Below are 56288 nucleotides of genomic sequence, written 5' to 3'. Positions count from 1 at the left end.
GTACCCGGCCTTCTTCAGCTTCCGGACCCAGTTGTCCACGAAGCGCAGGACCGCGGCCCTGCAACCGGGCTGGTTGGTCTTGTACGCCTCCATGTCGTAATAGATGGGGGCGCCTTTCCGGATACCTAGCGCTCGCGCCTTGCGGGCGGCGTCCACGGCGGACTTGGCGCCCTGGGACGCGGCGTTCTTGGCGCTGAACCGTTGCGGACGGCTGCTGCAGGGCGCCTGGAGCCCGACGTAGGTGGGCGTGATGCGGTAGCCCATCTCGCGGACCTCCCTCACCCACCGCTTCGTGAGGTTGGGCTGCGCGCATCCGCGCGCGGCGCCGCCGATGTAGATGTTGGTGACCTTGAACGAGGGGCGCCACGCCCGCATGGCCTTGAGGGACGGCGCCGTGCAGGTGTCGAACCCCTTGCCCCGCACCCAGGGGCGCCGGTCGACGATCGGGGCGGAGGCGCTGTCCGGCCCGCGCGGCACGTCCGGCTCGAACGGCTCGAACGGTCCGTCCGGTATGGACGGCTCGGTGGGCATTGAGACCTCAGGAGGCACCGACGGCACGGACCGCACCACCGGCGCCGCCGCAGGCATGGACGGCACAGGCGGCGCGACCGGCACCGCCGGCACAGGTGGCACCCCCGGTACAGCCGGCACGGACGGTACGGCCGGTACGGCCGGTATAGCGGGGGTCGACGGCGTGGCCTGCGTGGACGGCGTTGTCGTGCGCGAACCGGCGGCCGACGCGGTGGTCGTCAGGCGGGTGTGGCGGAGCAGCCGCTGGAGCGCGGCCGGGTCCGTCCCGTAGACGCCGGTGATGGTGACGCCGGCCTCGGGGACGGTGAGCCGCGCCTCATGGTCGACGGTCTGCGGGAGGTCGAACGTGGCGAGCTGCGCGCCGTGGACGACCGTCCGGGACGCGCGCCCGTCGGCGGCGGGCCGCACCCGGTCCGCGGGCTGGAGGTGGATCGCCTCGGTGCGGCCGACGAGCCGGGCCGGGCAGTCGGGCTGCGGGCCGGGGCGGCCGAGGTAGACGGCGTGCCGGTCGTAGCGGACGCAGCGCGACGGGTCCCGTTCGAGGTCGTGGACCTCCCACCCGGCCGGGACGGTGAGGCGCAGGCCCCGGTAGCCGACGACGCGCGGCACGCCGGTCCGGGCGCGGCCGTCGGTCAGCGCGGCGGCCTGGTGGGGCGCGGGCCGCGCGGCGGACGTCCGGACGACGGCGACGACGGGAGGGACGGCCGCCAGTACGGCCAGCCCGCCGAACAGGGCGGCACGGGACAGCACGGCACTGGACCGGACGGCCTCGGATCGAACGGCACGGCGCATCACATCTCCCCCGGCGGGCACGGCATGATCGTGATGCCGCAAAGATCACCTTGGCGGCGTGCCGCGAAACCGGGCCCGGACGCTTCTTGCCCCGCCGTTTCCCGTATGCAGACAGATTTTGATCAAGACGGCACCGATCAGGCGGACGTGACGATCTCGTAGGCGCCCGGTTCGTCCACGGCCATGGCCGCGAGCGGGATGAACTCGAGCCGCACCTCGTACCGGCCGAGCGCGCGGCGGTAGTGGCCGGCGCCGTCCCATTCGGTGACGAGGGCCCACAGCCCGGGGTCGTCGACCGTCCTGCCGAGCCGCCCGGAGCGGAATCCGGGGCTCGCGGACAGCAACGTCAGCACCGCGGTCATGCGTTCGGCGAAGCCGCCGGCGTCCTCGCCCGGGACGCGGTACCGGGTTATCGCGATCATCCGTCCATCCTGGCAGGGCGGGGTACTACGTTGGGGCACGTGGAGACGAGAGGTGAGCAGGGCTCGGGCCTGCGGGCGGCGGTCGAGCGGTGGAGTGCGGCGCCGGTGGTGTTCCTGCACCGGCTGCCGCGGTGGGTGCTGCTCGTCGCGGTGTTCGTCCTGCTGGTGATCGGGATGGCCGGGACGGGCTGGGTGGCGGCCGCCGCGGTGCTGGTGCTGGCGGTGGCGCTGGCCTGGTTCGCCTTCCTGAACTGGCCCGCGCTGGACGGCTCGGGCAGGGCGCTGCGCGTCGTGGCGCTGGTGGTCCTGGTGGGGTTCGCGCTGGGCCGCGGCATCGGCCGGATGTGAGCGCCCGCACTTCCTGGTTTTGACAATCATTTTCATCGTCGCCATAATCGCGGGGTGCCTAGCTTCCGCGACCCGCGACGCGCCGTCCCCGCTGCGGTCCTCGCCCTGGCCGGGCTCGCGGCCGGGCTGACCGGCTGCACCAACGCCGACGCCGACATCCCGCCCGGCAAGACCGTGGTGGTCGCGTCGTTCTACCCCGTGGCCTGGCTGGCGGAGCAGGTCGGCGGCGGCGACGTCTTCGTGCGGACGCTCACCGAACCCGGAACCGAGCCGCACGATCTGGAGCTGACGGCCCGCCAGGTCGCGAACGTATCGGACGCCGACTACGCCGTCTACGTGCGGGACGTGCAGCCCGCCGTGGACGACGCCGTCCGGCTGCACGCGAAGGGCCGGTCGCTGGACGCGGCGAGCGTGATCCGGACGCTGGCCCCGCCGGAGGAAAGCGAACCCGACGAGGAGGCGCATGACGGCCTCCGCCACGAGGAGGCGGACTACGACCCGCACATCTGGCTCGACCCGAGCCGCATGGCGGCCATCGCGACCGCGCTCGGCGACCGGCTCGCCGCCGCCGACCCCGCCCACGCGCCCGGCTACCGGCAGCGCGCCGGGGCCACCGCCGCGCGGCTCGCCACGCTCGACCGCGCGTTCCAGGACGGCCTCGCGTCCTGCAAGCGCCGGGAGATCGTGACCGCGCACGGCGCGTTCGGCTACCTCGCCGACCGCTACCGCCTGCGCCAGATCCCGGTCGCCGGGGTCGACCCGTCGAGCGAGCCGTCCCCGAAGCGGATGGCCGAACTGACGCGCCGGGTGTCCGCCATCGGCGCCACGACGATCTTCACCGAGACGCTGGTCAGCCCGAAGGTCGCGCGGTCCCTGGCGCGGGAGGCGGGCGTGCGGACGGCCGTGCTGGACCCGGTCGAGGGCATCGAGGACGGCGCGTCCGGCGACTACATGACGATCATGACCGAGAACCTGCGGACGCTGCGCCCAGCGCTGGAGTGCTCATGAAACACGACCCGGCCCAGCCGCCATCCGAAGAGCCCCCGCCGTTCGCGATGGCGGGCGGGCTCGTCCGGCGCGACGGCCGCGAGATCCTCGCCGGTGTCGACCTGCGGGTCGAGACCGGCGATGTGCTCGCGGTCCTCGGGCCGAACGGCGCGGGCAAGTCCACGCTGGTCAAGGCGCTGCTCGGGCTGGTCCCGCTGGCCTCCGGGCGGACGGAGATCTACGGCACGCCGCCGCCGCGCTTCCGTGCCTGGCGGCGGATCGGGTACGTCCCGCAGCGGCTGCCGATGGGCGGCGGGGTGCCCGCGACCGTCCGCGAGGTCGTCTCGTCCGGGCGGCTGGGACGGCGGTCCCGCTGGCGGCCCGCGCTGTTCAACGACCGCGCCGCCGACCGCGCCGCCGTCGACCGGGCGCTGGAGACGGTCGGGCTCACCCCCCACGCCCGCGACTCGGCGCATCTGCTGTCGGGCGGCCAGCAGCAGCGCGTGCTGATCGCGCGCGCTCTCGCGGGCGAGCCCGACGTGTTCGTGATGGACGAGCCGACGGCGGGCGTGGACGCGCGCAGCCAGGCGGCCCTCGCGTCCGCGCTGCGCGAGCTGGCCGGGGGCGGGCGGACGGTCGTCCTTGTTACCCACGAGCTCGGCCCGATGGAGCCGCTGATCACGCGGACGGTCGAGCTGGGGCACGGGCGCATCGTCAGGGAGGACACCGTCCGCGAGAGCACCGGCCGGGCGGACCCGGCGCGGGACACGGCGCCTGGGAGGCCCGCGTGAGCGACATGTTCCAGTACGACTTCATGCGCATCGCCCTGGTGATGGCGGTGCTGATCGGGATGACCGCCCCGGCCGTGGGCACGTTCATCGTCCAGCGCAGGCTGTCGCTGCTCGGCGACGGCATCGGCCACATCGCGCTGACCGGCATCGGGATCGGCCTGCTCACCAGCACCTCGCCCGTCCTCGGGGCGCTGGTGGTGTCGGTGCTCGGCGCGGTGGCGATCGAGTTCCTGCGCGCCCGCAGCCGCAGCGGCGCGGACGTCGCGCTGGCCCTGCTGTTCTACGGCGGGCTGGCGGGCGGCGTGATCCTCACCAACGCCAACGGCGGCAGCGGGACGAGCCTGCAGTCGTACCTGTTCGGCTCGATCACCAGCGTCACCGTCACCGACCTTTACGTGGTCGCGGGGCTCGCCGCCGCGGTGCTCGGGATCGTCGCCCTGTTCGGCCGCGAGCTGTTCCTGCTGTGCCAGGACGAGGAGGTGGCGCGCGCGTCCGGGCTGCCCGTCAGGTTCCTCAGCGTGCTGATCGCCGCGACCGCCGCGGTGACCGTCGTGATCTCGATGCGGGCGATCGGGTTGCTGCTGGTCAGCGCGCTGATGATCGTGCCGGTGGCGGCGGCGCAGCAGCTCATGCGGGGGTTCCGGGGCACGATGCTGGTCGCGATGGGGGCCGGTGTACTGTCGGCGGTATCGGGGCTCGCGGGTTCCTTCCAGTACGATCTGCCTCCGGGCCCTTCGATCGTGCTGCTGGCGCTCGCGCTGTTCGTCACGGCGGTCGCCGGGGGCGCGCTGGTGCGGCGAAGGCGCGCGCGGGCCGGCACGGCCGTGGAGAACGTCCCCGCCGCGGCCGGGACCGGCGTCGAGGCGCGTGTGGACGCCGAGGTGATGGGGGGATGACGCGGAGGTGCGTGGGGGATGACGACGGCCCGCCGGGACGCGGTACGTCAGGTGCTGACCGGCTCCGAGGGTTTCCGCAGCGCGCAGGACATCTACGCCGATCTGCGCGCGGACGGCTCCAAGATCGGCCTCACCACGGTCTACCGGGCGCTGCAGGCGCTCAGCGACGCGGGCGAGGTCGACGTGCTGCGCACGGACGAGGGTGAGGCCGTGTACCGGGCCTGCCGCACCGAGCAGCACCACCACCATCTCGTCTGCCGCGAGTGCGGCCGGACGATCGAGGTCGAGGGCCCGGCCGTGGAGCGCTGGGCCGAGGCCATCGCCGCCGAGCACGGCTTCAGCGACATCACGCACACCGTCGAGGTGTTCGGCACCTGCGCCGACTGCATCGCGAAGAGCGGCTAGCACCTGACGCCCCCGCCCCTCCGGAACCGGACCGCGCCACGCCGTGCGCCCGCTAGGTGACGCACCGCCACCGAACAAGGTTCGGACTTCACACGCTCCGTAGGCAATCGTTGGCACATTGCTACATCTACTTATGAGTACGCCTATGTCATAAATGACCCCATCGCCACGGCACGGCCCGACGGCGGGCCTTCGGGGGGCGTGGCGCCCGCACGAGAGGGCGTTCATGACAAGACGGGCGTTCACCAGCCGACGGACCGTGCTCCTGGCCGCGGCGACCCTGCTGAGCTCCGCCGGAACCGCGATCCCCGCCGCCACCGCCTCCGCCGCTCCCCCGCTCACCGCGAAGGCGCCGTCCCCGCCCGGCCCCGGTTCGTCAGCCGCCCGCCGGGCGGCGGAACGGGCGCTGGACGCGCTCGCCGGGCACGCCGGCGAGGTGCGCGCCGGGGACGGCCAGTCGTTCAAGGTCGTCCGGGTCCTGCTGGACCGCGACGGCACCTCGCACACCCGGATGACGCGCACCTACGACGGGCTTCCGGTGCTGGGCGGGGACATCGTCGTCCACCAGTCGGCGTCCGGCGCGTGGCGCGGCAGCAGCGGCGCCCTCGCCGGGAGACCCGCCGATTCCCGTCCCGAGGTCGGCGCCGCGACCGCCACCAAGCGCGCCGTCACCGGGCAGCGCAAGGCGGCGGGCTCGCCCGCGCTCGTCGTCGAGGCCCGCACCGCCGACCACAGGCCGCGGCTGGCCTGGCGCGTCCAGACAACCGGCAGGCAGGCGGACGGCACGCCGAGCCGCGTCCTCACGTCCGTGGACGCCGCGACCGGCAAGGTCCTGCTGCGCGAGGAGATGATCCGCACCGAGGCGGGCGACGGCAAGTCGCTCTACAGCGGGACCGTTCCGCTGGAGACGACGAGGTCCGGTGGGACATACCGGCTGAAGGACCCGTCCCGCGGCGGCACCTACACCGGCGACGCCGAGAACAAGACCGACCTCTGCGTCCTCCTCTGGTGCCTCTCGCGCGCCCCGGCGACCGTCTTCACCGACACCGACAACCACTGGGGCAGCGGCACCCTCGCCGACCGCTCCACCGTCGCCGTCGACGCCCAGTACGGCACCAGCATGACCTGGGACTTCTACAAGAACGTCTTCGGCCGCAGCGGGATCAACGGCGACGGCAAGGGATCGTTCAACCGCGTCCACTACGACACCGGCTACGCCAACGCGTTCTGGGACGACTCGTGCTTCTGCATGACCTACGGCGACGGCGACGGCACCAACCTCGGGCCGCTCACGTCGCTGGACGTCGCCGCGCACGAGATGAGCCACGGCGTCACCAGCGCGACCGCGAACCTCACCTACAGCGGCGAGTCCGGCGGGCTGAACGAGGCGACCTCCGACATCATGGCCGCCGCCGTCGAGTTCTACGCGAACAACCCGGCCGATGTCGGCGACTACCTGGTCGGCGAGGAGGTCGTCCTGCCCGGCTTCGGCAAGCGCGCGCTGCGCTTCATGGACAGGCCGAGCAGGGACGGCAGCTCCCATGACGCGTGGTCGCCGGAGACCAAGAACGTCGACGTGCACTACTCGTCGGGCGTCGCCAACCACTTCTTCTACCTGCTGGCCGAGGGCAGCGGCACGAAGGCGATCAACGGTGTCGCCTACGACAGCCCCACCTCCAACGGCTCCACCGTCAAGGGCATCGGCCGGGACGCCGCCACGAGGATCTGGTACCGGGCGCTGACCACGTACATGACGTCCTCGACCGACTACAAGGGCGCCCGCACCGCGACCCTGAACGCGGCCAGGGACCTCTACGGCGCGGGCAGCACGCAGTACAGCACCGTGGCCGCCGCCTGGTCCGCGGTGAACGTCGGCTGAAAGCCCTGATCAGGGGCCCGGAGCGCGGCTCCGGGCCCCTATCGGGTGGTTCATGATCTGCACCGCGGGCTCATGCGACAGAATCGGGGGCATGGCTACGACACGTACCGCAAACGCGCATTGGGAAGGGCCGCTGCTCAGCGGCCAGGGGACCGTCTCGCTGGACTCCTCGAAGCTCGGCACCTACGACGTGACCTGGGCATCGCGGTCCGAGGAGCCGGGCGGCCGGACGAGCCCGGAGGAGCTCATCGCCGCCGCGCACTCCACCTGCTACTCGATGGCCCTGTCGCACGGCCTCGCCGGCGCCGGGACCCCGCCCGACAAGGTGGACACCAAGGCCGAGGTCACCTTCCAGCCGGGCGAGGGCATCACCGGCATCCACCTGACCGTCCGGGCCAGCGTCCCCGGCCTGTCCGCGGCCGACTTCGAGAAGGCCGCCCAGGACGCCAAGGCCGGCTGCCCGGTCAGCAAGGCCCTGGCGGGCACCACCATCACCCTCGACGCCGCTCTGGTCTGACCAGGGGGCGTCAGCCGCGGGCGGCGGCCGGTTCCACGGTGTTGGGGACCGCGCCGCCGTACCTGCGGTCTCTGGACGCGTAGAGCTCGCAGGCGTGCCAGAAGTGGCGGCGGTCGAAGTCCGGCCAGAGGGTGTCGAGGAAGACCATCTCCGCGTAGGCCGACTGCCACAGCAGGAAGTTGGACGTGCGCTGCTCCCCCGACGAGCGCAGGAACAGGTCCACGTCCGGGATGCCGGGCTCGTCCAGGTAGCGGGCGAAGACCTTCTCGGTGATCTTGTCGGGGTTCAGCCGGCCGTCCCGGACGTCGCGGGCGATCGCGGCGGCGGCGTCCGCGATCTCGGCGCGGCCGCCGTAGTTCACGCAGAACTGCAGGGTGAGGACGTCGTTGTCGCGCGTCATCTCCTCAGCCGTCTCCAGCTCCTTGATCACGCTGCGCCACAGCCGCGGCCGGCGGCCGGCCCACCGGACCCGGACGCCCATCGAGTGGAGCTGGTCGCGGCGGCGGCGGATCACGTCCCGGTTGAAGCCCATGAGGAAGCGCACCTCGTCCGGCGAGCGCTTCCAGTTCTCGGTGGAGAACGCGTACGCCGACAGGTACGGGACGCCCAGCTCGATCGCGCCCATGATCACGTCGAAGAGGGAGTCCTCGCCGCGCTTGTGCCCCTCGGTGCGCGGCAGCGCGCGCTCCTTGGCCCAGCGGCCGTTGCCGTCCATGACGATGGCGACGTGCCGCGGCACCAGATCCGCCGGGATCGGGGGCGGGACGGCGCCGTCCCGGTGCGGCTCCGGCGGCGAAACGGCCCTTCTCAAACTCTCTCCCTGATGGTGTCGGTGGTTCCGTCGTCGCGTTCGACATGGCGCAGGGAGCGGATCCCGTGCTCCAGGTGCCACTGGAGGTAGGCGGCGACGAGGCTGCTGGTCTCCGTCCGGTGGCGCTGCTCGCTGCCGTCGGCGTACTCCCAGTCGCCGCGCAGCAGCGCCAGCATCAGCGCGAACGTCGGCGGCGCGGGGGTCGCGGCGCCCGGCTGGCGGCAGTTCGCGCAGACCGCGCCGCCCGCCGCGATGGCGAACCCGCGCAGCCCGCCGCGGTCGCCGCAGCGGCAGCACTCGTCGAGCGCGGGCGCCCAGCCGGCGACCGACAGTGAGCGCAGCAGGAACGCGTCCAGGACGAGCCGCGGGTCGTGGGCGCGCTCGGCGAGCGTGCGCAGCCCGCCGACGAGGAGCAGGAACTGCCGAAGCGCGGGCTCGCCCTCCTCGCCCGCGAGCTTGTCCGCGGTCTCCAGCATCGCCGTCCCGGCCGTGTAGCGGGGATAGTCGGCGACGAGCGCCTCCCCGTACGGGCGCAGCGTCTCCGCCTGGGTGATCAGGTCGAGCGAGCGCCGCTCGTACAGTTGCAGGTCGACATGGGTGAACGGCTCCAGCCGCGCCCCGAACCTGGACTTGGTCTTGCGGACCCCCTTGGCGGCGGCGCGGATCCGGCCGGTGCGCCGGGTCAGCACCGTCACGATGCGGTCGGCCTCGCCCAGCTTCTGGGTGCGCAGGACGATGCCTTCGTCGCGGTAGAGGGTCACCCGTTCATTCTGACGCACGTCACCGCGTGCCTCGCCGCCAAGCCGGGGCATCTCCCCAGCATCTCCACAAGTCCCCCGGCCGGTACCCGTACCGCGGGATAACAATTACGTAGCGTGACCGGATTCGGCCGTAGCGTCATGGCCAAAGTTGTGGCTCGAATCACAACGAGGTGGCAGCGTTGTGGCATGAGATGCCACATCGTGCCGCCGCACATGCTGGAACGCATCGCCCACGACGCCGATGACCCGGCCATCCGCGAACGCGCCCGCCGAACCCTGGCCCTCAGCTCCCTGCAGGCCACCGAGCGACGGACACTCTCGGCCACGGCCCCCTCCCCCAACGAGGACTACGTCCCCAACCGGACGATCAACGACGCGGGGAACCGCGAGGAACTGCCCGGCCGCACCGTCCGGGCGGAGGGGGCGCCCGCCACCGGCGACAAGGTCGTCGACCAGGCCTACGACTGGCTCGGCGCCACCTTCGACTACTTCGAGGCCGCGCACCGCCGCAACTCCATCGACGGCGCCGGCCTCCGGATGATCTCGACCGTCCACTACGGAGACAAGTACGCCAACGCCTTCTGGAACGGCGATCAGATGGTGTACGGCGACGGCGACGGCGTCGTCTTCACCTCGTTCACCGGCCCGCTCGACGTCACCGGCCACGAACTCACCCACGGCATCACCCAGTACACCGCCAACCTGGAGTACTACGGCCAGTCCGGGGCGCTCAACGAGTCCGTCTCGGACGTGTTCGGCTCCCTCATCAAGCAGTGGCACCACAAGCACACCGCCGACCAGGCCGACTGGCTCATCGGGCAGGGCCTGCTCGCGGAGCGCATCAACGGGGTCGCGCTCCGCTCCATGAAGGACCCCGGCAGCGCCTACGACGACCCCCAGCTCGGCAAGGACCCGCAACCGGGCCACATGAACGACTACGTCGAGACCCACCGCGACAACGGCGGTGTCCACATCAATTCGGGCATCCCGAACAAGGCCTTCTACCTAGCCGCAACGGAGATCGGCGGTAAGGCCTGGGAGAAGGCGGGTCGTATCTGGTACGACACTCTCACCGGTGGCACCATTGCCACCGACGTCGACTTCGCGCGGTTCGCCGCCGCGACCGTCCAGTCCGCGACACGCCTCTACGGGGCCGAAGCGGCCGAGACGAAGGCGGTGAACCGGGCCTGGGCGGGGGTAGGCGTCCGCACGGAGGCGAACGGATAGCGCAGTGAAAGTGACAGTCGTCCGCAGCGGGGGGTTCGCGGGGATCGAGCGCCGCGCCGAATCCGACAGTGCGAGCGATCCCATGCTGACGAGACTCGTCGGCCGCGTGGATCTGAAGGCGATCCCCCCGCCGGGCCGAATCCCCGACCAGTTCCTGTACGAAATCGACATCGACGGCGATCGCACCACCGTCGGCGAAGCACAACTCAACGGCCCACTACGCGAACTGGTGCACCACGTCCTCGGGCGTGGTTGATCGGGATCGAGCGGCGCAGGGCCGCGGGTGCAGCATGCACCCGCGGCCCTGGGCTTGAATCCGGCCCCCGGCAGGTTGAACCTCAGCCGCCGGTTACGGGCAGGCACGCGGAGCGAGCCCCAGCGAGCGCAGCGGGCATGCCCGGCGCGCCGCGTCCCCACAGCGCAGGGAGCGCCAGCGACCGGAGCGAGGAGACCCGTGCCGCGCAGCCGGGGGGTTCGGGGGGTCGCCCCCCCGATAGATCAGGCGCGGGCTACGCGGTTTACGGCGGACAGGATGGCCTTGAGGGACGCGGTGACGATGTTGCCGTCTATGCCCACGCCCCAGACCGTGGTGGCGGGGGCGTCGCCGAACCGGACCTCGCATTCGACGTAGGCGGCGGCGCGGGCGTCGCCGCCGGCGCTCATCGCGTGCTCGGCGTAGTCCAGGACGCGGACGCCGATCCCGACGGTGGCGAGGGCGTCCTCGAACGCGGAGACGGGGCCGTTGCCGACGCCCTCGATCTCGCGGATCTCGCCGTCGATCCGGATGTCGCAGCCGATCGCGTCCTTCTCGTCCACCCGCGAGGTGGTGCGGTGCGCCAGCAGGCCGACGCGGGGGCCGCCGGTGAGGAACTCGCGCTGGAAGATGTCCCACATGAGCTCGGCGGTGACCTCGCCGCCCTCGTCGTCGGTGTGCTGCTGGACGACCCGGGAGAACTCGATCTGCAGCCGGCGCGGCAGCTCCAGCGAGTGCTCGGTCTTCATGATGTAGGCGACGCCGCCCTTGCCGGACTGGCTGTTGACGCGGATCACGGCCTCGTAGGTGCGGCCGACGTCGTGCGGGTCGATCGGCAGGTACGGGACCTCCCAGCGGTACTCCTCCAGCGGCGTGCCGGCGGCCTCGGCGTCGCGGCGGAGGTGGTCCAGGCCCTTGTTGATGGCGTCCTGGTGGGAGCCGGAGAACGCGGTGTAGACCAGGTCGCCGCCGTAGGGGTGCCGCTCGTGGACGGGCAGCTGGTTGCAGTATTCGACGGTGCGGCGGATCTCGTCGATGTCGGAGAAGTCGATCTGCGGGTCGACGCCCTGGGTGAACAGGTTCAGGCCCAGCGTGACCAGGCATACGTTGCCGGTGCGCTCGCCGTTGCCGAACAGGCAGCCCTCGATGCGGTCGGCGCCCGCCATGTAGCCCAGCTCGGCGGCGGCGACGGCGGTGCCGCGGTCGTTGTGCGGGTGCAGGGACAGGATCACCGAGTCGCGGTGGGCCAGGTGGCGGTTCATCCACTCGATCTGGTCGGCGTAGACGTTCGGCGTGGCCATCTCGACGGTGGCGGGCAGGTTCACGATGACCTTGCGGTCCGGGGTCGGCTTCCACACGTCGTTGACGGCGTTGCAGACCTCGACCGCGTACTCCAGCTCGGTGCCGGTGAACGACTCCGGCGAGTACTGGAAGTGGATCTCGGTGTCGCCCATGTCCTCGGCGAGCTTGGCGCACAGCTTGGCGCCCTCGACGGCGATCGCGGTGATGCCGTCGCGGTCCTGGCCGAACACGACACGGCGCTGGAGGGTGCTCGTGGAGTTGTACAGGTGGACGATCGCCTGCTTCGCGCCGCGGACGGCTTCGAAGGTCCGCTCGATCAGCTCGGGACGGGCCTGCGTCAGCACCTGGATGACCACGTCGTCGGGGACGCGGCCCTCCTCGATGATCTGCCGGACGAAGTCGAAGTCGGTCTGGCTGGCCGCCGGGAACCCGACCTCGATCTCCTTGTAGCCCATCCGTACCAGGAGCTCGAACATCCGCAGCTTGCGGTCGGCGTCCATCGGGTCGATCAGGGCCTGGTTGCCGTCCCGCAGGTCGACCGCGCACCAGCGCGGCGCCTCGGTGATCACGGCGTCCGGCCAGGTGCGGCCCTCGAGCTTCACCGGGGCGAACGGGCGGTAACGCTGGACGGGCATGCCGGACGGCTGCTGTTGCGGGTACATCGCGTGGAATCTCTCTCTGCTCGAACCTCGCGGCCGACGTGCACGACGCAGTCCCGCAGCGAGGGAGCCGGCCTGTTTAGAGGCCCCCGCTGCGGCCGCTAAGGAGGAGCAGCTCACGCAACACGCTCGTCAAGCTAACAGATGACATCCGTGTTCCGGTAACTGACTGTCCGCATGCTGAGACGGGCCGTTTTCAGGGCACGAGCACGGAGAGGCAGGTCACACAGCCGTCGAGGGCCTCGAACTCGCTGATGTCCACACTGGTGACACGCAGACCGTCCGCCGCGAGGCGCTCGGCGGTGCGCGGCGCGGACGCCGCCATCAGCACATGGCCGGGCCCGAGCACCACCAGGTGCGCGCCCGCCGGTTCCCGGACGACCCGCAGGCCCGGCAGCACCGAGGTGTCCACCATGTCCGGCAGGCCGATCAGGGTGCCGTCCGGCAGCGCCGTCATCGCCGACTTCAGGTGCAGGCAGCCGCGGGTGGCGACCGGGACGACCTTCCGGCCGCCCACCAGCCGGGCGAACTGGCAGATGCCCTCCTCGTTCGTCCGGGCGCCGCGGCCCACGTAGACGGTGTCGCCGGCCTGGAGGACGTCGCCGCCGTCCAGGGTGCCGGGCTCCTCGATCCGCTCGACCCGCAGGCCGAGTTCCCGCGCGGCCTGCTCCGCGCCCGGTGTCTCGCCGCGGCGGCGCGGCTCGCCCGAGCGGCCGATGATCGCGACGTCGCCGCAGACGACCAGGGCGTCCTCGATGAACACGGCGTCGGGCTGGTCGTCGGCCGGGGCGACGGCGCCGACCCGCCAGCCCGCCGACCGCAGCGCCGCGACGTACGCCGCGTGCTGGCGGGCCGCGAGCGCGACGTCCACGCGGCGGCGGGCGGCGTGGGTGACGATCGCGTCCGCCAGCCGGGAGCCGGGGGCGCGGACGAGGGCCCGCCCGGCCGGGGAGCTCGTCTCCGCGGGGGCGGCCGCGGGCGTGACGGCGGGCCTCATCTCAGCGGGACGCCCCCTCGGTGGTCACGATCACGCCCAGCGCGTACGCGGGCGACATGCCGAGCAGGTCCGCGACGCCGTGCAGCTCGCGCCGCTCCGCCTCGCCGAGCGGCCCGCCCGCCAGCCCGATCCGGACGGCCTGCGCGAGGAACCACTCCTTGGCCTCCACGGCGAGCTGGGCTCCGGCGCGGGCGACCTCGCGCTCCAGGAACGTCCGGCGGAGGGCCAGGTCGGCGTCGATGGCGTCCCCGTCGTACTCGGGCTCGCCGTAGCCGGTCACGGTCTCGGCGGCGCGGGCGCGGGCCGCCGCGTCGGCGGGGTCGCCGGCGCGCAGCACCAGTGCCGCCGCGGCGCGCATGCCCGCGGCGAGGGTCTCGGCCATCTGCTGGGACGTCGGCGTCCGCAGCGCGGAGAGCGGGAAGCGGCCCCGGCACGTCCGGCACGTCACGGCCTCCCCGAGCCGCCACAGCGGCACCATCGGGACGAAGAAGACCGAGAGCCAGCGGCGCCCGGTGCGCCTGCGGTAGGCACGGTCACCGCCGCACTGCGGGCAGTGGAACGTCCCCTCGCTGACCGTGCGGAACACCGCCGTCAGGCCGAAAACCAGCAACACCGGGGCCCTCCCTCCCATAACGGACTTCGTTCCAAACTACCGAGCGGCGGGCCCCGACGTGGCCGTCCCGGGCAATGCCGCCCGTGCATTTACGCTGGGTCCATGACCGGTGACCTGGGTTCCGACGCGGGCCGTTCGCGGGCGCGCCCGTCCTTCCTGCCGCCCGTCGACGGGTATCCGCCCGCCGGCGAGGTCCCCGCGGAGGCCGTGCCCGCGCCGCTCCCGGCGCCGCCGCCGCGCGGTCTCGGCTGGATCGTCGCGATGATCGTCGCGGCGGGGGCGCTGCTGGTGTCGGCGTTCATGCCGTGGGCGCGCGCGCAGGTCGTCGTCGAGCTGTTCGGGCAGCAGATCGGCCGCGACCTCGGGAGCGTGGCCGGGATCGACGCCGACGACATGGTCCTCGCCGTGCCGGTCCTGGCGGTGGTCGCCATCGCGCTCGCCTTCGGCGATCTCGCCGGGCGGGACGCGCGGATCGGCGGCCTCGCCGCGATCCCCGGCACGCTCGCCCTGCTGGTGTGCGGCCTGTTCGTGCTGCGGCTGGGCGACGTCCGCGACAACCTCCCTCAAACGGGCCTGGACGTCGGCTACCAGATCACCGTCCGTTACGGCTGGTACCTCGCGGTCATCACGTCGTTGTTCTTGGTCGGGTTCAGCCTGGCCCGCCCGATCGGCGAGCGGGTGTCGAAGCCCCGCAACCGCCCGGACGAGGCGTACGGCGCCTACGCCGACCAGCGGTACTACGCGGATCAGCAGCGGTACTACACCTACACCGACCAGCAGTACGCGGCCGACCCGGCCGCCGCCTGGCCCCGGGAGGACCAGGTCTGGGGACGTCCCGAAGCCGAACCGGAGGAGGCCACGCCGCCCGCCGCGGACGAGCCGAGACCGGAACCGGAGCCGGGCGAGCCCACGCAGGATCAGTCGTAGAAGCCGAGGCGGCGGAGCTGCTTGGGGTCGCGCTGCCAGTCCTTGAGGACGCTGACGCGCAGGTCGAGGAAGACCTTGGTGCCGAGCAGCGCCTCGATCTGCCGCCGGGCCGCCGCGCCGACCTCCCGGAGCCGCGAGCCCTTGTGCCCGATGATGATCCCCTTCTGGCTGGACCGCTCGACGTACAGGTGGGCGTAGATGTCGATGAGGTCGTCGCGTCCCTCGCGGGGGTTCATCTCGTCGACGACGACGGCGATGGAGTGGGGCAGCTCGTCCCGGACGCCCTCCAGCGCCGCCTCCCGGATCAGCTCGGCGATCATGATCTGCTCGGGCTCGTCGGTGAGGTCGCCCTCCGGGTAGAGCGGCATACCCTCCGGCAGGTGGGAGATCAGCAGGTCGCCGACCAGGTCGACCTGGAAGCCCTGCTCGGCGGAGCACGGCACGATGTCGGCGAAATCGCCGAGCCGCCCGACCGCGAGGAGCTGCTCGGCGATCTGCTCGGGCGTGGCGAGGTCAGTCTTGGTCACGATCGCGACGACCGGCGTCTTCTTCACGGCCTCGAGCTCGCGCGCGATGTACTTGTCGCCGGGGCCGACGGGCTGGTCGGCCGGGACGCAGAAGCCGATCGCGTCGACCTCCGTCAGCGTGGACCGGACGAGGCTGTCGAGCCGCTCCCCGAGCAGCGTCCGCGGCTTGTGCAGGCCGGGGGTGTCGACGACGACGAGCTGCGCGTCCGGCCGGTGCACGATCCCCCGGATGGCCCGCCGCGTCGTCTGGGGACGGCTGCTGGTGATCGCGACCTTGGTCCCGACCAGGGTGTTCATCAGCGTCGACTTGCCGACGTTCGGCCGTCCGATGAAGCAAGCGAACCCCGCGCGTGTGGTCATTGCAGTGTCCTTCTCCTTCGGGCCTTGGCGGCCCTCCATCGTCGGAAACTGCGGTGCGATCGCTGCATCGCTCCGACTCGCCTGGCGGCTCGCTGCGCGATCAGGTTTCTCGCGAGCTCAAGACCTGCCTTCGGACGCTGGTTCCGCCCCCATGGCTGCGCCCCACCGCCCCCCAGCGCGACTGTCAAGGTCTGCGACGGCCGATGTGTCGGCCAGTGTAGTGGTGTCGCGCCGGGTGCCGGTCAGGCGGCGGGGGTGCCGAGGCGGCTGAGGGACGCGTCCGCCCGCTCGATCCAGTGCGCGGTCCCGGCGCGGGCGGCGACCTCGGCGGCCTGGCGGTAGTGGGCGGCGGCGTCCTCGGCGGGACGGTCGAGGAACAGGGCGAGGTCGCCGAGAAGCTGCGCGATGGGGCCCAGAGTGGCGACGGACGTCGCGCCCCCGGAGAACTGCCCCGCGTACGGGAGCAGCGCCGCGTAGACGTCTCCGGCCAGGTCGCGGTCGTCGAGGGCGATGGCGCGCAGGCCGCGGACCGGCATGGTGAGGTCGAAGAAGTAGTCGGGCCGGACGGGTCCGGCCCCGGCGACGACGCGGCGGGCCTCCGCGGTGCGGCCGGCCGCGACCAGCGCGAGCGCGTGGATGTCGGCGGTGGCGCCGACGTGGCTCCACTGCCGGTGCAGCCATGCGGCCTCGTCCAGCATCTCCCCGGCCCGGCCCTGCACGAGCCGCACGCAGAACGGGCCGAGGACGCCGACGCCGCGCTCGCTGGACCAGATCCTGATCCGGCCGATGGTGCCGTTCAGCCGCTCGTAGGTGCGCTCCGCCTCGTCGAGCGGGGCGCGGAACGCGTGGCTGAGCTCGGCCTCCCAGAACCCGATCTCCGCCAGCAGCGGCAGCCCGTACTGCTCGGCGAGCAGGCGCCCCTCCTCCAGGTGCCGGTGCGCGCCGGTCAGGTCGAGCTCGGCGACGGCGGCCTGCTGGACCTGGAGGTGCGCGAGGACGCGGTACGCGCCGAGGTCGTGCCGGGTGGCGAGGTCGAGGAGCTCGACGGCGATCCGGCGCCGCTCGGCGAGGCCGTCCGCGGTGCGGTAGGCGTTGAAGTAGGCACCGTTCAGCGCGACGGCGATCAGCTCGGGGACGCCGAGGTCGCGGGCCGTCCGGACGGCCTCCGCGGACGCGCGGACGCCCCGGTCGTGCGGCTCCCCCTCCAGCTCGATCGCCAGCGTCGTCAGCAGCCGGACGCGCAGCTCGGGCTCGTCGCCGGGGAGCCGGTCGAGCGCCTCGCCGGTGGCGTCGACGACGTCGTGGTCGAGGGTGCCGTACTCGCGGCTCGTCCACAGCGTCGGGACGTCGAAGCTCGCGATGATCCGGGCCAGCAGCCGGACGTCGCCGAGCGCGCGGGCGTCGGCGATGGCGGCGAGGCGCCGCTCGCGGGCGTCCACGACGTTCCCGGCGAGCGCGGACGCGCGGATCGCGGAGACCTCCGCCTCCAGCCGCTCGCGGGTCGCGCCAGGGCCTTCGGCGCGGAGCGTCTCGACGACGCGGACCCACAGCCCGGCGGCGGTGCCGTGCGCGAAGCGGGCCTCGGCGGCCTCGGCGGCGCGCCGCGCGTACCGGACGGCCTTCGCCGGGTCCGCGCCCGACTCCAGGTAGTGGTGCGCGATCGCGGTGACCTCGCCGGGCTCGTGCCGTTCGAGCGCGGCGGCGACGCGGCCGTGCAGCCGGGTGCGGCGGGCCTGGGAGATCGCGTCGTAGAGGGTGTCGCGGACGAGGGCGTGCGCGAACCGCATCCGGCCCGGTCCGGGCTCGGTGACGAGGCCGCCCGCGAGGCCCGCCTCGACGGCGTCGATGACGGTGTCCTCGTCCCCGGCGAGGTCGGCGAGGACGCGCAGGTCGGCGTCGCGGCCGATGACGGCGGCGTCCCGCAGGACGTCCTGGACCGGCCTCGGCAGCCGGGCGATGCGGCGGCGCAGCACGTCCCCGACGCCGGCGGGGACCCGGTGGGTCGCGGCGGGCAGGCCCTCGGCGTCGAGGAGCCGGGCCGTCTCCCGGGTGAAGAACGGGTTGCCGCCGGTCCGCTCGGCGATGACCTCGAGCTCGGCGTCGCCGACGCTGGTCGCGCAGGTGCCGCGGACCAGCGCGGCGACCTCGGGCGCCGACAGCCCGCGCAGGTCGATGCGGGCGGGCTCGTGCCGGGCGAGCGCGGCCAGCGCGGTCGCGAGCCGTTCGGGGACCTCGGTGCTCCGGAACGTGCTCACCAGCAGGACGGGCCGTTCCCGGAGCCGCCCGGCGAGCCGGACGAGCAGCGCGAGGGTCTCCTCGTCGGCCCAGTGCAGATCGTCCAGGACGAGGAGCAGCGGCGCGGTACCGGCGAGGCCGGTGAGGTAGTCCTCGACCGCGAGGTGGAGCCGGAACCGGCCGGTGCCGACGTCGGCGCCGGTTCCGCCGATGACGCCGTCGTCCAGGAGAGGGCCGAGGCGGGCGGCGAGGAGGTCGTCGGGCGGCGCGGCGGCGGTCAGCTCGCGCAGCAGCTCGGCCCACGGCCAGGCCGCGGGCGCTCCGCCGGTCTCCGGGGCGCGGCCCCACGCGCACGTCCAGCCCCGGCCGGCGAGGTCGCGCGCGAACCGTTCGGCGAGCGCGGTCTTGCCCATCCCCGCGTCGCCGCCGATGAGGACGACACCGCGCAGCCCCGCGACGGCGTCCCGGGCCGCGTCCCCCAGCCGCGCCAGCTCCGCGACCCGCCCGACGAACGAACTCTCAAGAGCCTCACCGGGGTCAGGCGCCAGCCGCAGGACGGACCGTCCTGCGGCCCCCGCCCACTCCCATTCAACTGACGAGCTCCGCTCGGCGGGCCGTTTCGGCACCCCCTCGGACTCCCCCAAGGTGGGCGACTGAGCCAGAATGTCGGCCTCCAGGCGCCGCAACGCGGGCCCCGGGTCGACGCCGAGCTCCTCGGTCAGGGTCGTACGAGCGCGGCGGAGCGCGGCGAGGGCATCGCCCTGGCGTCCGGCGCGGTAGAGGGCCAGGGCCAGCAGTCGCCACGCCTCCTCCCGCAGCGGGCTCGCGGCGGCGTGGGTCTCCAGGTCGGGGACGGCCTCGGCGGCGGCCCCGAGCCTCAGCATCGCCTCGGCGCGGCGTTCGACGGCGAGGCGGCGGCGCTCGTCCAGCCGGGCGGCCTCGGCGGCGGCCCAGGGCAGGTCGGCGAACTCGGCGTAGGCGGGGCCGCGCCACTCGGCGAGCGCCCGCTCGGCGCGGCGGCGGGCCTCCTGCGGCTCGGCGTCCAGCAGCTCGGCGGCCTCGTCGATCAGCGTGTCGAACCGCCACGCGTCGACGTTCCCGTCCGGAAGCCTGAGCGCGTAGCCCGGCGGCTCGGTGACGAGAATCCGCGCGGGTGTGCGAGGCGGGCGGTCCGGCTCCAGTGCCCGCCGCAGATGCGACACGAACGACTGGAGCCCGGCGGCGGCGCGGGACGGCGCCGTCCCCGCCCAGAGGTCCTCGACGAGCGTGTCGGCGGGCACCATCCGGCCCCGCGCGGCGACCAGCCGCGCCAGGACCGAGCGTTGCCGGGGACCGCCGAGGTCGGCGGGCGCGCCCGCCACCTCGGCGCCGAAGGCCCCGAGAACGCGTACCACGGTCGACATGTCCCGATCAGCCTAACCGGGACATGCCGGACCGTCCTCCAGCCCCCACCCACCGCCATCCAGCGGACGAGCTCCGCTCGGCGGATAGTCGCCGATCAACTCCTCGTATCAGGCGTGGCTGGGCTCGCGCTCCCGCTCGGCCGCCACGGCGGGCACGGCGCCGCCGTGCATGTCGACGTCGGGCAGGATGCGGGCGAGCGGCCGCGGCAGCCACCAGTTCGCCCGTCCGAGCAGCGACATCGTGGCCGGGACGAGCACCAGCCGGACGATCGTCGCGTCCAGCGCCACCGCGACCGCGAGACCGACCCCCATCTGCTTGATCACCAGCCCGGGGTCGGCGGCGAAGCCGAGGAACACCGCCACCATGATCAGCGCCGCGCTGGTGATCACGCGTCCGGTGGCGGCGAGGCCGGTGGCCACCGAGCCGCGCGCGTCGCCGTGCAGCTGCCACTCCTCCCTGATCCGCGACAGCAGGAAGACCTCGTAGTCCATCGACACGCCGAACAGGACCGCGAACATGAGCAGCACGATGAAGCTCGACACCGGGACGCTGTGCGGGAGGCCGAGCAGGCTCGCGCCCCATCCCCACTGGAACACGGCCGTGAGCACCCCGTACGCGGCGCTGATCGACAGCAGGTTCATCACGGCCGCCTTCAGCGGTGCCAGCAGCGACCGGAACATGATCATCAGCATGATGAAGGAGGTCGCGACGACCGCGCCGATCACCGGCCAGAGCCGGTCGGACAGCACCCGGGACAGGTCGGTGTACACGGCGGTCAGCCCGGTGACCTCCGCGCCCGGTGGCAGCGCGTCCGCGCGGACCCGGTCGACGAGCCCGGTCACCCGCTCGTCCTGCGGCCCGTACGCCGGCGTGACCATGATCACCGCGGCGTCCCCGCCGGGCGACACCTGCGGCGGCGCAACAGAGGTCACGCCCTGGGTAGCGGCCAGCCGCTCACCGATGCCGGGCAGGGCGCTCCGATCCGTCTTCGTCAGGTCGACGGCAACGACGAGCGGCCCGTTGGCGCCCGCGCCATACCCCTCCTCGACCAGGTCGTACGCCTGCCGGACGGTGTTGGACGTCGGCTCGCTGCTGGCGTCGCTCGGCCACGTCCGCATGCCGAGCGCGGGCGCGGCGAGGGCGAGCATCAGCGTGAACGCGGCGAGCAGCCAGGGCCACGGGTGCCGCCCGACGTGCTCGGCCCACCGCCTGACCCGCGGCGACTCCACCTTGATCGTCGCACCGGCGGCCCGGTCGCGGCGGCGCAGCACCCGGCCGCCGGCGAGCCCCAGCACCGCGGGCAGCAGCGTGACCGCGCTCAGCACCGTCGTCGCGACGACCAGCCCGGTGGTGAAGCCCATGGTCATGAAGACCGGGACGCGCGACAGCACCAGTCCGCACAGTGCCAGCAGCACCGTGGACCCCGCGAAGATCACCGACAGTCCCGCCGTGGCGTTGGCCCGCGCCACCGCCTCGGGGACGTCCAGCCCGGCCGCGAGCCCCTCCCGGTGCCGGGTCAGGATGAACAGGGCGTAGTCGATGCCGACGCCCAGCCCCACCATGATCGCGAGCGTCGGCGCCGTCGTCGCGACGTCGGTGAACGCCGCCAGCAGCGTCACCCCCGACACGCCGGCGCCGAGCCCCGCCAGCGCCACCACCAGCGGCAGCCCCGCCGCGACCACCGACCCGAACGCCAGCAGCAGGATCACCAGCGCGGCCACGATCCCGATCGCCTCGGCGACACCGCCCGGCGCGGTCACGTTCTCCGGCACCTGCCCGCCGAACTCCACCTGGTATCCGGCCCGGTCCAGGTTGCCGGTCGCTCCCCGCAGGAGATCAAGCGTCGGCTTGGGCTCGAGCTCGGTCACAGGCACCGAATACCGGACGGTCATCAACGCGGTCGCGCCGTCCGCACTCGGCTGCGGCGGATCGACGGTGCTGACGTGCGGCAGCTTCCGCAGCTCCCCGGACGCCGTCGCCAGCGCCGCCTGGTCGACCTTCCCTGACTCGGCGTGGACCACCACCCTGGCGTCCGCCCCCGACAGCGCGGGGAAACGCTCCTCCAGCAGGTCCGTGGCCCGCTGCGACCCCGTCCCGGACAGCGTGTAGTTGTCGTGCAGCGCACCGCCCACGGTGCCCGCGAGACCGGCGACCACGCCGATGAGCACCAGCCACACGGCGATGAACCGCCACGGCCGCAAGGCCGCGGCCTTGCCCAGACGGTAAAGCAGACGGGACATTGTCTTCTCCCCCAGACGGCATGATCCGGACGGCACTGTCCGACGATTCCGAGGATCGCGCGCCGCTCTTGCAGTCCACTTGGCACTCACTTGCGAGGCACCGCCCGCCGCCCCCGTACGCTTGGGGCCGTGAGCGAGCTGAACGCCGAGGACGCGAAGATCATCACCCTGGCCAGGTCCGCCAGGGCCCGCACGAACGCCGCGGAGGGCGCCGCCGTCCGCGACGAGACGGGTCGCACCTACTCCGCCACGAGCGTGGACCTGCCCTCTCTGAAACTGTCGGCCCTCAAGGTGGCCGTCGCGATGGCCGTCTCCAGCGGCGCCGAGGACCTGGAGGCCGCCGCCGTCGTCACGGGGTCCGATACCCCGGACCCAACCGACATCACCGCCGTCCGCGACCTGGGCCCCAAGGCCCCCATCCTGGTCGCCGCCCCCAACGGCACCCTGACGAAAACCCTGGACTGAGAACCCGATACCTGGACGAGCCGAGTGTCCGCTGCTCGGGTTTGAACCTCAGCCACCGGCTACGGGCAGGCACGCGGAGCGAGCTCTGCGAGCGCAGCGGGCATGCCCGGCGCGCCGCGTCCCCGCAGCGTAGGGAGCGCTAGCGACCGGAGCGAGGAGACCCGTGCCGCGCGGCCGGGGGGTCCGGGGGGTCGCCCACCCGGACTAGCACCGTGCCCACGCGGTTGCGCCTGCCCGCTATCGTCTCGGCCTTCAGGGACAGGACGGGCCCGCCGTCGTCGGTGCGGACCTCGGCCGTGGAGCCTTCGATCGGGACGCGGCCGAGCGCGTGCGCCAGGAGGCCGCCGACGGTCTCGACCTCCTCGACGTCCATCTCGACGTCGAACAGTTCGGCGAGGTCCTCGACGGGGAGGCGGGCGGTGACGCGGGCGGCGCCGTCGGGGAGCCAGGTGACGGGCGGGGTCTCCCGGTCGTACTCGTCGGTGATCTCGCCGACGATCTCCTCCAGGATGTCCTCGATGGTGACGAGGCCCGCGGTGCCGCCGTACTCGTCGATGACGATCGCCAGGTGGATGCGGCGGGCCTGCATCTCGCGGAGCAGCTCGTCGATCGGCTTGCTGTCGGGGACGTAGGTAGCGGACCGCATGACGGAGTCGACCGTCTCCGTCGCCTCGCCCTCGCGGTGCTCCTGGCTGCGGCGGACGACGTCCTTCAGGTAGGCGATCCCGACGACGTCGTCCTCGTTCTCGCCGACGACGGGGATGCGGGAGAAGCCGCTGCGCAGCGCGAGCGTCATCGCCTGCCGGAGCGTCTTGCCGCGCTCGATGAACACGATGTCGGTGCGCGGGACCATCACCTCGCGGACGAGGGTGTCGCCGAGCTCGAACACCGAGTGGATCATCTCCCGCTCGTCGGGCTCGATCAGGCTGCGTTGCTCGGCGAGGTCGACCAGGTCGCGCAGCTCCGCCTCGGACGCGAACGGCCCTTCCCGGAACCCCTTGCCGGGGGTGAGGGCGTTGCCGAGCAGGATCAGCAGCCGGGGCAGCGGCCCGAACACCCGCGTCACCGGGTGGATGACGGCGGCGCCGGCGAGCGCGACGCGGTCGGCGTGCTGGATGCCGAGCGTGCGGGGCCCGACCCCGATCACGACGTAGCTGACCACGATCATGATCGCGGCGGCGGTGACGTAGGCGCGCCACGTCTCGTCCAGCCAGGAGATGCACAGGTCGGCGACGATCACGGTGGCGACCAGCTCGCAGCCGATGCGCAGCAGCAGCACCATGTTGACGTAGCGGGCCGGGTCGGCGACGACCTCGGCAAGCTTCGCCGCGCCGCGCCGCCCTTCGCGGACGACCTCCTCGACGGTGACGCGGGACACGCGCGCGAGCGCGGCCTCCGCGCCGGCCAGCAGGCCCGCCAAGAGGACCAGGCCCACCGCGAGGGCCGACAGCCACGCCTGCGCGGTGCTCATCAGCCGCCGCGTTTCTCCCGCCAGGAGGTCAGGAGCTCGGCCTGCAGGCCGAACATCTCCTTGTGCTCCTCCGGCTCGGCGTGGTCAAAGCCCAGCAGGTGCAGGATGCCGTGCGCGCACAGCAGCTCCAGCTCGTCTGCGGTGCTGTGCCCGGCCTCGCGCGCCTGCCGCTCGGCGACCGCCGGGCACAGGACGACGTCGCCGAGCAGCCCGGGGTCGGTCTCGCCCTCCTCGTCGGCGCCGCCGGACATGTGGCCGGGGCGCAGTTCGTCCATGGGGAAGGACAGGACGTCGGTGGGGCCCGGCTCGTCCATCCACTTCTCGTGCAGCTCGGTCATCGCGGCCTCGTCGACCAGCAGGACCGACAGCTCCGCCAGCGGGTGGACGCGCATCCCGTCCAGAACGTGCCGCGACAGCCCGGCGATGGCCTTCTCGTCCACGGGCACGCCGGACTCGTTCAGCACCTCGATGCTCACTACCGCCTCCGCTTGCGCGACCCGCCCCTGGCCGCCGCGCCCTGCTTGATCTCCGGGACGCGCGACTCGTCGTAGCGGTTGTAGGCGTCGACGATGTCGGTGACCAGCCGGTGCCGGACGACGTCGCGGCTGTCGAGCCGGCTGAAGTGGATGTCTCCGACGCCGTCGAGGATGTCCTGGACGACGCGCAGGCCGCTGAGGTGCCCGTTGGGCAGGTCGACCTGGGTGACGTCGCCGGTCACGACGACCTTCGAGCCGAACCCGAGACGGGTGAGGAACATCTTCATCTGCTCGGGCGAGGTGTTCTGCGCCTCGTCGAGGATGATGAACGAGTCGTTGAGCGTCCGGCCGCGCATGTAGGCCAGCGGGGCGACCTCGATCGTGCCGGCCGCCATAAGGCGCGGGATCGAGTCGGGGTCGACCATGTCGTGCAGCGCGTCGTACAGCGGCCGCAGGTACGGGTCGATCTTCTCGTAGAGCGTGCCCGGCAGGAACCCGAGCCGCTCCCCCGCCTCGACGGCCGGGCGCGTCAGGATGATCCGGTTGACCTTCTTGTCCTGCAGGGCGCGGACGGCCTTGGCCATCGCCAGGTACGTCTTGCCGGTGCCGGCGGGGCCGATCCCGAACACGATCGTGTGCTTGTCGATCGCGTCGACGTAGCGGCGCTGGTTCAGCGTCTTCGGGCGGATCGTCCGGCCGCGGCTGGACAGCACGTCCAGCGTGAGGACCTCGGCGGGACGCGCGTCGGTCTCGCCGCGCAGCATCGCGAGGCTGCGCTCGACGGCGTCGGGGGTGAGCTGCGTGCCGCCCTTCAGCAGTTCGAGCATCTCGGTGAAGAGCCGGGAGACCAGGCTGGTCTCGTCCTCCGGGCCGGTCACGGTGATCTCGTTGCCGCGGACATGGATGTCGAGGTCGGCGCCGAACGCGCCCTCGATCGCGTGGAGGAGCTCATCCCGGGAGCCGAGCAGGCTCACCATCGAATGGTCGTCCGGCACCACGATCTTGATCTGGGCACGCGAGCCGTCCTGGCCGTCGCGTCCCGTCCGGGGTGAGTCGGGGGTGGACCTCGTGTGAGTTGATTCGACCATCAGCCGGGCCTCGCGGCCTCTCCGACCTGCCTTCTGTCTGCTCCGGGTGTCCAGGTGTGTCGGTTCCATCGTACTGGCCGCCCCCGGCACGACGCCGTTGGATTATCCGCGTGGCGGCGCGGGCATGCGCGGGCGGCGGGTTCGCAGGTCGGGCGGCCGGGTCAGCCGGGCGGCCAGTTGAGGCCACGGCCGCCTAGGACGTGCGCGTGCACGTGGAACACGGTCTGGCCGGCCTGCGCGCCGGTGTTGAACACGACGCGGTACCCCGTCTCGGCGATGCCCTCGCCGGCGGCGACCTGGTGGGCCTCGCGCACCAGCTCCGCGAGCAGCTCGGCGTCGGAGGCGGCGAGCTCCGCGACGGTCGGGTGGTGAACCCGCGGGATGACCAGCACGTGCGTCGGCGCCTGCGGGTTGATGTCGCGGAACGCGACCGTCCCCGCCGACTCGCGGACGATCTCGGCGGGCACCTCACCGGAAACGATCTTGCAGAACAGGCAGTCGGTCATCTGTCTCCCCTCGCGCGCGGCGGCGCGTCGTCACCTCGCGGCCCGCCGTCCCCCGCGCGGGCGCCCCATGATCGGCCCCGGAATCCTATCGAGACGGGCGCGAACGTCGCCGGTCACGCCCCGCACTCGATAGAGTTATCGGTCGATCGACCTTCCATGGCCGGCGGTGTTCCGACCGTCCAATGGTTAAGGTTGTCAGCTCAAGGCGTACCCCCCGGTCCGCAGCGCTCGGCTACAAGCACACCGCTTGGCGCCAGGCACCGCGGCGCCCCCGGACCGGAGCCGGGAACGCCCGATCCACGCCGCTCCGCAGGACCATCCGAATGGACGGCCGGGGGACGGCAAAGGCGGCGGATAGGTGACCGAGGCAAACCAGGACATGCCCTTTCGTAAACCGAGCGATGAGGGTACGCGTCCCACTGACGTGACCGAGACCCTCGTGGCCAGGGGCACGGCGGGCGCGGTGGCCGTCGCCTGGGACGCCGATCAGGCGGTGACCGCGCTCTACAGCGCCAACTACCGCTCGCTTGTGCGGCTGGCGGCCATGCTCGTCCGGGACGCGGGAACGGCCGAGGAGGTCGTCCAGGACGCGTTCGTCGCGATGCACGGCGGCTGGCGGCGCCTGCGCGACCCCGACAAGGCCCTGTCCTACCTGCGCCAGTCGGTGGTCAACCGGTCACGATCGGTGCTCCGGCACCGGGCCGTCGTCGAGAAGTACGCCCCGAAGGGCCTGCCGGACGCGCCGAGCGCGGAGGCCGGGGCGATCGGGGAACTGGAACGCTCGGCGGTGATCGACGCGCTGTCCCGGCTGCCCGCACGCCAGCGGGAGGCGCTCGTCCTGCGTTACTACGCCGACCTGTCCGAAGCGGAGATCGCCAACGCGATGGGCATCTCCCGCGGCGCCGTGAAGAGTCACACGGCCCGCGGCATGACCGCGCTACGCAACGTCCTGGAGCAATTCTCATGACCACCGACCCCGACGACGAGCACGGCGAGATTCTCCGCCGCGCCCTGCACGCGGAGGCGGAGACGGTCAACCCCGCAGGCGACGGCTTGGAGCGCATCCGGGCCCGCATGGCCGACGGCTACGGCCGCCGGTTCGGTCTCGGACGGTTCGGCCTCGCCCGGTACGGGCTCGGTTTCGACCGGTTCACCGTCAACTGGGCGCGCCCCGTCCTGGCCGTGGCGGCGGCGGTGGTGATCGCCGGGCTGGGCGTGACCGCCCCCCAGACCATCGATCTCATCCAGCAGTCGGTCGGCAACAGCGGCCCGGCCGACGGCGACCGGAACCCCCGCGGCGGCGATCGCACCGACGCGGGCGGCGACCCGCAGTTCCCCGACCCGTCCTCGCCCGGCGCCGGCACGTCCGGCGACCCGAGCTCGTCGGCGTCGCCGAGCGTCGACCCTTCGCAGGGCATCTCGGCCTGCCGCATCCCGCGGCCCCCGGCCGGCACGCCCACGGCGGCGGCCTCGCCGGGCGCGGAGCAGACACCCGCGCCGCCGTCGACGACGCCGTGCCCGGGCATGTCGTCGTCGCAGTCGCCGGCCACGTCGCCGACGCCGACCACCCCGACGACCGACCCGGGCGACCCGACCGACGAGCCGACGCCGACCGTCACCACCGAGTCCGCCCAGGCCCCCAACCCCGGCACCCCCTGACCGGCCCGAGCCGCCCGCCGGCGGTCTCGGCAGGCCCCTGACGCGGGGCGGGTCACCAGCGGCCGGTCGCCGCCATCAGGACCGCGGCCGCCGCGACACCGGCCGTCGACGTGCGCAGGACGGTCGGGCCGAGCCGGGTGGGGCGCCCGCCCGCTGCGGCGAGCCGGTCCAGCTCGCCGTCGGTGATCCCGCCCTCGGGGCCGACCACGACCACGATGTCGCCCTCCGCGGGCGGCTCGGCGGCGCTGAGCGGCGCGTCGGCCTCCTCGTGCAGGACGAGCGCCAGCGACGCCGCGGCGACCCGCCCGGCCACGTCATCGGTGGACGCCAGGCCGGCGATCTCGGGGAAGCGGCTGCGGCGCGCCTGCTTGCCGGCCTCGCGAGCCGCGTTGCGCCAGCGTGAGAGGGCCTTCTCGCGGCGTTCGGGCCGCCACTGCGTGACGCACCGCGCCGCCGACCACGGGACGATCTCGTCGACCCCGGCCTCGGTCATCGTCTCGACGGCCAGCTCGCCCCGGTCGCCCTTCGGGAGCGCCTGGACGACCACGATGCGCGGCGAGGGCGGCGGCTGCCGGTGCCGGGCCAGCACGTCGAGGGTGAGGGACGCGCGGCCCACATCGGTGACGACGCATTCGGCGAGGAGGCCCGCGCCGTCGGTCAGGTCGACGCGCTCACCGGCCCGCAGCCGCCGCACGGTCGCCGCGTGCCGCCCTTCGGGCCCGTCGAGGACGACGCCGCCGGAGCGTTCCAGCGCGTCCGTCGCGGCGAGGAAGACCGGCGGGCTCATGCGCGTCCCCTGTCGGTGTCACTGGTCGCCATGCTCTGAGGTTCGGTCGCCGTGCGCTGACGGGCCGCGGCGGCCTTCCTCGTAGGCCGCCGCCACCGTTCTTCAGTGCTGGTTGAAGACGTCCTTGAGGCGGGAGAACATGCCGCGCTGCCCCGGCGCGAACTTGCCGGGCGGGCGCTCCTCGCCGCGCAGCGCGGCGAGCTGGCGCAGCAGCTCCTCCTGCTCCTCGTCGAGCCGGTTCGGCGTCTCCACGTTCACATGGATCATCAGGTCGCCGCGGCCGCTCTCGTTGAGGTGCCGGACGCCCCGGTTGTACAGCGTGATCACCTGCCCGGACTGCGTGCCGGGCTTGATGTCGACGCTCTCGGCGGCGTCCAGGGTCTCGATCGTGACGCTGGTGCCGAGCGCCGCCGCGGTCATCGGGATCTCGACCGTGCAGTGCAGGTCGTCGCCCTCCCGCTCGAAGATCGGGTGCGGCTTCTCCACGATCTGCAGGAACAGGTCGCCGGGCGGGCCGCCGCCGGGACCGACCTCGCCCTCCCCGGCGAGCTGGATGTGGATGCCGTTCTCCACGCCCGCCGGGATCTTGACCTTGACGGTCCGGCGGGTGCGGACGCGGCCGTCGCCCGAGCACTCGGTGCACGGGTTGCGGATCACCGAGCCGAACCCGCCGCACGCCGGGCAGGGCCGGGCCGTCATGACCTGGCCGAGGAACGAGCGCTGGACCTGCTGCACCTCGCCGCGCCCGTGGCACGTCTCGCACGTGTCCGGGTGGGTGCCGGGCGCGCAGCCCGACCCCTCGCAGCCGGTGCAGACCACGGCGGTGTCGATGGACAGCTCGCGGGTCGTGCCGAAGGCGGTCTCGCCGAGGTCGAGCTCCACCGGCAGCGTCGCGTTCCGGCCGCGCCGGGCCCGGGTCCGGGGGCCCCGGGACGTCGCGGTGCCGAAGAACGCGTCCATGATGTCGCTGAACGGGAACCCGGCGCCGCCGAAGCCGCCGGCGCCGCCCGCCCCGCCGCCGGGCGCGAACGGGTCGGCGCCCAGGTCGTACATCTCGCGCTTCTTCGGGTCGGAGAGCACCTCGTAGGCCTGGGTGATCTCCTTGAACCTGTCCTGGGTCTCCGGATCCGGGTTGACGTCCGGGTGGAGTTCCCGCGCGAGCCGGCGATAGGCCCTCTTGACCTCGTCGGCGCTGGCGTCCCGCCGGACGCCCAGGGTCGCGTAGTAGTCGTTGGCCACTTACGACCCCGCCAGGATCTGTCCCACGTAGCGTGCCACTGCCCGTACCGCTCCCATCGTGCTGGGGTAATCCATGCGTGTAGGCCCGAGCACTCCAAGCCGGGCCAGGGTGAGGTCGCCCACGCCGTAGTCGGCGGCGACGACCGAGGTCGACCGGAGCCCCAGATCGGGGTTCTCGGTGCCGATCCGCACCGTAACTTTAGAGGAGTCGCCGGTCTCGCCGAGCAGCCGCATCAGCACCACCTGCTCTTCGAGCGCCACGAGCACCTCCCTCAGGCTCTGCGAGAAGTCCACCGCGGCGAGGTTGGCCGCACCCGCGAAGACGATCTTCTCTTCGTGCTTCTCGACGAGGGTCTCCAGCAGCACCGACAGCACCGCCGCGGCGAGCGGACGCTCGTCGGCGCCCACCTTGTCGGGCAGGTCCGCCACCGCGGTGGGGACGTCGCCGAGGCCGAGCCCGTCGAGGCACGTGTTGAGCAACGCCCGCAGGTGCCCGATTGATTCCTCCGACACCGAGCCGCCCGCCTCGATCACCCGCTGCTCGACCCGCCCGGTGTTGGTGATCAGGACGAGCAGCAGCCGCCCCTCCGCGACCGGGACCAGCTCGACGTGCCGCACCGACGAGCGCGTCAGCGACGGGTACTGCACGACGGCGACCTGCCGGGTGAGCTGCGCGAGAAGGCGCACCGTCCGGCCGACGACGTCGTCGAGGTCGTACGCGCCGGACAGGAACGTCTCGATCGCGCGGCGCTCGGCGATCGACAGCGGCTTGATCGTGGACAGCCGGTCGACGAACAGCCGGTAGCCCTTGTCGGTGGGGACGCGTCCGGCGCTGGTGTGCGGCTGGGTGATGTACCCCTGCTCCTCCAGCACCGCCATGTCGTTGCGGATGGTGGCCGGGGACACGCCGAGGTTGTGCCGGTCCGCGAGCGCCTTCGAGCCCACCGGCTCGTTGGTGGAGACGAAGTCTTCCACGATGGCGCGCAGGACGGCGAGCTTCCGGTCGTCCAGCACCTGGTCACCTCCTTCGTACCGCCGGGGCCCGGCGCCGCGCGCCGCTGGCACTCCATACTCCCGAGTGCCAATTGTACGGCCCGGAGCCCCGGTCTGGAGTGTCCGCGCGGACTCGGCGCACGGCGGCGCGATCCTATCCGTTCCGGACACAGGCTCCCATTCCTGTAGGACGCGCCCGCCCCGCCCCCGGAGGACCGTCCGGAGGTCCCGTCCGGCTCCCCGGGTCGAGGCACGCGCCACGCCGAAGGAAGAGGGGCGACGCCTTACGGACGTCCCGCCGGGTTAATGTGCGGACCCGTGCGCAGTAAGAACTACGGAAACGATGTGCTGGCCGGCGACTGGCGCAGGCCCCGCAAGGGCCAGATCCCCGAGGTCCCGGCCGAGCCGGGCCTGGTCGCCGAGGACCCCGACAGCGGTTTCTGCGGCGCCGTCGTCGGCTGCGACAAGTTCGGCGTCACTCTGGAGGACCGGTTCGGCAAGCGGCGCGTGTTCCCGCTGACCAAGTCCGGTTTCCTGATCGACGGCAAGCCCGTCACGCTCGTCCGGCCCAGCGCGGCGCCGAGCGGGCGGCCGGCGCGGTCGGCGTCGGGTTCCATCGCCGTCCGGGGGCTGCGGGCGAAGGTGGCCAAGGAGAGCCGGATCTACGTGGAGGGCGTCCACGACGCGGAGCTGGTCGAGAAGATCTGGGGCCATGATCTGCGGGTCGAGGGCGTCGTCGTGGAGTACCTCGAAGGGGTGGACGACCTGCCCGCCATCGTCGAGGAGTTCGAGCCGGACGGCGACCGCCGCCTCGGCGTGCTCGTCGACCATCTCGTGGACGGCTCCAAGGAGTCCCGGATCGCCGCGCAGATCTCCTCGCCGCACGTCCTCGTCACAGGGCACCCGTTCATCGACATCTGGGAGGCGGTCAAGCCCGCCTGCGTGGGCATCCGCGCCTGGCCGCGCATCCCCCGCGGCATCCCCTGGAAGGAAGGCGTCATCGCCGAACTCGGCTGGGGCGACGACACGGGCGCGGCCTGGAAACGCATCCTGGGCTCGGTCAACAACTACACAGACCTGGAGCCCGCTCTCCTAGGCCGCGTAGAAGAACTCATCGACTTCGTCACGTGTTGACCCAGGGGTTCCTCAGGTCAGGTCGCGGACCACGGCGTCGGCCAGGAGGCGGCCTTGCTGAGTGAGGACCGCGCGGCCCTTCTCGTAGGGGGCCGGGTCTAGGAGGCCGTCGTCGATCGCCTTGCGGGCGGCCTTGTCGTCCAGCAGGTCGGTGGGGCAGCCCTGGGCGAGGCGGAGTTCGAGCATGATCCGCTCGATGCGCCGGTCGTCGTCGTCCAGGACCTCCCTGGCGTGCGCGGGGCTTGCGCCTTCCGCTAGGCGGGACGCATAGGCGGCCGGGTGTTTGACGTTCCACCAGCGGGTCCCGCCGACGTGGCTGTGCGCGCCCGGCCCGATGCCCCACCAGTCGGCGCCGGTCCAATACAGCATGTTGTGGCGGCAGGCGGCGCTGGAATCGGTGGCCCAGTTGGAGATCTCGTACCAGTGCAGGCCGTGGGCGGTCAGCGTTTCGTCGGCGATCAGGTAGCGGTCGGCCATGGCGTCGTCGTCGGGGGCCGTCAGCTCACCCCTTCGCACCTGGGCCGCCAGGCGCGTGCCGTCCTCGACGATGAGCGCGTACGCCGACACATGGTCTGGCTCGGCTTTCAGGGCGGCTTCCAGGGAGGCTCGCCAGTCGTCGTCGGTTTCGCCTGGGGTGCCGTAGATGAGGTCCAGGTTGATGTGCTCGAAGCCTGCCTTGCGCGTCCAGTCGACTACTTGCGGGACGCGTCCCGGCGTATGAGCACGCTCCAGGACGGCCAGGACGTGCTCGCGCGCGCTCTGCATGCCGTACGAGACGCGCGTGAAACCGACTTCCCGCAGCCTCGCGACGTACCTTTCGTCCACCGACTCGGGATTCGCTTCGGTCGTTACCTCCGCGCCTGGCGAGAGGCCGAATTCGGCGTCGATCGCGTCCAGGACGCGCCCCAGATCATCCGGCGGCAGAAGGGTCGGGGTGCCTCCGCCCACGAAGACCGTCTCGACGGGCAGGTCCGTGTCGCCCAGCACTCGGCGGGCCATCCGGACTTCTGCGATGGCGGTGTCGGCGTAGGAGTCGCGGCTCGCCCCCGGCCCAAGCTCCGTCGCCGTGTAGGTGTTGAAATCGCAGTACCCGCAGCGCGTCACGCAGAACGGCACGTGCACGTAGAACGCGAACGGCCGCGTCCCCAGGCCGTCGAGGGCGCGGCCGGGCAGCGCACCGTCCGCCGGTACGGGTTCGCCATCAGGAAGGGTCGAGGGCACGCCTCAAGTCTGCCCTGCCCAGACCCCTGCCCCGTCCTGTCCGGTCCGGTTCGGTCCGCCTAGGCGTCGCTCAGCTTGTCGCGGAGCCAGTCCGGGATGTGCTCATCGGTGCGGGGGAAGCGGTTGAGGTCCTTGACGTACGCGGACGACGTGAGCGGCGGCGTGAAGTCGGGTTCGCCGTCGTAGTCGAACTCGGCGCTGAACCGGCCCGAGCGCTCGACCTGGAGGCGGGCGGTGAACCAGGCGCCCTTGCCCTGCCGGTACATGGCGCGGCGCAGCTCGTCCATCTTCCCGACGGCCTGGCCGGGCGGCATGGCCGTGCGGCGCTCGCCGTCCGGGCCCTCGACCTCCAGGGAGGCGCTGTCGATGCCGACCGTCGCACGGAACTCGAAGTCGAGCCGCTCCCATCCGGACGGGGCGGCGGTCCGCAGCGCGCGGACGGCGCCGTTCACCGTCTCCCGCTCCTTCGCAGAGCGCAGTACCTGCTCGGGGTCGGACACGCTGCCTCCGGGGATCGGCCTACTGGTCGGCACTGATGGTTGATCGGCACTTGTAGTTGATCGGCACGGTACCCGTCCGACCGTACAGACATGTACCTCCAGACCAAGCAGCCCCCGCCGTGTCGCGGTTTCACACACGCGACCTCACGCGCATCGGTCCGCGCGGCCACGCTACGCGGCCGTAACCGCGGCGTGGCCGCAACCCCCATAAAGCCGACACTCCAGGGGGACCCGGCCTTCACCGGAACGCAACTCGCGCGATCTAGCTTCGCTGATCATGAGAAACCGTGTGCGTCATACCGTGCTCGCGTTGACCGGCGCCGCTCCCCTCCTCCTCACCGTCTCCCCCGCCACCGCGGCCGGAGCCCCGGACGTGATCAACGTCGATCGGGACGGCCCGGCTAAGTCACTGTCCTTTTCCGCCGCACGCGACGGGGAGGCCGTCATCTCCTTCGCCGCGTCCGCACCGGGCGTGTCCTGGGCCCGGAAGGGCGCCGAGTCCGCCGTCGTGGCGATCTCGGTGGACGGACGGCACGTGACCGACCTCGTCGTCCCGTCGTCCGAGCCGGTGGCGCGGAGCCTCGGCCTCGGGCGTGTCGGCGCGGGCGAGCACGAGGTCACGCTGCGGTTCGCGAAGGGCAGCGCGGCCGCCGCCCGCCAGGTCACCCTGCAGCGGCCACGCGTCGAGGTGCCGTCCGCGGACGCTGAGGCGGTGGCGCTGCGGCACGCGCCGGTCATCGTCGGACGGACGGGCTGGCCCCTCGGCGACCCGTACCAGAACGCCACCACCGACACCCCGCTCGTCGCCTGGCACGAGACCCGGCCCGCCGCCACGCCCGGCCACCGGATCATCGAGTACTCGGCCGTCTGGAGCAACGAGGACGGCGGCACCGACTCGCCCGCGCTGATGGCCCGCTGGGGCCGGACGACCGACATCGAATGGGTCTACCGGGTCGAGGTGGACGAGTCAGGGAACCGCGTCGGCGGCACCGCCGTGTACCAGGCGCCGATGCACCAGACGTTCAAGTTCCGGGGCCGCTACGAGGACGACCATCCGGTGCTGCAGACGTGCACGTCCAACAACAACATGTGCGACGTGATCTCCCCGAAGCCGCCGCTGCGCTTCCTGCTCGACGCGTCCAGGACGCGGCGGGCCGACCGCGCCCGCGAGGTCGTCATGGACCGCGAGCCGTGGACGTACCGGATCGCGGCGCAGGAGATGCTCCGCGAGGGGAAGATCGAGGCGCCGTCCGACCCGGCGACGCTCGAGGTCGGCGACCAGCGCACCTACCTCTTCGTCGAGTTCGCCAAGAAGACGGGCGCCCCGACGGGGTCGGGTTCGGTGCCGGGCGTGGCGCTGGGCGTCCGGCTCAAGGACGACCCGTCCACGCTCTACCGGTCCGACCACGACCAGCCGACCTGGTCGATCGACCGTGACGGCGCCGTCGCCACCACCGTCGAGCTGCCGGAAGGGACGACGGTCTCCGACATCGCGTCGATCGAGGCCCTTCGCCGCCCGACCGGGACCGGGGACAACGGCGCACCGGCCACGGTCACGTCCCTCAACCGAGGGTTCTTCCTGGACGGCTCGTATCTGCCGCAGCCCTCGTCCATCGGCTGGAAGGGGACGGTGACGGTCACGCAGGAGGCGCCGTCCGCCGTGGTGTGGCGTCCCTGACCCCTCCCAGCATCGGCGGGCCCGTGGCGCGAAACGGTCACGGGCCCGGCTATGCGGGAAACCTTGCGGACTCCGGGCGCGTCCAATGAGTCATACACTTTCGCCATAGGTCGCACAGCGAACGCGTAGCGAACTAGGAGAGGACGTCCGCCATGGCCTACGGGCCTCCCCCGTCGCCCGGCCCAGGGCAGCAGCCCGGAGGGCAACATCAGGCCCCCTGGCAGCAGCCCGGAAACATGTGGCAGCAACCGCAGCAGCCACAGCAGCAGCCCCCGCCGCATCAGCAGCAGCCCGGCGGCGGCCCGGGCGGGTGGCAGCAGCAGCCTCAGGGTGGTCACACCGCCCAGATCCCCGGCCACTTCGGGCCCGTCACCGACGACGAGCGCACGTGGTCGCTCATGGCGTACGTGGGCCAGTTCCTGGTCAGCGCCATCGCCCCGGCCATCGTCTACTTCGGCAAGGCGCGCTCGCCGTTCGCGCGCAAGCACGCGGCGCAGGGCCTCAACATGAGCCTGGCGTCCATCGCCGTCTGGTTCGTCTTCGGGCTGCTGTCGCTGGCGATCGAGGTGCTCATCTGGGTGCCGCTGCTGTTCACGGCCGTGGTGATGTTCTTCCTCGTCTACGCGGGACGGGCCGCCAACCGTGGCGAGTTCCGCCGCGTCCCGTCAGCGGTGGCCTGGCCCCTGCTGAAGAAATAGGCCAGGCCCAAGGGCCGGGAGGCTACTTCCGGCCCTTGTCGGTGGGCTCGCCCCCACTGGTGGACAGCGCCGCGACGAAGGCCTCCTGCGGGACGTCCACCCGCCCGATGGTCTTCATCCGCTTCTTGCCCTCCTTCTGCTTCTCCAGCAGCTTGCGCTTACGGGAGATGTCGCCGCCGTAGCACTTGGCGAGGACGTCCTTGCGGATGGCGCGGATGTTCTCCCGGGCGATGATGCGCGCGCCGATCGCGGCCTGGATGGGCACCTCGTACTGCTGCCGCGGGATCAGTTCCTTGAGCTTGGACGTCATCATCAGCCCGTACTCGCGCGCCTTGTCTCGGTGGACGATCTGGCTGAACGCGTCCACCGACTCGCCCTGCAGCAGGATGTCGACCTTCACCAGGTCGGACTCCTGCTCCCCGCTCGGCTCGTAGTCCAGCGACGCGTACCCGCGGGTCCGCGACTTCAGCTGGTCGAAGAAGTCGAAGATGATCTCGGCGAGGGGCAGCGTGTAGCGGATCTCGACGCGGTCCTCCGACAGGTAGTCCATGCCGAGCAGCACCCCGCGCCGCCCCTGGCACAGCTCCATGATCGCGCCGATGTGCTCGGACGGGCTCAGCAGCGTCGCCTTCACCACCGGCTCGTACACGGCCCCGATCTTGCCCTCGGGGAACTCGCTGGGGTTGGTGACGACGTGCTCCGACGCGTCCTCCATCGTCACTCTGTACACGACGTTCGGCGCGGTCGAGATCAGCGACAGGCCGGACTCGCGTTCCAGCCGCTCCCGGACGATCTCCATGTGCAGCAGCCCGAGGAACCCGCAGCGGAACCCGAACCCGAGCGCCGCCGACGTCTCCGGCTCGTACACGAGCGCGGCGTCGTTCAGCTGCAGCTTGTCGAGCGCGTCCCGCAGCTCGGGGTACTGGTCGCCGTCCACCGGATACAGGCCCGAGAACACCATCGGCTTCGGGTCGCGGTAGCCGCCGAGCGCCTCGTGCGCCCGCCGGGACGCGCCGGTCACGGTGTCGCCGACCCGGGCCTGCCGGACGTCCTTCACCCCGGTGATCAGGTAGCCGACCTCGCCGACGCCGAGGCCCTGCACGGACACCGGCTCCGGGGAGATCACGCCGACCTCCAGGGTCTCGTGCGCCGACCCGGTCGACATCATGAGGCTCTTCTCGCGGCGCGACAGATGCCCGTCGATGATCCGGACGTAGGTGACGACGCCGCGGTAGGTGTCGTACACCGAGTCGAAGATCAGCGCGCGGGCGGGCCCGTCGGGGTCGCCGACCGGCGCCGGCACCTCCTCGACGATCTTGTCGAGCAGCTCGCGGACGCCCTCGCCCGTCTTGCCCGACACGCGCAGCACGTCGGACGGCTCGCAGCCGATGATCCCGGCCAGCTCCTCGGCGTACTTGTCGGGCTGCGCCGCCGGGAGGTCGATCTTGTTGAGGACGGGGATCAGGTGCAGGTCGGCCTCAAGGGCCAGGTACAGGTTCGCGAGCGTCTGCGCCTCGATGCCCTGCGCCGCGTCCACCAGCAGGACGGCGCCCTCGCACGCCGCCAGCGACCGCGACACCTCGTAGGAGAAGTCGACGTGCCCCGGCGTGTCGATCAGGTTCAGGACGTGGTCGACGCCCTTGGACGTCCACGGCAGCCGGACGGCCTGGCTCTTGATCGTGATGCCGCGCTCGCGCTCGATGTCCATGCGGTCGAGGTACTGGGCGCGCATCTGGCGCTCCTCGACCACGCCGGTCAACTGCAGCATCCGGTCCGCGAGGGTCGACTTGCCATGGTCGATGTGCGCGATGATGCAGAAGTTGCGGATGATCGCGGGATCGGTCTTGTCAGGCTCAGGCGCTCGCACCGGGGTCCGTTCGCAAAACTCACAGGTGGACATGAATGTGTCCCCCCATGGTCCCATGCCGGGTTCGATGCTCCGTGCACGGCCCGGTTTGGGGCGGGCCCCGGTGATTGGTAGGCTGTGCGCTTGCGTGTGGCGTAGCGTCGTGCCCCGGGGGCACCGTCCCGCCCCCGTTCAGACATTCGTCAGGCCTGTGCACGAGCAGGCGACTATCGCGACCAAGCTGAGGCACTACGACGTGGCAAACATCAAGTCCCAGATCAAGCGCAACAAGCAGAACGAGAAGGCGCGCCTGCGCAACAAGGCCGTCAAGTCGGAGCTGAAGACGGCGATCCGCAAGTTCCGCGAGGCCGCCGACGAGGGCCGCGTCGAGGACGCCGTCGCCGCGCAGCGCCACGCCGCCCGCAAGCTGGACAAGGCCGTCAGCAAGGGCGTCATCCACAAGAACCAGGCCGCCAACCGCAAGTCGGCGATCGCCAAGCGCGCCGCCGCGCTGCAGACCGCCAAGTAAGACGGGGGCAGGCGCCGGGTCCCTGACCCGCAGCGCGCCCGCACGCACGGGGCCGGCCACGGAGCCGGCCCCGACGCATATCCGGACGTATACAGATGGACGAGCGCCGCGCGACGAGGATCTCCAAGTACCTCGCTCTGCACCTGAGGCACCGCCCCGAGCGGATCGGCCTCACCCTCGACGCCGAGGGCTGGGCCGACGTCACCGAACTGCTCTCGGCCGCCGCCCGCCACGCGTTCCCGTTCACGCGCGCCGAACTCGAACACGTCGTCGCCGCCAACGACAAGAAGCGCTACGAACTCGACGGGAACCGGGTCAGGGCCGTCCAGGGGCATTCCGTCCCGGTCGAGCTGAACCTTCCGCCTACGCCCCCGCCAGAATTCCTGTACCACGGCACCGTACGCCGTTTCCTGGAGGCGATCCTGCGCGAAGGGCTACGGCCCATGGGGCGGCACGACGTGCACCTGTCCCCCGACCGCGAGACGGCGCGGCGCGTCGGTGCGCGCCGCGGCAAGCCCGTCATCCTGACCGTCGACGCCGGGCGGATGGCCGCCGACGGGCACGAATTCCGCGTCAGCGCGAACGGCGTGTGGCTGACCGCGTCCGTTCCGCCGGAATATCTTCGAGAATGATCTCGGCGGCGGCCCAGTCCGGAACATGCCGCACCCATTCGGGCCCTTCCGCTCCCCCGAACAGGTACCGGTACGGGACGACGTCGCGAATGGCGCGATGCACGTCCAGCCGGTCGTCGATCATGTGGGTGATTCCGAGTTCCTCGCAGTGCCGCGCCTTTTCCGGCCGCTTCCTGCAGAACCGGACGTTCTGCCTGGGCAGGCCCGTCCGCCGGTAGAAGTCATGGTGGTCGAGCCAGGCCAGCGTCCGCTGCCGTATGCGGTCGCCGCACTTGGAGATGATCCAGGCCCGTCCGCCGAACGCCTCGATCAGCCCGGGCAGGACCTCGTACACCCCCGCGGTCGCGGGTGAGGCCAGCGCCGCCTCGAAACTGCCGTCCAGGAACACGGTGTCGTCGTCCCCCGGGGCCAGAAGCCCCCCGTGAATGACCCGGCCGAAATCGACGCCGAGCCTCGCTTCCCCGTTCATGCTCTCGACTCTCCAGCACCACTCCCTAAAGCAGAACTATTATTCGAGCCGCCATCTATAATTACCGGCTATGGACCTGAGCCGCCTCTCCACGGACGCGCTCGCCTCGTTCGCCGTCTTCGCCGACCACCTCAACTTCACCCGCGCCGCCGAAGAACTCCACATCTCCCAGCCCGCCCTGCACGTCAAGGTGCGGAAACTCTCCGACGCCCTCGGCCGCCCCCTCTACGCCCGGCGCGGGCGCCGCCTCGCCCTGACCCCCACCGGCGAGCAGGTCGCCCGGTTCGCCCGCGACCTCGACGCCCGCATGACCGCGTTCCTCGCGGACGTCCACGGCACCGCCCCGGGCCGCGTCCCGACCCTCGCCGCCGGCGAGGGCGCCTACCTGTACCTGCTCGGCGACGTCGTCCACCCCGGGATCCGCCTCATCAACGGCGACCGCGCCCGGACGCTCGCCGCCGTCCGCACCGGCCGCGCCGATCTCGGCGTCGCCGTCCTGGACGTCGTGCCCGCCGACGTCGAGACGGTCCTGCTCGCCTCCTACCCGCAGGTCCTGATCATGCCGGACGACCATCCCCTCGCCGCCAGGCCCCACCTCACCCTCCCCGACCTCGCGGGCACGTCCCTCGTCGTCCCGCCGCCCACCGGCCCGCACCGCGTCACCCTCGAACGCGCGCTCCGCGCCGCCGACGTCCCCTGGTCGCTCGCGGTGGAGGCCGAGGGCTGGCCGCTGATGCTGCATTTCGTGTCCCTGCGCATCGGCCTCGCGGTGGTCAACGGATGCGTCACCACCCCGCCCGGCCTGGTCGGACGCGAGATCATCGACCTGCCGGCCGTCCCCTACTACGCCCTGCATCTCCCGGACCGCGCCGACGACCCGCTGGTCACCGGCCTGCTGTCCGCGATCCGAACCGCGACTGAACACTGAGGAGAACACCGTGCATTTCGAATTCTCCGTCGACATCGACGCGTCCCCCGAAACGGTCTGGAACCTCCTGAAGGACGTCGAACGCTGGCCCGACATGACGGCGTCCGTGGACCGCGTCGAACTCCTGGACGAGTCCGTCGCCCTTTCCAGCCGCGCCCGCGTCTTTCAGCCGAAACTCCGCCCCGCCATCTGGACGATCACCGCATTCGAGGAGAACAAGACCTTCACCTGGGAATCCCGTTCCCCCGGCGTCACCACGATCGCCGCCCACGAAATCACGGCCAACCCAGAGGGCAACGTTTCCGTCCGCCTCACCCTGGACCAGAAAGGCGTCCTAGCGCCCCTCATGTCGCTTCTCGTAGGCCGCTTGGCCCGCCGCTACGTCACCATGGAGGCCAACGGCCTGAAAGCCAAAGCCGAAACCCCTTGACCGGCTATGAGGCACGCCGCTGCGACCGCGCGGCGACGATCTCGGCGATGGTCTTCTCAAGCGCATACGCGGGGTCCGCCGCACCGCCCTTGACCTGCTCGTCGGCGTCGGCGACCGCCGTCAGCGCCCGCGCGACGCCGTCCCCCGTCCACCCCCGCAGCTGCTTCTGCACCCGCTCGATCTTCCAGGGGGGCATCCCGAGGTCCTTCGCCAGCGCCGCGGCCCGCGCACCCCGCGGCGCGCCTCCGACCTTCGCCAGCCCCCGGACACCCTGAGCGAGCGCGCTGACGATCAGCACCGGCGCCACACCGGTGGCGAGCGCCCACCGGAGCTGCTCCAGGGCATCGGCGAGCTGGCCCTCGATGGCCTTGTCCGCCACCGCGAACCCGCTGACCTCGGCGCGTCCCCGGTAATACCGCGCCACCGCGGCATCGTCGATCTTCCCGCCGGTGTCGGCCACCAGCTGGCTGCACGCCGCCGCCAGCTCCCGCAGATCGTTCCCGACCGCCTCGATCAGCCCCCGCGCCGCGTCCGGCGAGATCTTCCCGCCCGCCCTGCGGATCTCGCTCCGGACGAAGTCGACCCGCTCCCCCACCTTCGTGACCTTCGGGCACGAGATCCTGCGCGCGTTGAGCTTGGCCAGCCCGTCCACCAGCGCCTTGCCCTTGGCCCCGCCATGGTGGACGACCACGAGAACCACGTCGTCCGCGGGCGCCTTGGCGTACTTCAGCACCTCGGCGGCCAGATCCTTCCCCAGGTCCTGCGCCGACCGGATCACGAGCACCTTCCCGCCCCCGAACAGGGACGGCGACGTCAGCTCGGCGATGCGCCCAGGCTCCAGCCCGCCCGGCGCGAGATCAGTGACCTCGGCTTCCGGATCGTCCGCCCGCACCGACGCGACGACCTCCCCGATCGCCCGATCAACGAGCAGCTCTTCCTCACCAACGACCAGCACGACAGCCTCAACCGACACCCCACCAGCATCCCACGCCCACCGACCCCACCGCCTACTCCACCGCGAGGAACCCCCGCCCAACGAAGCAACACCCCAAACATGCTCGCCCCCTAAGCGAAACACCTCAAAGCGACTCTCAGCTCAGCGGCGACGCGGCGATTCCGGCATGGAAACGGTGCCGCTGATCCGGGCGCGCTCTCGGCCTCAGGTTGGTTTGCGCCATACGGAGATGTGCTTCGTGGAGTCCTGGGTGAACGGTGCCCCGTCCCAGTCCGCGACGCGACGTTCCAGCTCAAGGCCGGCGATCTGTGCCATCAGATCGAGCTCCGACGGCCAGCAGTACCGGTGCCGGGAGCTCTCGCGGCGGTAGCGGTCGTCGCCGCCGTCGCGCGTGAAGTGGTGCGAGACGAGGATCTGCTCCACCAGGTCGAAGGTGTCGAAGCCGAGATGCTGCTCGGAGACATCGAACGGCACCGCGACCTGGCCGGGCGGCAGGAACCGCAGCGGCGGCACGCCCAGCTCGATCACGAATCGGCCGCCGGGCGCCAGATGGCGTGCGGCGTTACGGAAGCACTCGACCTGCTCGTCCTGCGTGAGCAGGTTCGTGATCGTGTTGTAGACGAGATAGACCAGGGTGAACTCGCCGGGAACGACGGTGGTGGCCATGTCCCCAATGGTCACCGGGAGCGTGTCCGCGTCGACCTTGCTCCGCAGGACCGCCGCCATGTGCTCGGACAACTCGATGCCCACGACCGGCACGCCGCGTTCCCGCAGTGGGACGCCCACTCGCCCAGTTCCGATGGCGAACTCCAGTGCCCGGCCGTCCCCGGCGAGCTCGGCGAGGAAGGCGAGAGTCGGCCCGAGAACAGCGGCCGAGGACATCTCGGTCTCCTCGGCGTCGTAACGGTCGGCGGTCGCACGGCCCCAAAGCTCACTGCTCGTCACAGACGGCCACTTTGCCGCGCACCGAGGACCCATGTCGAAGCATTTACCGCCCACCGCCCCGGCCCGATGTTGTGAGCCAAGACGGCGCAGCCCCTTCAGGGCCCGACGAGGGACACAAGAGGCACGGCGGCGGTGGACGGCCGCTCCCAGGACGAACCCGACGTAGTTGAAGATGTTCACGCGGGCGACGGCCACGCCGAGGCCGGTCGGGTCGACCCGTCCGGCGGCCGAGAAGGACACCGGGGCGATCACGGTGGTCCCTCCTCAACGCAGCATGCACCGTCCACAGCTCGTCATCGCCCCTCCGTGGCTTCGTCCGACGCCCCCGGATCATCAGCTCCTCCAACGCTCGCGAACCTCAGCGGCGGTCGGGCGGCGGGGAGCGGTCAGCGCCCAGACCACGTAATGGGTGATTCGAGCCAGCAGCCTGTTTGCAATCCCGACGAGAACTGTCGCAACGTGCTTCTGCTCTGTGACCAGATCCCGTGCGTGCTTGGCGGACAAGTAGTCCGGCAATAGGGCCGCGCCTATGAATTGGTGCCGCTTCGGAGGTTGGCGGGACGTATTGGAGGGTGTGGTGGAGGGGTTGTGCAGTCCTCGCGGCTGAGGCGGGGGTGTGGGGCTCGGGTGGGTTCAAGGGGTGCGGCTGGGGACGGTGGCTATTCCGGTTCTGGTGCGGATCACGGCTATGTCTCCTTCCCTGTCGGTCCGGTGGACCTGGGTGCGGAGGCGGTGCAGGAGTCTGAGGGTCGCCGGGGACGGGTGGCCGTAGTCGTTGTTCTCGCCGACCGAGATCAGGGAGACGGGGGCGTGGGATGCGGCCAGGAAGCCGTGGTCCTGGCTGCGTGAACCGTGGTGGGGGACCTTTAGGACATGGACGCGGGGGACGGCGGGCTCCAGGGCGCGTTGGGCTTCGGCTTCGATGTCGCCTGCGAGGAGGGCGCTGAAGCCGGGCCTGCGGGCGACGAGGACCACGCTCGCGTTGTTGATCGTGGTGCCGTCGTCGCCGGGTGAGAGGGCCGGGCCGGGGGCCGTCGGGGCGAGGACCGAGAGGCTCAGATCTCCTATGCGCCATTGCTGGCCTGCTTGGGCGGGCCGGGTCGGCAGGCCGTGGGCCACGCGGGCTTCACGGCCGGAGGTGAGGGACGTCGTCAGGACCGTGTGGACCTTGCGGCCGTGCCGGACGCCGGACGTGCCGTTGATGTGGTCGGCGTGCGGGTGGGTCAGGATGAGGAGCGGCACGTCCGTCACGTGGAGGCGGCGCAGGCATCGGTCGACTGATGCGGGGTCGGGGCCGGTGTCCACGACGACGGCTTGGCCGGGGCCCGTGGCCAGGGCGACGGCATCGCCCTGGCCCACGTCACAGGCGACCATCTGCCAGCCTGGCGGCGGCCAGCCCGGAGCCGTCACGCGCAGCGCGACGACGGCGATCAGGATGCCGGTCATGGCGGCGGCCGCGATCAGGCGCAGGCGGCGGCTGCGGAGGATCAGGAATGTGATTCCGGCGGCCATGAGGAGGGTCGCGGCACCGAGGCCGCCGCTCGTCCAGGGGATCGTGGCGTAGGGCAAGGCGGCGGCGAAGCGGGCGACGCGGATGATCCAGCCGACGGCCAGGCCGGCGGGCCACACGATCAGTTGAGCGAGGGGCAGCGAGAAGGGCGCGACGGCGGCCGCGAGGGCGCCGAGGAGGGTGGCGGGGGCGACGGCGGGGGCGGCCAGCAGGTTCGCGAACACCGACACGACGCCTACCTCGCCGGAGAGCATGACCAGGACCGGGGCCACGGCGAGCTGGGCGGCCGCCGCGACGGCGAGGGCGTCGGCGAGGGGGCCCGGGAGGCGGCGGGCCAGCCGTTCACGCCAGGGCGGGGCCAGGACGAGCAGGCCCGCGGTCGCCAGGACCGACAGCGCGAACCCGTACGAGCGGGCAAGGCCGGGGTCGATCAGGACGAGGAGGAGCACGGCGGCGGCCAGGGCGGGCACTCCCTGGCGTTGCCGTCCGGTGAACAGTGCCAGGATGCCGATCAGGCCCATGACCGCCGCTCTGAGCACGCTCGGCTCGGGGCGGGCGACCACGACGAGCGCGAGGACGGCGAGGACGGCGACGGGAGGGGCGCGCCGCCGCCCGAGGCCGGTGAGCCGGCAGAGGCCGAGGACGGCGCCGATGACGATCGCCAGGTTCGCGCCCGAGACGACCAGGAGGTGGCTGAGCCCGGCGGCCCGGAAGTCTTCGGCCAGTGCGGGGTCGAGCAGGGAGGTGTCGCCGACGACCATGCCGGGCAGGACGCCGCGCTGGTCGGGCGGGAGCCGCGCCGACGCTGCCCGGAGCCTCGCCCGCACGTGCTCGGCGGCGCGCTGGATCGTGGACGGCGGCCCGAGGACGGCGGGCGGCCCCCGGACGATCACCACCGCGGCGAGCAGATCGGCGCCGCGCGGCGGGATGAACCGGCCGTGGAGGCGGACCCGCTGGCTGGGAACGAGACGCAGCCATCGATCGTCGCTCGCGATCAGCAGCACGGGGACGCGGACCCTGGCTCTCGGGATCGTCTCCACCCGGGCCCGAAGGATGATCATCCGGCGGCCGTTGCCGGGTTTCGCCTGCGGGTCGCTCAGCACGACGGCCTCGGCGGTTGCGGTGCGGCTGTCGCGGGCGAGGTCTCGCACCGGCCCCGTGTCGACCGCGGTCGCGCGCAGTGCCACGCCGGTGGCCGACGCGGCGACGCACACGAGGATGACCCCGGCCGGGCCGCGTCGCGATGGCCATCTCCGTGGCCGCCCGTTCGCCATTGGGGTGGGGCGGGTTCGTGAATTGCGGTTGGTTACAAGGAGGTAGAGGGCTGCGAGGGCCGTGGCGGTGGCGAGGATGTAGGTGAGGAGCGCCGGGAGGCCGATGGTCACGGCGGCCGTGATCCAGGTGGCGAGTGCGGGGGCGAGCAGGCGGAGGTCGTGGGTCATACGCGGACCAGCGGCTTCAGATCGGCGAAGCGGCGGGCGCCGATGCCGCTGACGTCCCGGAGCTGTTCGATCGAGCGGAACGCGCCGTGCTGGGTGCGGTGGTCGACGATGCGTTGGGCGAGGACCGGGCCGACGCCGGGGAGATCGTCCAGCTGCTCGGCGGTGGCGGTGTTGAGATCGAGAGGGGCGGCGGGCGCTCCGGAACCGCCTGGCGGGGGCGGGGACGGGGCTCCGGCGACGGCCGCAGGGCTGCGGATGCCCACTGCGAGCTGTTCGCCGTCCACCAGTTTCCGGGCGAGGTTGAGGGTGCCGGTCTTCGCGCCCGCGCGCACGCCGCCCGCCGCCTTGATCGCCTGGGCGACCCGGGAGCCGGCCGGCAAGGTGATCACGCCGGGATGCCTGACCTTGCCGAGGACGTGCACGACCACCGTGGAGCCTGCCGCCGGGCTCGCGGAAGCGCCGGGCCGGACCTCGGCGAGGGTGGCGCTCGGGAGCGGCCCGGCGGAGGGCCGCGGGCGCGGCCGGGCCAGCCACAGGTAGCCGGCGGCCACCACGGCGGCGATCACGCAGATGAGGACGAGGATGCGGATGTTCGACCGGTCGGGACCCGCGCGTAACCGGGCCGGCGGGGGCGTATCAGCAGGACGCAGCCGTCCCATCAGGGAGTAGAGCCGGTCCCGTGCGTCGGTGCTCATATCGCCAGACGCTAAGAGGGGGGCGGCGTCCGGCGCGGACGCTCCGGGAATTGTGGATAACTCTGGGTCAGCAGCGTCCGAGCGGGAGGTTCAGAGGCGGGGGGCTATTACTACCGCGAGCATGCCGGGGCCTACGTGGGCGCCTATGACCGGGCCCACCTCGCCTACGTGAACCTCCTCTACGTGTGGGATGCGTTCGCGGAGGCGGGCCGCCAAGGATTCGGCGCGGGGTCGCGCGGCGAGATGTTGGATGCCGAGATCGACCCGGCGGTCGCGGGCCTCGGTGACCGCCAGTTCCTCCAGCCGCGCCAGGGCGCGTGTAGCGGTCCGGACCTTCTCCAGTGGCTCGATGCGGCCATCCGCTATGTCGAGGAGGGGTTTCACCATGAGCGCCGAACCGAGCAGGGTGGCCGCGGCACCGATCCGTCCACCGCGCCGTAGGTGCTCAAGGGTGTCGACGTACAGGAGCGTCCGGGTGAGCCTGGCCCTGCGCAGGGCGGCGTCCGCCGTCTGCTCGCCTGTCCCGCCAGACCTGGCGGTGGCCGCCGCCGAGAGCACGGCGAAGCCGAGGCCCATGCCGATGGTTCCGCTGTCGACGACCCTTACCGGGACGGGTGCGTCGTCGGCGGCTAGCCGTGCCGCCTCTACTGTCCCGGACATGGCGGCGGACAGGTGAACGGAGACGATCTCACTGGCGCCCGCGTCCGCGGCGGCCCTGTAGGCATCGGCGAAGCGGACCGGTGAGGGGCGAGACGTCGTGATGTTCAGCGCGTGGGCGGCCTCGCCGGTGCTTATATCGTCCCGGGTGGCGCCGCCGACGGCGATCTGCAACGGGACGACGGTCAGCGCGTGCTGTTCGGCGAAGCCAGGCGGAAGGTGGGCGGTCGAGTCCGTGACGACCGCGACGGCGCTGCCCATGAAGGGACGCTACCCGCGGAGAGTGCGTCAGGGCTGGACGGGCACGCCGCCGCGCCAGATCCGCAGGGCGCGGAGGCCGAACGCCCATGCGAACGCGCCCTCGTGGTCGGCGTCCCACAGGACGATGTCGGCGAGCATGCCGGGCGCGAGAGATCCGCGGTCGCCGACGCGCAGGGCCGCGGCGCCGCCGAGGGTGGCGGCACGCAGCGCCTCGGTGACGCTGAGGCCGAACATCGCGACGGACAGCCCGATGACGAGGGGCATCGAGGTGATGCCGCACTGGCCGGGGTTGTGGTCGGTGCCGAGCGCGACGGTGACGCCGCGGTCGAGCATCTGCCGGACGGGTGCGGGCGCGCGGCTGCTGTTCAGGGCGCTGCCGGGGCAGACGGTGGCGGTGACGCCGGCATGGGCGAGGGCCTTGATGTCGTCGTCGTTGGCCTGGGTGAGCAGGTCGGCGGACGCGCAGCCGACCTCGGCGGCGACCTGCGCGGCGCCGACGCGCTCGTTGGCGCAGGCGTGCATCCGCGCCTTGAGCCCGGCGCGCTTGCCGGTGAGCAGGAGCGCGCGGGCCTCTTCGGCGGTGAAGTGGCCCTCGTCGCAGTAGACGTCGATGGAGTCGGCTCCGGCGACGGCGGCGTCGTTCGCCCACAGGCGGACGGCCTCGATGTAGTCGCGGCGGCGGCCGAAGAACTCGGGCGGCAGGATGTGCGCGGCGAGGAACGTCGCGTGGATGCGCGGCATGGCCGGTTCGCCTTCGAGGGACCGCAGCATCCGGATGTCGGCGAGTTCACCGTCGCGGGTGAGGTGGTAGCCGGTCTTGGCCTCGACGGTGGTCGTCCCGGCGAGGATCCACTGGCGGAGCCGTTCGCGGACGCCGTTGCAGAGCGTCCACGGGTCGGTTCCCCGGGTGACGGTCACGGTGGAGTTGACGCCGCCGCCCGCCGCGGTGATGGCGGAATGGGACGATCCACTGGTGCGCATGGCGAGCTCGGCCCACCGGTTGCCCGCGTAGACGGGGTGGGAGTGCGCGTCGATGAGCCCGGGGGTGACGAGACCGCCGCCGAGGTTCTCCACGTGGTCGACGTCGACGATGTCGTCGATGATGCCGGGGACGCGCTGCGGCAGGTCGGAGGCGGGTCCGGCCCAGACGATGCGGTCGTCGTGGATGAGCACGGCCGCGTTGCTGCAGACGTCGGTGCCCGTCCAGAGCCTGCCGATGTTCGTCAACAGCCGTACGGTCATAGGGTCACCGACCTGGGTGGGGCATGGCGCGCTTCAGCGCGGAACCGGGCGCCGTGTGGCGATGGTGCGGGCCGCCTGCCCTCTTTCCCATGGTCGGGCCTGCCGTGCATGTGGGGCGGGCCACTTGCTCTCGATCTCGCGCTGGACCTGTCATGCGTGGGCCACCTGCTCTCGATCCGAAACGCCGACTGGGTGCCGGCGACTCACCGTCGGTGGGTCGGGTGGCCGGACGACCACCAATGGCAACGAGACCGGAGATATCGGTTTCGTCACGGTAGTGCACTGAGGGCCCGTCCGACAACCTCTGATCGCAGCGCATCGACAGCCATCACCCCGCCCCTTAGCTCTACGACCGTACGGATTTCAACCCGACCGTCAAGCGGATTGGGAAAGCTGTCACCGTTCAGCGACCAGGATGAACCGGAGGCCGACTTCCGGCCGCCGCTAAGCACCCTGGTGGACCGATCCAATACCCGTCATCGGGTCCGAAACCCTCCCGGCGTGGGCCAAGGGCCCGGGCTTTGGAGCCCGGGCCCTGTCCCAGGTGTTACGGGGCCGGCGCCACGGTTTCGTAGCGGGACAGTTCCCCGGCGAGGTCGGCCGGCATCCTGGCGTGGAGCATCGTGCCCTCCGCCAGGTGCTCCTGCTTGAGCACCTCGCCGCGCTCGTGCACCTGCGCGACGAGGTCGCCGCGCTCGTACGGCACCACGACGTGCAGCTCGCTCTCCAGGCCGGGCAGGTCGGCCTCGATGGCCGCGCGCAGCTCCTCGATGCCGAACCCGGTGCGGGCGGACACGACGACGCTGTGCGGCTCCCGCCGCTGGAGGCGGGCGATCGCGAGCTCGTCGGCGGCGTCCGCCTTGTTGATCACGACGATCTCGGGGATCCTGTCGGCGTCGATCTCGCGCAGCACCTCCCGGACGGCGTCGAGCTGCGCCTCGGGGGCCGGGTCGGAGCCGTCCACGACGTGCAGGATCAGCCCGGCGTCGGTGACCTCCTCCAGCGTCGAGCGGAACGCCTCGACGAGCTGGTGCGGCAGGTGCCGGACGAACCCGACGGTGTCGGCGAGGGTGTAGGCGCGGCCGCCGGGCGTCTCGGCACGCCGGACGGTCGGGTCGAGGGTGGCGAACAGCGCGTTCTCCACCAGGACCCCGGCGCCGGTGAGCCGGTTGAGCAGGGACGACTTGCCCGCGTTGGTGTAGCCGGCGATGGCGACGGCGGGCACCGCGTGGCGGCGCCGCTCGCCGCGCTTGGTGACGCGCGACTTGGACATCTCGGCGATCTGCCGGCGCAGCTTGGCCATCCGGGTGCGGATCCGCCGCCGGTCCAGCTCGATCTTGGTCTCGCCGGGGCCGCGGCCGCCGATCCCGACGCCGCCGGCGGCGCGGCCGCCGACCTGCCGGGACAGGTTGCCGCCCCAGCCGCGCAGCCGCGGCAGCAGGTAGTCGAGCTGCGCGAGCTCGACCTGCGCCTTGCCCTCGCGGCTCTTGGCGTGCTGGGCGAAGATGTCGAGGATCAGCGCGGTCCGGTCGATCACCTTGACCTGGACGGTCTCCTCCAGGTGCCGGAGCTGGCTCGGGGCCAGCTCGCCGTCGCAGATGACGGTGTCGGCGCCGGTGGCGATGACGATGTCGCGCAGTTCGGCGGCCTTGCCGGAGCCGATGTAGGTGGCCGGGTCGGGGCGGTTGCGCCGCTGGACGAGGCCCTCCAGCACTTCGGAGCCCGCGGTCTCGGCGAGGAGCGCCAGCTCGCGAAGCGAGTTCTCGGCGGCCTCGGCGGTGCCGTCCGTCCACACCCCGACGAGGACGACCCGCTCCAGCCGGAGCGCGCGGTACTCGACCTCGGTGACGTCGGTCAGTTCGGTGGACAGGCCCGCGACGCGGCGCAGGGCCCGGCGGTCCTCAAGGTCGAGTTCGCCCGTCATGGGCTCGTACTCGGCTTCGTCGATGGCGGCCTCGTCCCGAGCGTCGAAGGCGTCGAGCCTGGTCTGGTCTGCAGAGAAAGGTTGAGTCATATGTCCTCTGTGCAACGCCGCGGTGCGGCCGTGTCTTCCCGCCGATGGTCTCACGCACCTTCCCCGGTGGTCACGCGGTTATCCGCGCCATCTGGGGCAACCCCCGCTTTGACCCGGCTCGGCACCGCCGAGTAGCGTTCTCCACATAACAGAAACCGAATTTCGCGGTACGAAAACAAGAGGAAGGGCAGGCAGATGGCTGGACTTGACGGCATCGAGGTCACCGGACCCCTCGGCGATCGCTACGAGGAGATCCTGACCCCCGAGGCGCTCGGCCTGCTCGCCTCCCTGCAGCGCGCGCTCGGCGCACGGCGCGAGGAACTTTTGGCGGCCCGCGCCGAACGTCAGCGCAAGCTCTCCGCGGGCGGCACGCTCGACTTCCTGCCCGAGACCGCGAACATCCGGGACGACGGCTCCTGGCGCGTCGCCGACCCCGCCCCCGGCCTGGAGGACCGCCGCGTCGAGATCACCGGCCCCACGGACCGCAAGATGACGATCAACGCGCTGAACTCCGGCGCGAAGGTGTGGCTGGCCGACTTCGAGGACGCCAACACCCCCCTCTGGGACAACATGATCGAAGGGCAGCTCAACCTGCGCGACGCCCTCGACCGCACCATCGACTTCACCGACGAGAAGAGCGGCAAGTCCTACGCGCTGAAGGACGACGCGGAGCTCGCGACGATCGTCGTCCGGCCGCGCGGCTGGCACATGGAGGAGAAGCACCTCCTCGTCGACGGCAAGCCCATGTCGGGGTCGCTGTTCGACTTCGGCCTGTACTTCTTCCACTCCGCCCGCAGGCAGCTCGCCAAGGGCAAGGGCCCGTACTACTACCTGCCGAAGATGGAGAGCCACCTTGAGGCGCGGCTCTGGAACGACGCGTTCAACCTCGCCCAGGACGCCCTGGACGTCCCGCGCGGCACGATCCGCGCGACCGTCCTGATCGAGACGATCCCGGCCGCGTTCGAGATGGAGGAGATCCTCTACGAGCTGCGCGACCACTCCGCGGGCCTGAACGCCGGCCGCTGGGACTACCTCTTCTCCGTGATCAAGAAGTTCCGGGACCGGGGCGCGGACTTCATCCTCCCGGAGCGGAACGCGATCACGATGACCGCGCCGTTCATGCGGGCCTACACCGAGCTGCTCGTCCGGACGTGCCACAAGCGCGGCGCGCACGCGATCGGCGGGATGGCGGCGTTCATCCCGTCCCGCCGCGACGAGGAGGTCAACAAGGTCGCGCTGGAGAAGGTCAGGGCCGACAAGACCCGCGAGTCGGGCGACGGCTTCGACGGCTCGTGGGTCGCGCACCCCGACCTCGTCCCGGTGTGCCGGGAGGTGTTCGACGGAGTCCTCGGCGGCAAGCCGAACCAGCGCGACCGGCTGCGCGAGGACGTCAGCGTCTCCGCCGCCGACCTCCTCAACATCAAGGCGACCCCCGGCGAGATCACCGAGGCGGGCCTGCGCAACAACATCGACGTCGCGCTGCGCTACCTCGCGACCTGGCTGGACGGCGCCGGCGCGGTCGCGATCCACAACCTGATGGAGGACGCGGCGACCGCCGAGATCTCCCGCTCCCAGGTGTGGCAGTGGATCTACAACGGCGTCACCACCGCCGAGGGCAGGAAGATCACGAAGGAGTGGGTCGCGGAGCTGCTGGACGAGGAGCTCGCGAAGATCCGGCAGGAGCTGGGGCAGGCGTACAACGAGCCCCGCTACGACCAGGCGGTGGCGCTCTTCAAGGACGTCACCCTCGCCGACGAGTACTCCGAGTTCCTCACCACCCCCGCCTACCAGCGGTTCCCCTGAGCGGCGTCCCCCGATCTTGCGGCGGGAGGCGGGGGCGGAGGAAGGTGGAGTGCATGGAAGCGGGACTCGCGGTGCTCGCGGCACGGCTCGAAGGGCTGCTCGGGGCCGCGCGGGTGATCACCGATCCGGTGCGGCTGCGCACGTACGAGTGCGACGGCCTGACCAACCACCGGTCGACGCCCGCGGTCGTGGTGCTGCCCGGCACCGCCGAGCAGATCGCCGCGATCGTCCGCGAGTGCGCGGCGTCCGGGGTGCCGTACGTGGCGCGCGGGTCCGGGACGGGCCTGTCCGGCGGGGCGCTCCCCCGGGCGGACGGCGTGCTGATCGTCACCTCGCGGATGCGCCGGATCCTGGAGATCGACATTCCGGGGCAGCGGGCCGTGGTGGAGCCCGGTGTGATCAACCTGGACGTGACGCGGGCCGTCCGGCCGTACGGGTACTACTTCGCGCCCGACCCGTCCAGCCAGCAGATCTGCTCGGTCGGCGGGAACGTGGCGGAGAACTCCGGCGGCGCGCACTGCCTGAAGTACGGGTTCACCGCGCATCACGTGCTGTCCTGCGAGGTCGTCACGCCGGACGGCGAGATCGTCGAGCTGCCGGCCGGCGGCCCGGGCTACGACCTGCTGGGCGTGTTCGTCGGCGCGGAGGGCACGCTCGGCATCACCACCAAGATCACCGTGCGGCTGACGCGGGTGCCGGAGACGGTGCAGACGCTGCTGGCGGCGTTCGGGTCGATCGAGGCGGGCGGCGCCGCGGTGTCGGCGATCATCGGCGCGGGCGTCGTCCCGGCGGCGATCGAGATGATGGACGCGCTGTCGATCGAGGCGGCGGAGGCGGCGGTGCGCTGCGAGTACCCGCCGGGCGCGGGCGCGGTGCTGATCGTGGAGCTGGACGGCCCCGAGCCGGAGGTCGCGGCGCAGTTCGCCGAGGTCGAGCGGATGTGCCGGGAGGCGGGCGCGTTCGAGATCCGCATCGCCGCCGACGACGAGGAGCGCGCGCTGATCTGGAAGGGGCGCAAGTCGGCGTTCGCGGCGGTCGGCCGGATCAGCCCGGCCTACATCGTCCAGGACGGCGTGATCCCCCGGACGTCGCTCCCGCAGGTGCTGGCGAGCATCGACGCGCTGTCGGCCGAGTCGGGTGTGCGGGTCGCGAACGTCTTCCATGCGGGCGACGGCAATCTGCATCCGCTGGTGCTGTTCGACGATGCCGAGCCGGGCGCGGAGGAGCGTGCGGAGGCGGTGTCGGGCGCGATCCTCGACCTGTGCATCGAGCATGGCGGTTCCATCACGGGCGAGCACGGCGTAGGGGTGGACAAGTCCCGCTACATGACCCGCATGTTCACCGACGCCGATCTGGACACGATGCAGATGGTCCGCTGCGGTTTCGACCCTGATGGGCTGTGCAACCCGGGCAAGGTGTTCCCGACACCGCGCCTGTGCGGTGAGGTCCCCGGTGTGCGCAGAGGCGCCCACCCGTATGAGGGAAAGGCGGACCTTTTCTGATGGGGCCCCTGGACGCTCTGGCGAAGGTCTGCGGAGATGTAAGGCCCGGTGAACCTGCGGAAGGTGTGCTCGGTGTGGAGCCCGCGCTGGTCGCCGCGCCGGAGAACGTGAACGAGGCCGCCGAGGTCATGCGCGTCGCGGCCGAGAACGGGCTGGCGGTCGTCCCGCGTGGGGCCGAAACCCGCCTGGACTGGGGCGCGCCCCCGGATCGGTGCGATCTGCTGGTCGACACCCACCGGCTGGATGGTCTCATCGAGCACGCCGCAGGTGACCTTGTGGCGAAGGCTGAGGCGGGCCTGCCGATGGAGCGGCTCGCCGAGAAGCTCGCAGAGCGCGGTCAGCGGCTCGCGCTGGACGTTCCCGTGCCCGGTTCCACTGTCGGCGGCACTATCGCCACGGGCGCCGCGGGTCCGCTTCGTTCGCTCTACGGGACGCCGCGCAGCCTGGTCATCGGGCTGACGATCGTCCGGGCCGACGGTCAGATCGCGCGTTCCGGCGGGAAGGTCGTCAAGAACGTCGCCGGGTACGACCTCGGACGGCTCTTCTCCGGCTCGTTCGGCACTCTCGGGCTGATCGTGGACGCGACGTTCCGCCTGCACCCTGTGCCCGCGGCGACCGCCTACGTGGTCTGCGCTGTGAGCGGGCCAGAAGATGCGCATGACGCCGTCCAGACCGTCCTTCACTGTGCGGTGGCGCCGAGTGCGGTGGAGTACATCGGCCCGGGAACGGTCGCGGTCCTTCTGGAGGGCGTCCCAGACGGGGTAGCCGCGCGTGCTCGGCAAACCGCAGAGCTGCTAGGCGAGAACGCCGAAATCGCCGAAACCGCACCGGACGGCTGGGGACGGTACCCGGACGGCAGCACCCTCATCGACATCAGCGCCCCGGCGCCAGCCCTCCGCGACCTCCTCTCCCTGCTCAGCCCCAACATCGCAGTAACCTGGAGTGGCAGCGGGCACGGCTACGTCGGTCTCCCCTCGGAGTCGACACCGGACGAGGTGGCCGACGTCCTAGGACGGCTACGGAACGCCCTGGGCCGGCACCGTGGCGGCGCCGTCGTCCGCTACACGCCGGAGGAGGTGCGAAGCGAGATCGACCTGTGGGGCCCGGTTCCTGCGCTCGCGCTGATGCGGCGCGTGAAGGACCAGTTCGACCCGGATCACCGGCTGTCCCCGGGCCGCTTCGCGGGAGGAATCTGATGGGCGCTGAGGACGACCTCCCAAATCTGCTGAGCGACTGCGTGCACTGCGGTTTCTGCCTGCCGACATGCCCGACGTACGTCCTGTGGGGCGAGGAGATGGACTCTCCCAGGGGCCGCATCCACCTCATGCAGCAGCACGTGGACGGAGCCCCGCTCAGCGACGCGATGGTGGAGCATTTCGACCGCTGCCTGGGGTGCATGGCATGCGTGACGTCCTGCCCGTCCGGTGTGCAGTACGACCGGCTGATCGAGATGACCCGCGCCGACGTCGAGCGTGAGCATCCTCGTTCGCTGAAGGAACGTGCCATCCGGGAACTGGTCTTCCAACTGTTCCCGTACAGGCGGCGGCTTCGTGCTCTACGCGGGCCGTTGCGCGCCTACCAGAAATCGGGTCTGGAGCGGCTCGTCCGGCGTAGTGGCCTCCTGGAGCGCATCTCGCCGTCTGTCGCCGCGATGGAACGGCTTGCCCCGCCCCTGGGCAGGGCGCCGAAACTGCCCGAACGGGTCGCGGCGCGTGGTGAGCGCCGGGCCACGGTCGGGATGCTGACCGGCTGCGTGCAGGCCGAGTTCTTCCCCGGCGTGAACGCGGCCACGGCGCGCGTCCTGGCGCTGGAGGGCTGCGACGTCGTCATCCCCAGGGAACAGGGCTGCTGCGGCGCGCTGTCCATGCACTCCGGCCGCGAGGACGAGGCCCGCGCCTTCGCCCGCCGGACGATCCAGATGTTCGAGGCCGTCGACGTCATCGTGGTGAACTCCGCGGGCTGCGGGTCGGCGATGAAGGAGTACCGGGCGCTGCTCGCCGACGATCCGGCCTGGTCGGGACGCGCGGACGCGCTGTCGGCCAAGACCCGCGACTTCGCCGAGTTCCTCGCCGATCTCGGGCCGCGCGCGAAACGCGAACCCGTTCCGGTCACCGTCGCCTACCACGACGCTTGCCATCTGGCCCACGCGCAGGGGATCCGCAGCCAGCCGCGGGAGCTGCTCGCCGCGATCCCCGAGCTGACCGTCCGCGAGATCGCCGAACCGGAGATCTGCTGCGGCTCCGCCGGGACCTACAACCTGTTCCAGCCGGAGGCCGCCGGAGAGCTCGGCGACCGCAAGGCGGTGAACGTGGACGCCACCCGGGCCGAACTACTGGTCGCCGCCAACCCCGGCTGCTCCATGCAGATCGCCACCGCGCTGCGGCGGCGCGGCGCCGGCATCGCCGTCGCGCACACCGCGCAGGTGCTGGACGCCTCCCTGCGAGGCCTCGGTCGCGACGCGCTCGTCACGCGCAATTCGTAAGCGCCTGACCAGGGACATCGCCGATCCGGGCGTCCGGTATCGTGTCTGACTGCTTGAGACAGGACGCGCTTACTGAGCCTCTGAACGGGCCCGAGGGAGCACGCAGAGCATGGCCACCAGCTATCGACCGAACCGTTCGAACCGTTC

53 protein-coding genes (2 of these 53 only partly in view) are annotated in these 56288 nt (G+C 72.0%); 25 read left to right on the top strand and 28 right to left on the bottom strand.

Annotated elements, in window-relative coordinates; all coding sequences use genetic code 11:
• Positions 1 to 1323, bottom strand: partial view of a glycoside hydrolase domain-containing protein gene (locus ACH34S_RS28300; protein WP_395955838.1) — the 5' portion only. It extends 252 nt beyond the left edge of the window; the window shows 1323 of its 1575 coding nt (coding positions 1-1323); the start codon lies at positions 1321 to 1323; the stop codon falls past the left edge of the window.
• A 137-nt stretch (positions 1324 to 1460) separates the two neighbouring features.
• The gene (locus ACH34S_RS28295) at positions 1461 to 1745 is read right to left on the bottom strand and encodes an antibiotic biosynthesis monooxygenase family protein (RefSeq protein ID WP_395955837.1); all 285 of its coding nucleotides are present in this window, start codon (positions 1743 to 1745) and stop codon (positions 1461 to 1463) included.
• Between the two features lie 39 nt (positions 1746 to 1784).
• On the opposite strand from ACH34S_RS28295, the gene ACH34S_RS28290 reads away from it, so the two are divergent.
• The 7 genes from ACH34S_RS28290 (at position 1785) to ACH34S_RS28260 (ending at position 7568) form a co-directional block, all read left to right on the top strand.
• Positions 1785 to 2093 (top strand): DUF6703 family protein, encoded by a 309-nt coding sequence (locus tag ACH34S_RS28290; RefSeq protein ID WP_395955836.1) that lies wholly within the window; start codon positions 1785 to 1787, stop codon positions 2091 to 2093.
• A gap of 54 nt (positions 2094 to 2147) precedes the next feature.
• Positions 2148 to 3101: a metal ABC transporter substrate-binding protein gene (locus ACH34S_RS28285; protein WP_395955835.1), complete on the top strand. Its 954-nt coding sequence runs from the start codon at positions 2148 to 2150 to the stop codon at positions 3099 to 3101.
• Positions 3098 to 3871: a metal ABC transporter ATP-binding protein gene (locus ACH34S_RS28280; protein WP_395955834.1), complete on the top strand. Its 774-nt coding sequence runs from the start codon at positions 3098 to 3100 to the stop codon at positions 3869 to 3871. Before ACH34S_RS28285 ends, ACH34S_RS28280 begins: the two co-directional genes overlap by 4 nt.
• Positions 3868 to 4767, top strand: coding sequence for a metal ABC transporter permease (locus tag ACH34S_RS28275; protein ID WP_395955833.1), 900 nt, complete (start codon positions 3868 to 3870; stop codon positions 4765 to 4767). Before ACH34S_RS28280 ends, ACH34S_RS28275 begins: the two co-directional genes overlap by 4 nt.
• Positions 4768 to 4785: 18 nt before the next feature.
• Positions 4786 to 5172 (top strand): Fur family transcriptional regulator, encoded by a 387-nt coding sequence (locus tag ACH34S_RS28270; RefSeq protein WP_395955832.1) that lies wholly within the window; start codon positions 4786 to 4788, stop codon positions 5170 to 5172.
• 226 nt (positions 5173 to 5398) lie between these two features.
• The gene (locus ACH34S_RS28265; RefSeq protein WP_395955831.1) at positions 5399 to 7051 is read left to right on the top strand and encodes a M4 family metallopeptidase; all 1653 of its coding nucleotides are present in this window, start codon (positions 5399 to 5401) and stop codon (positions 7049 to 7051) included.
• A 91-nt stretch (positions 7052 to 7142) separates the two neighbouring features.
• Positions 7143 to 7568 (top strand): OsmC family protein, encoded by a 426-nt coding sequence (locus ACH34S_RS28260; RefSeq protein WP_132178982.1) that lies wholly within the window; start codon positions 7143 to 7145, stop codon positions 7566 to 7568.
• 10 nt (positions 7569 to 7578) lie between these two features.
• On the opposite strand, the gene ACH34S_RS28255 is transcribed toward ACH34S_RS28260, so the two are convergent.
• Both ACH34S_RS28255 and recO read right to left on the bottom strand, forming a co-directional pair.
• Positions 7579 to 8379, bottom strand: coding sequence for an isoprenyl transferase (locus ACH34S_RS28255; protein ID WP_395955830.1), 801 nt, complete (start codon positions 8377 to 8379; stop codon positions 7579 to 7581).
• Positions 8376 to 9140, bottom strand: coding sequence for a DNA repair protein RecO (gene recO / locus ACH34S_RS28250; RefSeq protein ID WP_395955829.1), 765 nt, complete (start codon positions 9138 to 9140; stop codon positions 8376 to 8378). The genes ACH34S_RS28255 and recO overlap by 4 nt, the downstream gene beginning before the upstream one ends.
• A 186-nt stretch (positions 9141 to 9326) precedes the next feature.
• On the opposite strand from recO, the gene ACH34S_RS28245 reads away from it, so the two are divergent.
• Together ACH34S_RS28245 and ACH34S_RS28240 are read left to right on the top strand one after the other, a co-directional pair.
• A complete protein-coding gene (locus ACH34S_RS28245) occupies positions 9327 to 10367 on the top strand; it encodes a M4 family metallopeptidase (RefSeq protein WP_395955828.1) in 1041 nt (346 codons plus the stop codon).
• Between the two features lie 4 nt (positions 10368 to 10371).
• Positions 10372 to 10623, top strand: coding sequence for a protealysin inhibitor emfourin (locus ACH34S_RS28240; protein ID WP_395955827.1), 252 nt, complete (start codon positions 10372 to 10374; stop codon positions 10621 to 10623).
• 242 nt (positions 10624 to 10865) lie between these two features.
• On the opposite strand, the gene leuA is transcribed toward ACH34S_RS28240, so the two are convergent.
• The 3 genes from leuA to ACH34S_RS28225 all read right to left on the bottom strand — a co-directional run bounded on the left by leuA (position 10866) and on the right by ACH34S_RS28225 (position 14191).
• Positions 10866 to 12584: a 2-isopropylmalate synthase gene (gene leuA / locus ACH34S_RS28235; protein WP_395955826.1), complete on the bottom strand. Its 1719-nt coding sequence runs from the start codon at positions 12582 to 12584 to the stop codon at positions 10866 to 10868.
• Positions 12585 to 12777: 193 nt separating this feature from the next.
• Positions 12778 to 13578 carry a dimethylargininase gene (gene ddaH / locus ACH34S_RS28230; RefSeq protein WP_395955825.1) on the bottom strand — a complete coding sequence of 267 codons (801 nt, stop codon included), beginning with the start codon at positions 13576 to 13578 and terminating at the stop codon, positions 12778 to 12780.
• A 1-nt stretch (position 13579) separates the two neighbouring features.
• Positions 13580 to 14191 carry a hypothetical protein gene (locus ACH34S_RS28225; RefSeq protein WP_395955824.1) on the bottom strand — a complete coding sequence of 204 codons (612 nt, stop codon included), beginning with the start codon at positions 14189 to 14191 and terminating at the stop codon, positions 13580 to 13582.
• Positions 14192 to 14293: 102 nt separating this feature from the next.
• Between ACH34S_RS28225 and ACH34S_RS28220 the strand changes: the two genes are divergently transcribed.
• On the top strand, positions 14294 to 15118 hold the full coding sequence (locus ACH34S_RS28220; protein ID WP_395955823.1) for a hypothetical protein: 825 nt from the start codon (positions 14294 to 14296) through the stop codon (positions 15116 to 15118).
• On the opposite strand, the gene era is transcribed toward ACH34S_RS28220, so the two are convergent.
• From era to ACH34S_RS28205, 3 genes are all read right to left on the bottom strand, one after another.
• Complete coding sequence (gene era, locus ACH34S_RS28215; RefSeq protein ID WP_395955822.1) at positions 15109 to 16005, bottom strand: GTPase Era; 897 nt, start codon at positions 16003 to 16005, stop codon at positions 15109 to 15111. The genes ACH34S_RS28220 and era overlap by 10 nt on opposite strands.
• Positions 16006 to 16247: 242 nt before the next feature.
• The gene (locus ACH34S_RS28210) at positions 16248 to 19643 is read right to left on the bottom strand and encodes a BTAD domain-containing putative transcriptional regulator (RefSeq protein ID WP_395955821.1); all 3396 of its coding nucleotides are present in this window, start codon (positions 19641 to 19643) and stop codon (positions 16248 to 16250) included.
• Positions 19644 to 19751: 108 nt separating this feature from the next.
• Positions 19752 to 21884 (bottom strand): MMPL family transporter, encoded by a 2133-nt coding sequence (locus ACH34S_RS28205; RefSeq protein ID WP_395955820.1) that lies wholly within the window; start codon positions 21882 to 21884, stop codon positions 19752 to 19754.
• A gap of 129 nt (positions 21885 to 22013) precedes the next feature.
• On the opposite strand from ACH34S_RS28205, the gene ACH34S_RS28200 reads away from it, so the two are divergent.
• Positions 22014 to 22349 carry a cytidine deaminase gene (locus tag ACH34S_RS28200; RefSeq protein WP_395955819.1) on the top strand — a complete coding sequence of 112 codons (336 nt, stop codon included), beginning with the start codon at positions 22014 to 22016 and terminating at the stop codon, positions 22347 to 22349.
• 139 nt (positions 22350 to 22488) lie between these two features.
• On the opposite strand, the gene ACH34S_RS28195 is transcribed toward ACH34S_RS28200, so the two are convergent.
• The 4 genes from ACH34S_RS28195 to ACH34S_RS28180 all read right to left on the bottom strand — a co-directional run bounded on the left by ACH34S_RS28195 (position 22489) and on the right by ACH34S_RS28180 (position 25890).
• Entirely contained in the window at positions 22489 to 23820 is a 1332-nt protein-coding gene (locus tag ACH34S_RS28195) for a hemolysin family protein (protein ID WP_395955818.1), read from the bottom strand.
• Positions 23820 to 24296 carry an rRNA maturation RNase YbeY gene (ybeY, locus tag ACH34S_RS28190; protein WP_132176248.1) on the bottom strand — a complete coding sequence of 159 codons (477 nt, stop codon included), beginning with the start codon at positions 24294 to 24296 and terminating at the stop codon, positions 23820 to 23822. Before ybeY ends, ACH34S_RS28195 begins: the two co-directional genes overlap by 1 nt.
• Positions 24296 to 25384 carry a PhoH family protein gene (locus ACH34S_RS28185; RefSeq protein WP_395955817.1) on the bottom strand — a complete coding sequence of 363 codons (1089 nt, stop codon included), beginning with the start codon at positions 25382 to 25384 and terminating at the stop codon, positions 24296 to 24298. The genes ybeY and ACH34S_RS28185 overlap by 1 nt, the downstream gene beginning before the upstream one ends.
• 161 nt (positions 25385 to 25545) lie before the next feature.
• Entirely contained in the window at positions 25546 to 25890 is a 345-nt protein-coding gene (locus ACH34S_RS28180) for a histidine triad nucleotide-binding protein (protein ID WP_395955816.1), read from the bottom strand.
• A gap of 379 nt (positions 25891 to 26269) precedes the next feature.
• Here ACH34S_RS28180 and ACH34S_RS28175 point away from each other — a divergent pair, with 379 nt between their 5' ends.
• Both ACH34S_RS28175 and ACH34S_RS28170 read left to right on the top strand, forming a co-directional pair.
• Positions 26270 to 26857: a SigE family RNA polymerase sigma factor gene (locus tag ACH34S_RS28175; protein WP_132176256.1), complete on the top strand. Its 588-nt coding sequence runs from the start codon at positions 26270 to 26272 to the stop codon at positions 26855 to 26857.
• On the top strand, positions 26854 to 27549 hold the full coding sequence (locus ACH34S_RS28170) for a hypothetical protein (RefSeq protein ID WP_395955815.1): 696 nt from the start codon (positions 26854 to 26856) through the stop codon (positions 27547 to 27549). The genes ACH34S_RS28175 and ACH34S_RS28170 overlap by 4 nt, the downstream gene beginning before the upstream one ends.
• Before the next feature lie 52 nt (positions 27550 to 27601).
• Here ACH34S_RS28170 and ACH34S_RS28165 read toward each other — a convergent pair whose 3' ends face one another.
• The 3 genes from ACH34S_RS28165 to hrcA all read right to left on the bottom strand — a co-directional run bounded on the left by ACH34S_RS28165 (position 27602) and on the right by hrcA (position 30589).
• Positions 27602 to 28336 (bottom strand): 16S rRNA (uracil(1498)-N(3))-methyltransferase, encoded by a 735-nt coding sequence (locus tag ACH34S_RS28165; protein ID WP_395955814.1) that lies wholly within the window; start codon positions 28334 to 28336, stop codon positions 27602 to 27604.
• A gap of 102 nt (positions 28337 to 28438) precedes the next feature.
• Positions 28439 to 29575 carry a molecular chaperone DnaJ gene (gene dnaJ, locus ACH34S_RS28160; RefSeq protein WP_395955813.1) on the bottom strand — a complete coding sequence of 379 codons (1137 nt, stop codon included), beginning with the start codon at positions 29573 to 29575 and terminating at the stop codon, positions 28439 to 28441.
• Positions 29576 to 30589: a heat-inducible transcriptional repressor HrcA gene (hrcA, locus tag ACH34S_RS28155; protein ID WP_395955812.1), complete on the bottom strand. Its 1014-nt coding sequence runs from the start codon at positions 30587 to 30589 to the stop codon at positions 29576 to 29578.
• A gap of 297 nt (positions 30590 to 30886) precedes the next feature.
• On the opposite strand from hrcA, the gene ACH34S_RS28150 reads away from it, so the two are divergent.
• The gene (locus ACH34S_RS28150) at positions 30887 to 31702 is read left to right on the top strand and encodes a DUF3097 domain-containing protein (protein WP_395955811.1); all 816 of its coding nucleotides are present in this window, start codon (positions 30887 to 30889) and stop codon (positions 31700 to 31702) included.
• A 12-nt stretch (positions 31703 to 31714) separates the two neighbouring features.
• Here ACH34S_RS28150 and hemW read toward each other — a convergent pair whose 3' ends face one another.
• Entirely contained in the window at positions 31715 to 32923 is a 1209-nt protein-coding gene (gene hemW / locus ACH34S_RS28145) for a radical SAM family heme chaperone HemW (RefSeq protein ID WP_395955810.1), read from the bottom strand.
• A 59-nt stretch (positions 32924 to 32982) separates the two neighbouring features.
• A complete protein-coding gene (locus tag ACH34S_RS28140) occupies positions 32983 to 33423 on the bottom strand; it encodes a hypothetical protein (RefSeq protein ID WP_395955809.1) in 441 nt (146 codons plus the stop codon).
• 310 nt (positions 33424 to 33733) lie between these two features.
• Between ACH34S_RS28140 and ACH34S_RS28135 the strand changes: the two genes are divergently transcribed.
• Together ACH34S_RS28135 and ACH34S_RS28130 are read left to right on the top strand one after the other, a co-directional pair.
• Entirely contained in the window at positions 33734 to 35101 is a 1368-nt protein-coding gene (locus ACH34S_RS28135) for a hypothetical protein (RefSeq protein WP_395955808.1), read from the top strand.
• A gap of 236 nt (positions 35102 to 35337) precedes the next feature.
• Entirely contained in the window at positions 35338 to 35799 is a 462-nt protein-coding gene (locus ACH34S_RS28130) for a DUF4870 domain-containing protein (RefSeq protein ID WP_395955807.1), read from the top strand.
• A gap of 22 nt (positions 35800 to 35821) precedes the next feature.
• On the opposite strand, the gene lepA is transcribed toward ACH34S_RS28130, so the two are convergent.
• Positions 35822 to 37699, bottom strand: coding sequence for a translation elongation factor 4 (gene lepA / locus ACH34S_RS28125; protein ID WP_395955806.1), 1878 nt, complete (start codon positions 37697 to 37699; stop codon positions 35822 to 35824).
• A gap of 202 nt (positions 37700 to 37901) precedes the next feature.
• Here lepA and rpsT point away from each other — a divergent pair, with 202 nt between their 5' ends.
• The gene (gene rpsT, locus ACH34S_RS28120) at positions 37902 to 38174 is read left to right on the top strand and encodes a 30S ribosomal protein S20 (protein ID WP_395955805.1); all 273 of its coding nucleotides are present in this window, start codon (positions 37902 to 37904) and stop codon (positions 38172 to 38174) included.
• 95 nt (positions 38175 to 38269) lie between these two features.
• Positions 38270 to 38806, top strand: a complete 537-nt coding sequence (locus ACH34S_RS28115; RefSeq protein WP_395955804.1) for an RNA 2'-phosphotransferase — start codon at positions 38270 to 38272, stop codon at positions 38804 to 38806.
• Here the strand turns inward: ACH34S_RS28115 and ACH34S_RS28110 are convergent.
• Positions 38748 to 39275, bottom strand: coding sequence for a hypothetical protein (locus ACH34S_RS28110; RefSeq protein WP_395955803.1), 528 nt, complete (start codon positions 39273 to 39275; stop codon positions 38748 to 38750). The two genes, ACH34S_RS28115 and ACH34S_RS28110, sit on opposite strands and share 59 nt — an antisense overlap.
• Positions 39276 to 39345: 70 nt before the next feature.
• Here ACH34S_RS28110 and ACH34S_RS28105 point away from each other — a divergent pair, with 70 nt between their 5' ends.
• Complete coding sequence (locus ACH34S_RS28105; RefSeq protein ID WP_395955802.1) at positions 39346 to 40203, top strand: LysR substrate-binding domain-containing protein; 858 nt, start codon at positions 39346 to 39348, stop codon at positions 40201 to 40203.
• A gap of 10 nt (positions 40204 to 40213) precedes the next feature.
• A complete protein-coding gene (locus ACH34S_RS28100; RefSeq protein ID WP_395955801.1) occupies positions 40214 to 40633 on the top strand; it encodes an SRPBCC family protein in 420 nt (139 codons plus the stop codon).
• 4 nt (positions 40634 to 40637) lie between these two features.
• Here ACH34S_RS28100 and holA read toward each other — a convergent pair whose 3' ends face one another.
• From holA to hflX, 7 genes are all read right to left on the bottom strand, one after another.
• A complete protein-coding gene (gene holA, locus ACH34S_RS28095; RefSeq protein WP_395955800.1) occupies positions 40638 to 41606 on the bottom strand; it encodes a DNA polymerase III subunit delta in 969 nt (322 codons plus the stop codon).
• Positions 41607 to 41792: 186 nt separating this feature from the next.
• A complete protein-coding gene (locus tag ACH34S_RS28090; RefSeq protein WP_395955886.1) occupies positions 41793 to 42470 on the bottom strand; it encodes a class I SAM-dependent DNA methyltransferase in 678 nt (225 codons plus the stop codon).
• A 696-nt stretch (positions 42471 to 43166) separates the two neighbouring features.
• Complete coding sequence (locus ACH34S_RS28085; protein WP_395955799.1) at positions 43167 to 45485, bottom strand: DNA internalization-related competence protein ComEC/Rec2; 2319 nt, start codon at positions 45483 to 45485, stop codon at positions 43167 to 43169.
• A complete protein-coding gene (locus ACH34S_RS28080; protein ID WP_395955798.1) occupies positions 45482 to 46180 on the bottom strand; it encodes a helix-hairpin-helix domain-containing protein in 699 nt (232 codons plus the stop codon). The genes ACH34S_RS28085 and ACH34S_RS28080 overlap by 4 nt, the downstream gene beginning before the upstream one ends.
• Before the next feature lie 90 nt (positions 46181 to 46270).
• Positions 46271 to 47098: a DegV family protein gene (locus ACH34S_RS28075; RefSeq protein WP_395955797.1), complete on the bottom strand. Its 828-nt coding sequence runs from the start codon at positions 47096 to 47098 to the stop codon at positions 46271 to 46273.
• 27 nt (positions 47099 to 47125) lie between these two features.
• Positions 47126 to 48340 (bottom strand): imidazolonepropionase, encoded by a 1215-nt coding sequence (hutI, locus tag ACH34S_RS28070; RefSeq protein ID WP_395955796.1) that lies wholly within the window; start codon positions 48338 to 48340, stop codon positions 47126 to 47128.
• Between the two features lie 547 nt (positions 48341 to 48887).
• Complete coding sequence (gene hflX, locus ACH34S_RS28065; RefSeq protein ID WP_395955795.1) at positions 48888 to 50354, bottom strand: GTPase HflX; 1467 nt, start codon at positions 50352 to 50354, stop codon at positions 48888 to 48890.
• A gap of 195 nt (positions 50355 to 50549) precedes the next feature.
• Between hflX and aceB the strand changes: the two genes are divergently transcribed.
• The 5 genes from aceB to ACH34S_RS28040 all read left to right on the top strand — a co-directional run.
• A complete protein-coding gene (gene aceB / locus ACH34S_RS28060) occupies positions 50550 to 52157 on the top strand; it encodes a malate synthase A (RefSeq protein ID WP_395955794.1) in 1608 nt (535 codons plus the stop codon).
• Between the two features lie 53 nt (positions 52158 to 52210).
• The gene (locus ACH34S_RS28055) at positions 52211 to 53659 is read left to right on the top strand and encodes an FAD-linked oxidase C-terminal domain-containing protein (RefSeq protein WP_395955793.1); all 1449 of its coding nucleotides are present in this window, start codon (positions 52211 to 52213) and stop codon (positions 53657 to 53659) included.
• Between the two features lie 74 nt (positions 53660 to 53733).
• The gene (locus ACH34S_RS28050) at positions 53734 to 54855 is read left to right on the top strand and encodes an FAD-binding oxidoreductase (protein ID WP_395955792.1); all 1122 of its coding nucleotides are present in this window, start codon (positions 53734 to 53736) and stop codon (positions 54853 to 54855) included.
• On the top strand, positions 54855 to 56141 hold the full coding sequence (locus ACH34S_RS28045; RefSeq protein WP_395955791.1) for a (Fe-S)-binding protein: 1287 nt from the start codon (positions 54855 to 54857) through the stop codon (positions 56139 to 56141). The genes ACH34S_RS28050 and ACH34S_RS28045 overlap by 1 nt, the downstream gene beginning before the upstream one ends.
• 109 nt (positions 56142 to 56250) lie before the next feature.
• Positions 56251 to 56288, top strand: partial view of a hypothetical protein gene (locus tag ACH34S_RS28040; RefSeq protein ID WP_395955790.1) — the 5' portion only. The gene runs 694 nt beyond the window's last position; only the first 38 of its 732 coding nucleotides appear in the window; the start codon lies at positions 56251 to 56253; its stop codon lies beyond the right edge, outside the window.

It is taken from the genome of Actinomadura sp. 3N508, from assembly GCF_044326375.1.
Classification (GTDB): domain Bacteria; phylum Actinomycetota; class Actinomycetes; order Streptosporangiales; family Streptosporangiaceae; genus Spirillospora.
The sequence above is the reverse complement of the archived record's forward strand: the minus strand, read 5'-3'. Positions and strand labels throughout refer to the sequence as shown.

What these genes read in the sequence shown, in the direction of transcription:
- ACH34S_RS28295 (WP_395955837.1), bottom strand. Translation starts at nt 1,745, where the DNA reads ATGATCGCGATAACCCGGTACCGCGTCCCGGGCGAGGACGCCGGCGGC.
- ACH34S_RS28280 (WP_395955834.1), top strand. Translation starts at nt 3,098, where the DNA reads ATGAAACACGACCCGGCCCAGCCGCCATCCGAAGAGCCCCCGCCGTTC.
- ACH34S_RS28270 (WP_395955832.1), top strand. Translation starts at nt 4,786, where the DNA reads ATGACGACGGCCCGCCGGGACGCGGTACGTCAGGTGCTGACCGGCTCC.
- ACH34S_RS28265 (WP_395955831.1), top strand. Translation starts at nt 5,399, where the DNA reads ATGACAAGACGGGCGTTCACCAGCCGACGGACCGTGCTCCTGGCCGCG.
- ACH34S_RS28260 (WP_132178982.1), top strand. Translation starts at nt 7,143, where the DNA reads ATGGCTACGACACGTACCGCAAACGCGCATTGGGAAGGGCCGCTGCTC.
- ACH34S_RS28245 (WP_395955828.1), top strand. Translation starts at nt 9,327, where the DNA reads ATGAGATGCCACATCGTGCCGCCGCACATGCTGGAACGCATCGCCCAC.
- leuA (WP_395955826.1), bottom strand. Translation starts at nt 12,584, where the DNA reads ATGTACCCGCAACAGCAGCCGTCCGGCATGCCCGTCCAGCGTTACCGC.
- ddaH (WP_395955825.1), bottom strand. Translation starts at nt 13,578, where the DNA reads ATGAGGCCCGCCGTCACGCCCGCGGCCGCCCCCGCGGAGACGAGCTCC.
- ACH34S_RS28220 (WP_395955823.1), top strand. Translation starts at nt 14,294, where the DNA reads ATGACCGGTGACCTGGGTTCCGACGCGGGCCGTTCGCGGGCGCGCCCG.
- era (WP_395955822.1), bottom strand. Translation starts at nt 16,005, where the DNA reads ATGACCACACGCGCGGGGTTCGCTTGCTTCATCGGACGGCCGAACGTC.
- ACH34S_RS28210 (WP_395955821.1), bottom strand. Translation starts at nt 19,643, where the DNA reads ATGTCGACCGTGGTACGCGTTCTCGGGGCCTTCGGCGCCGAGGTGGCG.
- ACH34S_RS28205 (WP_395955820.1), bottom strand. Translation starts at nt 21,884, where the DNA reads ATGTCCCGTCTGCTTTACCGTCTGGGCAAGGCCGCGGCCTTGCGGCCG.
- ACH34S_RS28195 (WP_395955818.1), bottom strand. Translation starts at nt 23,820, where the DNA reads ATGAGCACCGCGCAGGCGTGGCTGTCGGCCCTCGCGGTGGGCCTGGTC.
- ACH34S_RS28185 (WP_395955817.1), bottom strand. Translation starts at nt 25,384, where the DNA reads ATGGTCGAATCAACTCACACGAGGTCCACCCCCGACTCACCCCGGACG.
- ACH34S_RS28180 (WP_395955816.1), bottom strand. Translation starts at nt 25,890, where the DNA reads ATGACCGACTGCCTGTTCTGCAAGATCGTTTCCGGTGAGGTGCCCGCC.
- ACH34S_RS28175 (WP_132176256.1), top strand. Translation starts at nt 26,270, where the DNA reads ATGCCCTTTCGTAAACCGAGCGATGAGGGTACGCGTCCCACTGACGTG.
- ACH34S_RS28170 (WP_395955815.1), top strand. Translation starts at nt 26,854, where the DNA reads ATGACCACCGACCCCGACGACGAGCACGGCGAGATTCTCCGCCGCGCC.
- ACH34S_RS28165 (WP_395955814.1), bottom strand. Translation starts at nt 28,336, where the DNA reads ATGAGCCCGCCGGTCTTCCTCGCCGCGACGGACGCGCTGGAACGCTCC.
- ACH34S_RS28130 (WP_395955807.1), top strand. Translation starts at nt 35,338, where the DNA reads ATGTGGCAGCAACCGCAGCAGCCACAGCAGCAGCCCCCGCCGCATCAG.
- lepA (WP_395955806.1), bottom strand. Translation starts at nt 37,699, where the DNA reads ATGTCCACCTGTGAGTTTTGCGAACGGACCCCGGTGCGAGCGCCTGAG.
- ACH34S_RS28115 (WP_395955804.1), top strand. Translation starts at nt 38,270, where the DNA reads ATGGACGAGCGCCGCGCGACGAGGATCTCCAAGTACCTCGCTCTGCAC.
- ACH34S_RS28110 (WP_395955803.1), bottom strand. Translation starts at nt 39,275, where the DNA reads ATGAACGGGGAAGCGAGGCTCGGCGTCGATTTCGGCCGGGTCATTCAC.
- ACH34S_RS28105 (WP_395955802.1), top strand. Translation starts at nt 39,346, where the DNA reads ATGGACCTGAGCCGCCTCTCCACGGACGCGCTCGCCTCGTTCGCCGTC.
- ACH34S_RS28090 (WP_395955886.1), bottom strand. Translation starts at nt 42,470, where the DNA reads ATGTCCTCGGCCGCTGTTCTCGGGCCGACTCTCGCCTTCCTCGCCGAG.
- ACH34S_RS28085 (WP_395955799.1), bottom strand. Translation starts at nt 45,485, where the DNA reads ATGACCCACGACCTCCGCCTGCTCGCCCCCGCACTCGCCACCTGGATC.
- ACH34S_RS28080 (WP_395955798.1), bottom strand. Translation starts at nt 46,180, where the DNA reads ATGAGCACCGACGCACGGGACCGGCTCTACTCCCTGATGGGACGGCTG.
- ACH34S_RS28075 (WP_395955797.1), bottom strand. Translation starts at nt 47,098, where the DNA reads ATGGGCAGCGCCGTCGCGGTCGTCACGGACTCGACCGCCCACCTTCCG.
- hutI (WP_395955796.1), bottom strand. Translation starts at nt 48,340, where the DNA reads ATGACCGTACGGCTGTTGACGAACATCGGCAGGCTCTGGACGGGCACC.
- hflX (WP_395955795.1), bottom strand. Translation starts at nt 50,354, where the DNA reads ATGACTCAACCTTTCTCTGCAGACCAGACCAGGCTCGACGCCTTCGAC.
- aceB (WP_395955794.1), top strand. Translation starts at nt 50,550, where the DNA reads ATGGCTGGACTTGACGGCATCGAGGTCACCGGACCCCTCGGCGATCGC.
- ACH34S_RS28055 (WP_395955793.1), top strand. Translation starts at nt 52,211, where the DNA reads ATGGAAGCGGGACTCGCGGTGCTCGCGGCACGGCTCGAAGGGCTGCTC.
- ACH34S_RS28045 (WP_395955791.1), top strand. Translation starts at nt 54,855, where the DNA reads ATGGGCGCTGAGGACGACCTCCCAAATCTGCTGAGCGACTGCGTGCAC.